Annotated in this window: 63 protein-coding genes (1 of these 63 only partly in view); 26 read left to right on the top strand and 37 right to left on the bottom strand. The window is 67.4% G+C overall.

Features of this window, described 5'->3' with window-relative positions; genetic code table 11:
- From EDF63_RS04085 to EDF63_RS04075, 3 genes are all read right to left on the bottom strand, one after another.
- Positions 1–397, bottom strand: partial view of an ABC transporter substrate-binding protein gene (locus tag EDF63_RS04085; protein WP_123311409.1) — the 5' portion only. Its footprint begins 866 nt before the window's first position; the window shows 397 of its 1,263 coding nt (coding positions 1–397); its start codon is at positions 395–397; the stop codon falls past the left edge of the window.
- Positions 398–507: 110 nt separating this feature from the next.
- A complete protein-coding gene (locus EDF63_RS04080; protein WP_185021282.1) occupies positions 508–1,527 on the bottom strand; it encodes a LacI family DNA-binding transcriptional regulator in 1,020 nt (339 codons plus the stop codon).
- Between the two features lie 112 nt (positions 1,528–1,639).
- The gene (locus tag EDF63_RS04075; protein ID WP_123311405.1) at positions 1,640–2,137 is read right to left on the bottom strand and encodes a MarR family winged helix-turn-helix transcriptional regulator; all 498 of its coding nucleotides are present in this window, start codon (positions 2,135–2,137) and stop codon (positions 1,640–1,642) included.
- A gap of 108 nt (positions 2,138–2,245) precedes the next feature.
- Between EDF63_RS04075 and EDF63_RS04070 the strand changes: the two genes are divergently transcribed.
- Positions 2,246–3,037 (top strand): SDR family NAD(P)-dependent oxidoreductase, encoded by a 792-nt coding sequence (locus EDF63_RS04070; RefSeq protein WP_123311403.1) that lies wholly within the window; start codon positions 2,246–2,248, stop codon positions 3,035–3,037.
- An 8-nt stretch (positions 3,038–3,045) separates the two neighbouring features.
- Here EDF63_RS04070 and EDF63_RS04065 read toward each other — a convergent pair whose 3' ends face one another.
- On the bottom strand, positions 3,046–4,272 hold the full coding sequence (locus EDF63_RS04065) for an FAD-dependent monooxygenase (RefSeq protein ID WP_123311401.1): 1,227 nt from the start codon (positions 4,270–4,272) through the stop codon (positions 3,046–3,048).
- Between the two features lie 35 nt (positions 4,273–4,307).
- Here EDF63_RS04065 and EDF63_RS04060 point away from each other — a divergent pair, with 35 nt between their 5' ends.
- Positions 4,308–4,892: a MarR family winged helix-turn-helix transcriptional regulator gene (locus EDF63_RS04060; RefSeq protein ID WP_123311399.1), complete on the top strand. Its 585-nt coding sequence runs from the start codon at positions 4,308–4,310 to the stop codon at positions 4,890–4,892.
- Here EDF63_RS04060 and EDF63_RS04055 read toward each other — a convergent pair.
- Entirely contained in the window at positions 4,872–5,147 is a 276-nt protein-coding gene (locus tag EDF63_RS04055) for a hypothetical protein (RefSeq protein ID WP_123311397.1), read from the bottom strand. The genes EDF63_RS04060 and EDF63_RS04055 overlap by 21 nt on opposite strands.
- Positions 5,148–5,323: 176 nt before the next feature.
- Between EDF63_RS04055 and EDF63_RS04050 the strand changes: the two genes are divergently transcribed.
- Positions 5,324–6,319, top strand: a complete 996-nt coding sequence (locus tag EDF63_RS04050; RefSeq protein ID WP_123311395.1) for an NADP-dependent oxidoreductase — start codon at positions 5,324–5,326, stop codon at positions 6,317–6,319.
- A gap of 32 nt (positions 6,320–6,351) precedes the next feature.
- Positions 6,352–7,206: an alpha/beta fold hydrolase gene (locus EDF63_RS04045; RefSeq protein WP_123311393.1), complete on the top strand. Its 855-nt coding sequence runs from the start codon at positions 6,352–6,354 to the stop codon at positions 7,204–7,206.
- Positions 7,207–7,219: 13 nt separating this feature from the next.
- Here EDF63_RS04045 and EDF63_RS04040 read toward each other — a convergent pair whose 3' ends face one another.
- The 7 genes from EDF63_RS04040 to EDF63_RS04010 all read right to left on the bottom strand — a co-directional run bounded on the left by EDF63_RS04040 (position 7,220) and on the right by EDF63_RS04010 (position 12,911).
- Positions 7,220–7,852: a TetR/AcrR family transcriptional regulator gene (locus tag EDF63_RS04040; RefSeq protein ID WP_123311391.1), complete on the bottom strand. Its 633-nt coding sequence runs from the start codon at positions 7,850–7,852 to the stop codon at positions 7,220–7,222.
- Between the two features lie 133 nt (positions 7,853–7,985).
- Entirely contained in the window at positions 7,986–8,636 is a 651-nt protein-coding gene (locus EDF63_RS04035) for a dihydrofolate reductase family protein (protein ID WP_123311389.1), read from the bottom strand.
- Positions 8,637–8,653: 17 nt separating this feature from the next.
- The gene (locus EDF63_RS04030; RefSeq protein WP_123311387.1) at positions 8,654–9,376 is read right to left on the bottom strand and encodes an SDR family NAD(P)-dependent oxidoreductase; all 723 of its coding nucleotides are present in this window, start codon (positions 9,374–9,376) and stop codon (positions 8,654–8,656) included.
- 53 nt (positions 9,377–9,429) lie between these two features.
- A complete protein-coding gene (locus tag EDF63_RS04025) occupies positions 9,430–9,999 on the bottom strand; it encodes a manganese efflux pump MntP family protein (protein WP_123311385.1) in 570 nt (189 codons plus the stop codon).
- 365 nt (positions 10,000–10,364) lie between these two features.
- A complete protein-coding gene (locus EDF63_RS04020; RefSeq protein ID WP_123311383.1) occupies positions 10,365–11,219 on the bottom strand; it encodes a LamG domain-containing protein in 855 nt (284 codons plus the stop codon).
- The gene (locus tag EDF63_RS04015) at positions 11,216–12,100 is read right to left on the bottom strand and encodes a S26 family signal peptidase (protein WP_123311381.1); all 885 of its coding nucleotides are present in this window, start codon (positions 12,098–12,100) and stop codon (positions 11,216–11,218) included. Before EDF63_RS04015 ends, EDF63_RS04020 begins: the two co-directional genes overlap by 4 nt.
- Before the next feature lie 157 nt (positions 12,101–12,257).
- Positions 12,258–12,911, bottom strand: coding sequence for a hypothetical protein (locus tag EDF63_RS04010; protein WP_123311379.1), 654 nt, complete (start codon positions 12,909–12,911; stop codon positions 12,258–12,260).
- Between the two features lie 174 nt (positions 12,912–13,085).
- Here EDF63_RS04010 and EDF63_RS04005 point away from each other — a divergent pair, with 174 nt between their 5' ends.
- Positions 13,086–13,535: a MarR family winged helix-turn-helix transcriptional regulator gene (locus EDF63_RS04005; protein WP_185021281.1), complete on the top strand. Its 450-nt coding sequence runs from the start codon at positions 13,086–13,088 to the stop codon at positions 13,533–13,535.
- A gap of 29 nt (positions 13,536–13,564) precedes the next feature.
- Here the strand turns inward: EDF63_RS04005 and EDF63_RS04000 are convergent, their stop codons facing one another.
- The 4 genes from EDF63_RS04000 to EDF63_RS03985 all read right to left on the bottom strand — a co-directional run bounded on the left by EDF63_RS04000 (position 13,565) and on the right by EDF63_RS03985 (position 16,571).
- Positions 13,565–14,125: an MOSC domain-containing protein gene (locus EDF63_RS04000; RefSeq protein ID WP_123311377.1), complete on the bottom strand. Its 561-nt coding sequence runs from the start codon at positions 14,123–14,125 to the stop codon at positions 13,565–13,567.
- 70 nt (positions 14,126–14,195) lie between these two features.
- Positions 14,196–15,170, bottom strand: coding sequence for a nuclear transport factor 2 family protein (locus EDF63_RS03995; protein ID WP_311316875.1), 975 nt, complete (start codon positions 15,168–15,170; stop codon positions 14,196–14,198).
- Positions 15,171–15,295: 125 nt separating this feature from the next.
- Positions 15,296–15,943: a Type 1 glutamine amidotransferase-like domain-containing protein gene (locus EDF63_RS03990; protein ID WP_221180523.1), complete on the bottom strand. Its 648-nt coding sequence runs from the start codon at positions 15,941–15,943 to the stop codon at positions 15,296–15,298.
- 37 nt (positions 15,944–15,980) lie between these two features.
- Positions 15,981–16,571 (bottom strand): SH3 domain-containing protein, encoded by a 591-nt coding sequence (locus EDF63_RS03985; protein WP_260232965.1) that lies wholly within the window; start codon positions 16,569–16,571, stop codon positions 15,981–15,983.
- A gap of 90 nt (positions 16,572–16,661) precedes the next feature.
- Here EDF63_RS03985 and EDF63_RS03980 point away from each other — a divergent pair, with 90 nt between their 5' ends.
- A complete protein-coding gene (locus EDF63_RS03980; protein ID WP_148061719.1) occupies positions 16,662–16,940 on the top strand; it encodes a hypothetical protein in 279 nt (92 codons plus the stop codon).
- A gap of 39 nt (positions 16,941–16,979) precedes the next feature.
- Here the strand turns inward: EDF63_RS03980 and EDF63_RS03975 are convergent, their stop codons facing one another.
- Both EDF63_RS03975 and EDF63_RS03970 read right to left on the bottom strand, forming a co-directional pair.
- Positions 16,980–18,005, bottom strand: a complete 1,026-nt coding sequence (locus EDF63_RS03975) for a S66 peptidase family protein (protein ID WP_123311373.1) — start codon at positions 18,003–18,005, stop codon at positions 16,980–16,982.
- A gap of 167 nt (positions 18,006–18,172) precedes the next feature.
- On the bottom strand, positions 18,173–18,580 hold the full coding sequence (locus EDF63_RS03970; protein WP_185021280.1) for a MerR family transcriptional regulator: 408 nt from the start codon (positions 18,578–18,580) through the stop codon (positions 18,173–18,175).
- A 90-nt stretch (positions 18,581–18,670) separates the two neighbouring features.
- Between EDF63_RS03970 and EDF63_RS03965 the strand changes: the two genes are divergently transcribed.
- From EDF63_RS03965 to EDF63_RS03955, 3 genes are all read left to right on the top strand, one after another.
- On the top strand, positions 18,671–19,654 hold the full coding sequence (locus EDF63_RS03965) for an aldo/keto reductase (protein ID WP_123311369.1): 984 nt from the start codon (positions 18,671–18,673) through the stop codon (positions 19,652–19,654).
- A gap of 101 nt (positions 19,655–19,755) precedes the next feature.
- The gene (locus tag EDF63_RS03960; RefSeq protein WP_123311367.1) at positions 19,756–20,325 is read left to right on the top strand and encodes a GNAT family N-acetyltransferase; all 570 of its coding nucleotides are present in this window, start codon (positions 19,756–19,758) and stop codon (positions 20,323–20,325) included.
- A 63-nt stretch (positions 20,326–20,388) separates the two neighbouring features.
- Positions 20,389–20,583: a hypothetical protein gene (locus tag EDF63_RS03955; protein WP_148061717.1), complete on the top strand. Its 195-nt coding sequence runs from the start codon at positions 20,389–20,391 to the stop codon at positions 20,581–20,583.
- A 1,228-nt stretch (positions 20,584–21,811) separates the two neighbouring features.
- Here EDF63_RS03955 and EDF63_RS03950 read toward each other — a convergent pair.
- Entirely contained in the window at positions 21,812–22,741 is a 930-nt protein-coding gene (locus EDF63_RS03950) for a hypothetical protein (protein WP_111223407.1), read from the bottom strand.
- Complete coding sequence (locus tag EDF63_RS03945; protein ID WP_185021279.1) at positions 22,738–23,460, bottom strand: HNH endonuclease; 723 nt, start codon at positions 23,458–23,460, stop codon at positions 22,738–22,740. The genes EDF63_RS03950 and EDF63_RS03945 overlap by 4 nt, the downstream gene beginning before the upstream one ends.
- A gap of 211 nt (positions 23,461–23,671) precedes the next feature.
- Between EDF63_RS03945 and EDF63_RS03940 the strand changes: the two genes are divergently transcribed.
- The 7 genes from EDF63_RS03940 to eno all read left to right on the top strand — a co-directional run bounded on the left by EDF63_RS03940 (position 23,672) and on the right by eno (position 29,246).
- Entirely contained in the window at positions 23,672–24,862 is a 1,191-nt protein-coding gene (locus EDF63_RS03940; RefSeq protein WP_123311361.1) for an IS30 family transposase, read from the top strand.
- A 261-nt stretch (positions 24,863–25,123) separates the two neighbouring features.
- The gene (locus EDF63_RS03935; RefSeq protein ID WP_260232964.1) at positions 25,124–25,630 is read left to right on the top strand and encodes a universal stress protein; all 507 of its coding nucleotides are present in this window, start codon (positions 25,124–25,126) and stop codon (positions 25,628–25,630) included.
- Positions 25,627–26,370, top strand: coding sequence for a 2,3-diphosphoglycerate-dependent phosphoglycerate mutase (locus EDF63_RS03930; RefSeq protein WP_123311359.1), 744 nt, complete (start codon positions 25,627–25,629; stop codon positions 26,368–26,370). The genes EDF63_RS03935 and EDF63_RS03930 overlap by 4 nt, the downstream gene beginning before the upstream one ends.
- On the top strand, positions 26,367–26,870 hold the full coding sequence (locus EDF63_RS03925) for a CrcB family protein (RefSeq protein WP_395871324.1): 504 nt from the start codon (positions 26,367–26,369) through the stop codon (positions 26,868–26,870). The genes EDF63_RS03930 and EDF63_RS03925 overlap by 4 nt, the downstream gene beginning before the upstream one ends.
- Positions 26,867–27,238, top strand: coding sequence for a CrcB family protein (locus tag EDF63_RS03920; RefSeq protein WP_055960823.1), 372 nt, complete (start codon positions 26,867–26,869; stop codon positions 27,236–27,238). The genes EDF63_RS03925 and EDF63_RS03920 overlap by 4 nt, the downstream gene beginning before the upstream one ends.
- A gap of 26 nt (positions 27,239–27,264) precedes the next feature.
- Positions 27,265–27,750: an inorganic diphosphatase gene (locus tag EDF63_RS03915; RefSeq protein ID WP_123311357.1), complete on the top strand. Its 486-nt coding sequence runs from the start codon at positions 27,265–27,267 to the stop codon at positions 27,748–27,750.
- Between the two features lie 161 nt (positions 27,751–27,911).
- Entirely contained in the window at positions 27,912–29,246 is a 1,335-nt protein-coding gene (eno, locus tag EDF63_RS03910; RefSeq protein ID WP_123311355.1) for a phosphopyruvate hydratase, read from the top strand.
- Here eno and EDF63_RS03905 read toward each other — a convergent pair.
- Positions 29,231–30,163 (bottom strand): LysR family transcriptional regulator, encoded by a 933-nt coding sequence (locus tag EDF63_RS03905; RefSeq protein ID WP_395871504.1) that lies wholly within the window; start codon positions 30,161–30,163, stop codon positions 29,231–29,233. The two genes, eno and EDF63_RS03905, sit on opposite strands and share 16 nt — an antisense overlap.
- Before the next feature lie 63 nt (positions 30,164–30,226).
- On the opposite strand from EDF63_RS03905, the gene EDF63_RS03900 reads away from it, so the two are divergent.
- The gene (locus tag EDF63_RS03900; RefSeq protein ID WP_260232962.1) at positions 30,227–31,393 is read left to right on the top strand and encodes a TDT family transporter; all 1,167 of its coding nucleotides are present in this window, start codon (positions 30,227–30,229) and stop codon (positions 31,391–31,393) included.
- The gene (locus EDF63_RS03895; protein ID WP_123311353.1) at positions 31,390–31,962 is read left to right on the top strand and encodes a uracil-DNA glycosylase family protein; all 573 of its coding nucleotides are present in this window, start codon (positions 31,390–31,392) and stop codon (positions 31,960–31,962) included. The genes EDF63_RS03900 and EDF63_RS03895 overlap by 4 nt, the downstream gene beginning before the upstream one ends.
- A 138-nt stretch (positions 31,963–32,100) precedes the next feature.
- Here EDF63_RS03895 and EDF63_RS03890 read toward each other — a convergent pair whose 3' ends face one another.
- From EDF63_RS03890 to EDF63_RS03840, 11 genes are all read right to left on the bottom strand, one after another.
- Positions 32,101–32,418, bottom strand: coding sequence for a hypothetical protein (locus EDF63_RS03890; protein ID WP_148061716.1), 318 nt, complete (start codon positions 32,416–32,418; stop codon positions 32,101–32,103).
- Between the two features lie 330 nt (positions 32,419–32,748).
- Positions 32,749–33,291, bottom strand: coding sequence for a hypothetical protein (locus EDF63_RS18380; RefSeq protein WP_146247667.1), 543 nt, complete (start codon positions 33,289–33,291; stop codon positions 32,749–32,751).
- Between the two features lie 446 nt (positions 33,292–33,737).
- Entirely contained in the window at positions 33,738–34,709 is a 972-nt protein-coding gene (locus EDF63_RS03885; protein WP_123311349.1) for a hypothetical protein, read from the bottom strand.
- A gap of 547 nt (positions 34,710–35,256) precedes the next feature.
- Positions 35,257–36,693, bottom strand: a complete 1,437-nt coding sequence (locus EDF63_RS03880) for a ThiF family adenylyltransferase (protein WP_185021278.1) — start codon at positions 36,691–36,693, stop codon at positions 35,257–35,259.
- The gene (locus EDF63_RS03875) at positions 36,690–37,091 is read right to left on the bottom strand and encodes a hypothetical protein (protein ID WP_221180522.1); all 402 of its coding nucleotides are present in this window, start codon (positions 37,089–37,091) and stop codon (positions 36,690–36,692) included. Before EDF63_RS03875 ends, EDF63_RS03880 begins: the two co-directional genes overlap by 4 nt.
- On the bottom strand, positions 37,088–37,735 hold the full coding sequence (locus EDF63_RS03870; RefSeq protein ID WP_123311346.1) for a multiubiquitin domain-containing protein: 648 nt from the start codon (positions 37,733–37,735) through the stop codon (positions 37,088–37,090). The genes EDF63_RS03875 and EDF63_RS03870 overlap by 4 nt, the downstream gene beginning before the upstream one ends.
- Before the next feature lie 91 nt (positions 37,736–37,826).
- Positions 37,827–38,861, bottom strand: coding sequence for an ImmA/IrrE family metallo-endopeptidase (locus EDF63_RS18855; RefSeq protein ID WP_221180521.1), 1,035 nt, complete (start codon positions 38,859–38,861; stop codon positions 37,827–37,829).
- Between the two features lies 1 nt (position 38,862).
- The gene (locus EDF63_RS03855; protein ID WP_221180520.1) at positions 38,863–39,732 is read right to left on the bottom strand and encodes a hypothetical protein; all 870 of its coding nucleotides are present in this window, start codon (positions 39,730–39,732) and stop codon (positions 38,863–38,865) included.
- A gap of 40 nt (positions 39,733–39,772) precedes the next feature.
- The gene (locus tag EDF63_RS18850) at positions 39,773–40,744 is read right to left on the bottom strand and encodes a hypothetical protein (protein ID WP_221180519.1); all 972 of its coding nucleotides are present in this window, start codon (positions 40,742–40,744) and stop codon (positions 39,773–39,775) included.
- A gap of 159 nt (positions 40,745–40,903) precedes the next feature.
- The gene (locus EDF63_RS03845; protein ID WP_146247668.1) at positions 40,904–41,785 is read right to left on the bottom strand and encodes a hypothetical protein; all 882 of its coding nucleotides are present in this window, start codon (positions 41,783–41,785) and stop codon (positions 40,904–40,906) included.
- Positions 41,786–41,897: 112 nt separating this feature from the next.
- Complete coding sequence (locus EDF63_RS03840) at positions 41,898–42,422, bottom strand: DUF6932 family protein (RefSeq protein ID WP_146247669.1); 525 nt, start codon at positions 42,420–42,422, stop codon at positions 41,898–41,900.
- A 180-nt stretch (positions 42,423–42,602) separates the two neighbouring features.
- On the opposite strand from EDF63_RS03840, the gene EDF63_RS03835 reads away from it, so the two are divergent.
- Both EDF63_RS03835 and EDF63_RS19095 read left to right on the top strand, forming a co-directional pair.
- Positions 42,603–43,382, top strand: coding sequence for a DUF4145 domain-containing protein (locus EDF63_RS03835; protein WP_185021277.1), 780 nt, complete (start codon positions 42,603–42,605; stop codon positions 43,380–43,382).
- A 36-nt stretch (positions 43,383–43,418) separates the two neighbouring features.
- Positions 43,419–43,733, top strand: coding sequence for a helix-turn-helix transcriptional regulator (locus EDF63_RS19095; RefSeq protein WP_123311340.1), 315 nt, complete (start codon positions 43,419–43,421; stop codon positions 43,731–43,733).
- Here EDF63_RS19095 and EDF63_RS18375 read toward each other — a convergent pair.
- Positions 43,730–44,047, bottom strand: coding sequence for a hypothetical protein (locus EDF63_RS18375; protein WP_148061715.1), 318 nt, complete (start codon positions 44,045–44,047; stop codon positions 43,730–43,732). The two genes, EDF63_RS19095 and EDF63_RS18375, sit on opposite strands and share 4 nt — an antisense overlap.
- Positions 44,048–44,197: 150 nt before the next feature.
- On the opposite strand from EDF63_RS18375, the gene EDF63_RS03820 reads away from it, so the two are divergent.
- The 6 genes from EDF63_RS03820 (at position 44,198) to EDF63_RS03795 (ending at position 48,572) form a co-directional block, all read left to right on the top strand.
- Positions 44,198–44,803, top strand: a complete 606-nt coding sequence (locus tag EDF63_RS03820) for a hypothetical protein (protein WP_148061714.1) — start codon at positions 44,198–44,200, stop codon at positions 44,801–44,803.
- The gene (locus tag EDF63_RS03815; protein ID WP_123311333.1) at positions 44,775–45,110 is read left to right on the top strand and encodes a hypothetical protein; all 336 of its coding nucleotides are present in this window, start codon (positions 44,775–44,777) and stop codon (positions 45,108–45,110) included. Before EDF63_RS03820 ends, EDF63_RS03815 begins: the two co-directional genes overlap by 29 nt.
- Complete coding sequence (locus EDF63_RS03810; protein WP_148061713.1) at positions 45,103–46,113, top strand: hypothetical protein; 1,011 nt, start codon at positions 45,103–45,105, stop codon at positions 46,111–46,113. The genes EDF63_RS03815 and EDF63_RS03810 overlap by 8 nt, the downstream gene beginning before the upstream one ends.
- A 337-nt stretch (positions 46,114–46,450) precedes the next feature.
- Positions 46,451–47,302: an antitoxin VbhA family protein gene (locus EDF63_RS03805; RefSeq protein ID WP_148061712.1), complete on the top strand. Its 852-nt coding sequence runs from the start codon at positions 46,451–46,453 to the stop codon at positions 47,300–47,302.
- Positions 47,299–47,544 (top strand): hypothetical protein, encoded by a 246-nt coding sequence (locus EDF63_RS03800; RefSeq protein ID WP_148061711.1) that lies wholly within the window; start codon positions 47,299–47,301, stop codon positions 47,542–47,544. The genes EDF63_RS03805 and EDF63_RS03800 overlap by 4 nt, the downstream gene beginning before the upstream one ends.
- Positions 47,544–48,572, top strand: coding sequence for a hypothetical protein (locus EDF63_RS03795; RefSeq protein ID WP_123311325.1), 1,029 nt, complete (start codon positions 47,544–47,546; stop codon positions 48,570–48,572). Before EDF63_RS03800 ends, EDF63_RS03795 begins: the two co-directional genes overlap by 1 nt.
- 694 nt (positions 48,573–49,266) lie before the next feature.
- Here the strand turns inward: EDF63_RS03795 and EDF63_RS03785 are convergent.
- The 4 genes from EDF63_RS03785 to EDF63_RS18370 form a co-directional block, all read right to left on the bottom strand.
- A complete protein-coding gene (locus tag EDF63_RS03785; RefSeq protein ID WP_123311321.1) occupies positions 49,267–51,195 on the bottom strand; it encodes a TniQ family protein in 1,929 nt (642 codons plus the stop codon).
- Positions 51,196–51,209: 14 nt separating this feature from the next.
- Positions 51,210–52,328 (bottom strand): AAA family ATPase, encoded by a 1,119-nt coding sequence (locus tag EDF63_RS03780; protein ID WP_123311319.1) that lies wholly within the window; start codon positions 52,326–52,328, stop codon positions 51,210–51,212.
- 90 nt (positions 52,329–52,418) lie between these two features.
- Entirely contained in the window at positions 52,419–54,584 is a 2,166-nt protein-coding gene (locus EDF63_RS03775) for a Mu transposase C-terminal domain-containing protein (protein ID WP_123311317.1), read from the bottom strand.
- A 94-nt stretch (positions 54,585–54,678) separates the two neighbouring features.
- Entirely contained in the window at positions 54,679–55,071 is a 393-nt protein-coding gene (locus tag EDF63_RS18370; RefSeq protein ID WP_148061710.1) for a hypothetical protein, read from the bottom strand.
- Positions 55,072–55,083 lie beyond the last annotated feature (12 nt).

Raw genomic sequence — 55,083 nt, 5'->3', positions numbered from 1 at the left:
CCATCGCGACGGCCTGCTCCTTGAGCTCGCCGGTGTTGCTGGTGTCGTCGTCGTAGAAGTCGCTCAGGTCGACGAGGGCCTTCTTCTCGGCGTAGACGGGCAGTCGGTCCGAGGTCATCGCGACGATGTCCGGGCCCTTCTTCGCCGTCAGCGCGGGGAGCATCGTGTCGTCGATGACCGCCCACGTCTTCGTCTGGGTCGTGATCGTGACCTTGTCCTGCGACTCGTTGAAGTCCTTGACGATGCCGTCCAGGACCTTGCCGTCGGCCTCGGTGTACCCGTGCCAGAACGTCAGGTCGACGTGGGCGTTCGCGGACGATCCGGGGGAGCCGGCGCATCCGGCCAGGGAGATCGCCGCCGCTGTTGCGAGCGCGACGACTGCGATGTGCTTCTTCATCGAAAACCTGCCATCCGTCCTGCACATCGGTGTGCGGGACCTCGTCCATGCCGGATTTACACCGGTGTAAATCTGGACAGTAGTCCGTGCCCCTCGGGCAGGTCAAGACCTCAGGCGGAGACCGTGCGTTCCACTGCGACGGGCGCCGACGACGCCCGCACGACCAACGCGTGCGGCGAGCGCAGCACACCCGGTTCGACGGCCGCGTCCTCCTCCAGCTGTTCGACGAGGACCCCGACCGCCGTCGCCGCGACCCGGTCCAGGTCGGCCGACACCGTGGTGAGCGCGGGTGTCGCGTACGACGACTCCTCGATGTCGTCGAAGCCGACGACCGCGACGTCGTCCGGCACGGTCCGACCGGCGAGCTGCAACGCGCTCATCGCCCCGAGCGCCAGGGCGTCGTTGCAGCAGACGATCCCGTCGACCTCGACGCCGGAGTTGAGCAGTGCCCGCGCCGCCGCCGCCCCTTCGGCCCGGTGCCAGAGCGCCGTCGGCACGACCCGCTCCTGCCGGAACGCAACGCCGTGTTCGGCGAGCGCCTCGCGGTACCCGCGCAGGCGCTCCTGGGCCGTCCGCACCGGCCCTGACGGTTCTGACCCGATGAACGCGATCGATCGACGGCCCGCGTCGAGCAGGTGCGACGTCGCATCGTGCAGGGCGTCCGCGTTCGACATCGTGATGAACGTGACCGGGCTGTCCGGGATCGGCTCGCCGAGTACCACGAGGGGGAACTTCACCTCGAGCGCAGGGGCATCGTTCGACCGCACCGTCAGCGGGCTGTAGATGATGCCGTCGATCGAGTGTTCGCGCATCCGGGTGATCGCGTCCGCCTCGCGCACACCGCTCGCGGTCTGCTCGATGAGCACCGTGTACCCCACCGCACCGGCAGCGCGGATGACGGCATCGGCGAGCTCGGCGAAGTACGCCTGCCGCAGTTCCGGCACCGCCAGGCCGATGACCTTCGACCGGCCGGCGCGGAAGTTCCGGGCCGAGACGTTGAGCTCGTAGCCGAGTTCGTCCACCGCAGCCATCACCCGGTCGTGGGTGCGGGCGGAGACGTGTTCGTAGCCGGAGAGGACGTTCGAGACGGTCTTCTTCGAAACGCCGGCGACGGCTGCGACGTCGCTCATCGTGGGGGGCGAGCGGTGTCCCTGGGCCATCCGCGCTCCCCTCTCGCGTCCGGAATGCGTTGGGCAGGAACCTACCGCACCAGCGTCGTGCGGCCCGGACGTGTCAGTCCGGTCACGGCTGGCGGGCCCCGGGCGGTGTCCACGACGGAGCTGCTTCCACCGCGTCGCCGATGCTCCGCGCGATGACCCCGAGCTGCCGTGTCTGGGTCGCAGTGAGCGTGTCGAAGACCAGGCGCTCGACCAGGGCATGGTGCGCGGGCGTCGACTCGAGGACCTTGCCGTGCCCGTCATCCGTCAGGACCGCGAGGGTGAAGCGGCCGTCCGTCGTGTCGACCACACGGCGCGCCCACCCCTTCGCCTCGAGCCGCGTGACCGCGCGGGACAGCCGCGAGAGCGTCGAGCTCGCGTACCCGGCGAGGGTGCTCATCCGCAGGGTCCTGTCCGGCGCGGCGTCGAGGGCGGTGAGGACCCCGAGTTCGAAGTGCGTGAGGCCACTGTCTCGTTGGAGTTGGGCGTCCAGGGCGACCGGGAGCCGTTCGAGCATCGTCGCCACCGCTGCCCAGATCTCGAGTCGTTCGCCGCGCAGGCCGTGTGGTTCGGGCGGTGCCATCAGGGCATCGTACGACCGATGACTTGCCTGAGCAAGCAAACCTCTCGTACGGTGACTTGCTCAGGCAAGTCACCGGGTCGAGCGGCGCGGGACGACGGAGGAGGATCCATGGACCTGCAGCTCCGAGGCAGAACGGCGTTCATCAGCGGATCGACGCAGGGCATCGGGTACGCGATCGCCTCCGCACTCGCGGCCGAGGGTATGCGAGTGATCGTCAACGGCCGGGAGGAAGCCCGGGTCGAGGCAGCCGTCGATCGCCTGCGGCGTGACCAGCCGGGAGCCACGGTGTCCGGGATCGCGGCCGACTTCGGAGACCCGGGCGCCGTCACCCGACTGCTCGGGTCACTCGACGCCGTCGACGTCCTCGTCAACAACGTCGGACTCTTCGGCCTCGCCGCCTTCGAGTCGATCGCCGACGAGGACTGGTCCCGGTACTTCGAGGTCAACGTGATGAGCGGGGTCCGCCTGTCGCGGCACCTGCTCGGCGGGATGCTCGAACGCGGGTGGGGTCGCATCGTGTTCATCGGAAGCGAGTCCGGCGTGAACGTCCCCGCGGACATGGTGCACTACGGCGTGACCAAGGCCGCGGTGATCGCGCTGGCGAACGGACTCGCGAAGCAGACCCGTGGGACCTCGGTCACGATCAACACCGTCCTCGGCGGCCCCACGTACTCCGACGGTGTCGCGACGACGGTCGAGGCGATCGCCGAGGCGCAGGCTCTTCCGGTCGAGGCGATGCAGGCCGCGATCATCGCTCAGAACCGGACCAGCCTGCTCGAGCGCTTCATCGACCCGGCCGAGATCGCGGCGCTCGTCACCTTCCTCGCGAGCCCGCTGTCCTCCGCGACGAACGGCGCCGCGATCCGGGCTGACGGCGGTGTCCTGACCGGGCTCCTGTAGGTGGCGCGTCAGCCCAGGTGCGCGTAGTCCGGCAGGTCGATCGCGTCCGCCGGAGGTGTGAAGAACCGGTCGCCGAGCCGACCGATGATCGGGGTGGACGCGACCCGGACCGCTGCACCGAACGCAGCGATCCCGAGCCGGCTCTTCGGGTTCGCGACCCGCGGCACCCCCGGCGGCAGCTGCTGCGCCTGGGCGACGTAGGGCCGCATGATGCGTTCGTAGCCACGGAAGGCATCGCGGTGGTCGACGTGGGCGGCGAGCTCACCGGCCAACACGTACGCCCCCGTGAGCGACAGGCTCGTGCCCATGCCGCTGACCGGCGAGGCGCAGTAGGCGGCGTCGCCCACGAGCGCCACACGACCCGCGGACCACCTCGGTGCACGGACCTGCCCGATCGACTCGGAGTACAGGTCGTCAGCGGTGTCGATGCCCTCGAGCACGCGCGCCGCTTCCCACCCGGCGTCCGCGAACACCTCGTGCAGTCGTCGGCGCTGCTCCTCGATGGATCGTCGTTCGGAGCCGGCGCGCTCCCGTGTCCGGTCGGTCACGAACGACAGCGTCGCCCGGATCGTGCCGTGCGGGTCCGGACGGAGGGTGACCGACCGGCCACCCGGCGCGTTGTACCAGCGCCACCAGTCGTCGTCGGCCTCGGTTCGGGGGATCGTCGCGTAGGACGTCTCGAGGCCGAGCGAGCGGATCTGCGGCTCGTCGCCGAAGACCAGCCGCCGGGTGCTCGAGCCGATGCCGTCGGCCGCGATCACCAGGTCGAAACGCTCCTCGGGGGCGTGCTGGAACTGCACGGTCACGCCGTCGCCGGCGCCGCCGTCGTTGTCCGCGATGCCGGTGATGCGGTCGCCGAACCGGTACTCGGTGGTGTCGGTGGTGCGGCTGACCAGCAGCTGTGCGAGGTCACCGCGCAGGATCTCGAGTTCTGCGGTGGCACCGCCCGAGTCCGTGGTGCCCGCCGGGAACTCCGCGATCACCGAGCCGGATCGGCCGACGAACCGCGTGCCGACCTCACCCGTCGTGGCGGCGCGGATGTCGTCCTCGATGCCCATCCGTCGCGACACCTCGCGCCCGGCACCCCGCACGTCGACGTTCTGGCCGCCGGTCCGGAGCTCGGGGGCGCGCTCGACGATCGTCGTCTCGTAGCCGTAGCGGTGCAGCCAGTACGCCAGGGCGGGCCCGGCGATGCTCGCACCGGAGATGAGGACGCGCTTGCGGTCGGTCGACATGTTGCCTCGAATCTTGATTACCAATGAGATTGGCAATGTACACGACTACCATCGACCCCGTGCCGCACGACGAACCGACAGCGCCCACCGAGGGGCCGCGAGACCTCGACGCCCGGCGCGACCGCGACGACCGACGCGACCGCGAAGCCGCCCGTCGCGACGGACGACCTCTGCCGGACGACGACATCCGCGCACGGGTGCAGCAGGTCGGCGTGCGGCAGCAGCGGTTCGAGCGACACCTCGCCAGAGCGCTCGACGTCGACGCGGCCGGGCTCGAGGCGATGGACCACCTCATCAGCCACGGCCAGTCCACCCCGACCGAGCTCGCGCGACGGTTGGGGATCTCCACCGCTGCCATGACCCTCGTGCTCAACCGACTCGAGTCCGCCGGCCACGTCACGCGGGAGCGGCACCCCAGCGACGGCCGCAAGCTCGTCGTCACCGCAGCCGAGCCGTCCTCCGACCGTGCGTACGACCTGGTGCTGCCGCTGATCGAAGGGATCGAGGACGTCGTCGCCGACATGGACGCCACCGAACGCGCCACGGTGCAGGCGTTCCTGGACCGCCTGATCGGGATCTACGACGACGCGATGGACGGATCAGGCGATCGCGTCGGGTGACCACGGTCGCTCACCCAGCCTCCACCGCGCCAATGCCTCGAGCTGTGCCTTCGCACTCTCCAGGCTCGTGTGGTCGCCGAAGACCTCGCCGGACCACCCACGGACCTCGTACCGGTGCGTGAACACGACGGTCCCGATGTGGGACCGACCGGAGCGCGCTTCCCAGCGGTCGACCTCGAGCGTGGTCCAGCTCGTGGTCTCGTGCGGGAGCACCCCGTTCGTCAGGGGTGGGGAGTCGGGCTGCGAGGAGGACATGGCCTGTTCCGGTCGGCATCGGACGAAGAGATCGTGCCGGCAGCCGGGGGCTCGGGTCACCTGCGGCCGACGGTAGTCCCTTCTCGTCGGGGTGGCCCAGGGTCGAGCGATTGACATCAGTTACTGAGTGCACTCAGAATTGAGTCTTCTCATCGAATCGACCCCGGGAGTACCCCCTGCGCGCCTTCGCCTTCGACCAGTACAAGCAGCCCCTCCGCGAGACCGACGTCCCCGAACCGGTCGTCGGCGACCACGACGTCCTCGTGGCCGTCGCCGCCGCCGGCCTGAACCAGCTCGACGAGAAGATCCGCCAGGGCGAGTTCAAGCTGATCCTGCCGTACAAGACCCCGCTCGTCCTCGGCCACGACGTCGCCGGCACCGTGATCGCGGTCGGGGCCGGAGTCCGCGGGATCAAGCCCGGCGACGAGGTCTTCGCCCGCCCTCGGGACCACCGCATCGGCACCTTCGCCGAGCGCATCGCCGTCGACGAAGCCGACGTCGCCCGCACGCCGTCGAACGTGAGCGCAGCAGAGGCCGCCTCGATGCCGCTCGTCGCCCTGACCGCGTGGCAGGCACTCGTCGAGAAGGGCGGGGTCGGACCGGGCACAAAGGTACTGGTCCACGCGGGGTCCGGCGGCGTGGGGACGATCGCGATCCAGCTCGCCAGGCACCTCGGTGCCCACGTCGCCACCACGGCATCGGCAGCCAACGCCGACTTCGTCCGCGAGCTCGGCGCCGACGTCGTGATCGACTACCGCACCCAGGACTTCGAGCAGGAACTGTCCGACTACGACTTCGTCCTCGACAGCCTGGGCGGCGAGAACCTCGAGAAGTCCCTGCGCGTGCTGCGCCCCGGCGGCAAGGTCGTGAGCATCAACGGCACCCCCGACCCGGCCTTCGCGAAGGAAGCCGGGCTCAACCCGGTGATCCGTCTGGTCATCGCCGGCATCAGCCGCAAGGTCCGCGCGCAGGCGAAGCGCCTCGGGGTCACCTACGAGTTCCTGTTCATGCGTGCCGACGGCGGGCAGTTGCAGCAGATCGCCGACCTCGTGCAGGCCGGCGCGATCCGCCCGGTGGTCGGCGCCACGTTCCGCGTCGCGCAGACCCCCGAAGCCCTCGCGTCGCTCACGACGAGCCGCGTGCGCGGCAAGACCGTCGTCACCAGCAACTGATACCCCATCCACGACCGAACGGACCCGCCACCATGAGCGCCACCGACCCCGTCCTCACCTCGTACGCCCACGCTCCGACCAAGACCGTGCACGCCGGCGGTGCCACCTTCGCATACCGCGAGCTCGGGCCGACCGGTGGCATCCCCGTCGTGTTCTTCGTGCACCTCGCAGCGACGCTCGACAACTGGGACCCGCGGATCGTCGACGCGATCGCCGCGACCCGGCACGTGATCGCCTTCGACCAGCTCGGCGTCGGCGCCTCCAGCGGCACCTTCCCCGACACCCTCGACAAGGCGGCGGATGACGCGTACACGTTCATCACCGCCCTCGGCCACGAACAGATCGACGTGTTCTCGTTCTCGATGGGCGGGATGATCGCGCAGGACCTCGTCGTCGCGCACCCGGGTCTCGTCCGCCGCCTCGTCCTGACCGGCACCGGGCCCCGCGGCGGCAAGGACATGGACAAGGTCGCTCGCACGACGTACTACGACATCCTGCGCGCCACGCTCACCCGGTCGGACCCGAAGGAGTTCCTGTTCTTCAACCGCGATGCGGTCGGTCAGCAGGCAGGCAGGGCGTTCGTCGGGCGTCTGGAGGAACGCACGAACGACCGTGACGAGCCGATCAGCACCAAGGCGTTCCGGACGCAGCTCAAAGCCATCCAGCGCTTCGGCCGTTCGGAGCCGTCCGACCTGTCCGTGATCACGCAGCCGACCCTGATCGCCAACGGCGACCACGACCGGATGGTGCCCTCGGTCCTCTCCGAGGACCTGCACCGCCGCATCGCCGGGTCCGAGCTGGTCATCTACCCGAACGCCGGCCACGGTGGCGTCTTCCAGTACTGGGAGCAGTTCGCCCCGGTCGCCGCGGAGTTCCTCGCCGCCTGACACCCGGCCCGGATCAGCGCGGCAGGACCACCTCGAGCTGCGCCCGGATCGACTCCACGACGGTCGTCACGGTGGTCTCGGGGTCGACGGCCGACACCATCGAGACGAACACCACCGCGGAGACGACGTGCGCGAGCGTCGCAGCGCGTCCGTCGTCGAGGCCGCCTCGGCCGACCAGGATCTCCGCGACCGCCTGCTCGGTCTGCCCGGAGATGGCGAGCGCACGCGCGTGGTGGGGTTCGGACGGATCCCCGAAGGCCATCTCCCGCAGGTAGGTCCGTCCGTTGGACACCTGGACGCGGTTGCACACCACGATCGGCGTCATGAGCGCGGTCACCGCATCGACCACGTCCGCCGTCGCCGCTGCAGCGCGGCGTCCCTGCTCGAGCGCTTCGTCGTACTTCGCGTTCTGCACGAGCAGGAGCAGCTCACCCTTGGTCTTCGCGTACAGGAAGAGGGTGCCGGCACCGATGTCCGCGCGCTCCGCGATCTGCTGCGTCGTCACGTCGTCGACACCGTGCTCGGCGAACAGTTCGCTGGCAGCAGCCGTGATCCGGTCGAGCTTGTCCTGTCGGTTCCGCTCGCGACGACCTGGGGCCTGTGTCACTGCACGCTCCGCATCTGGTCGGCGAGGGGGTCGATCCATCCTGCCACCCGCAGGGCGCCCCCAGGACCCGGCCGGCGGCCGTCGACGTGGCGCGTATTGCGGACGGGAGGCCCGTGGCGGCCTGGCACCGCGCCTCCCGTCCGCCGCCCCCTGCGTTCAGTGCCCCCGGCGGTCAGCGCGCCACGCGCGTGAACGTGCGGTGCACGACGCCGGACGGCGACGCGACCGTCTCGACGGCGAAGCGATCCTCGATGCCCTCGAGCCCGTCCCAGAGCCGCTCGCCCCGGCCGAGCACGATCGGTACCTCGACCAGGTGCAGGTGGTCGACCAGGTCCGCCTGCAGGAACTCGCGGACGGTCTCGACCCCACCGCCGATCCGGACGTCCCGACCCGGGGCGGCCTGGCGCGCGAGCTCGAGCGCTTCCGCCGGGGTCGCGTCGACGAAGTGGAAGGTCGTCCCGCCCGCCATCTCGAGGGGCTCGCGGGGGTGGTGCGTGAGGACGAAGACCGGCGTGTGGAACGGCGGCTCCTCGCCCCACCAGCCGGTCCAGCCGTCGTCCGGCCACGGTCCGCGCTGGGGCCCGAACTTGTTCCGCCCCATGATCTCGACGCCGATGTCCGGCCCCCACGCGCGCGCGAACTCGTCGTCCACTCCCGTGGTCCCGCCGGACGCGCCCTGCATCGCGCGGAAGGTGGCGGTGGCCGCGAACCAGTCCATCAGTCGACCGTCGGCGTGCCCGAACGGCCGGTCGAGCGACTGGTCCGCTCCGGCACCGTACCCGTCGAGCGAGATCGCGAAGTTGTGGACCCTGACCGTCGACATGGCGCTCCTGTCCTGCTTCAGAGGGTGATGCCGGTCGCCGACGCCAGCGCCTCGACGAGTTGGCGGCGGAACCGGGGGTCCGCGACCGCCTGGTGCGGCTCCTGCCGCTGCCCGTGGAACCAGTAACCGCCGCTGAGGGTTGCGTCGGGGTCGGTCACGAGGGTCTCCTGCGTGCGGTGTCCGAGCTCGAGGTCGTCCGACGCCCCCGCGCCGCCCATCTTCGTCGGCACCCAGCCCGGGTCGACGGCGTTGCTCAGGACGCCGGGCCGGCGCTCGGCGACCTCGGCGGCGAGCGCGGTCACGAAGAGCTTGGTGTCCGAGTACGTGTTCGTCTCCGCGGTGCCGTCCCAGTCGACGCCGTCCAGTCGGGGGCGGCCACCGCGGTGCATCCCACTGCTCAGGTACACGTGCCTGGTCGGCGCGTGGAGCAGCGCGGTGAACAGGTACGGGGCGACGACGTTGACCGGGATCAGCGCGCGGCCGGAGATCACGCCGGCGTTGTGCACGACCGCGTCGATCGGGTCGCCGGCGTCGAGGTCGCGCGCGGCGGCGATCACGGCGGCCCGGTCGGACAAGTCGGCGACGACCAGTGCGGCGCCGCGGTCGACGAGGTCGGCGACCGCTTCGGCGCGCGCCGTGCTCCGGGCGTGCACGATCACGTCGTGGCCGTCGCGCAGCAGGGTGTCGGCGGTCGCCCGCCCGAGGCCGTCGGTCGATCCGGTGACGAGGATGCAGGACATGCGTTCATCATGCGCCGGGTGGCGGAGTCGTGTGCGGCCGGAGCCAGCCGGGGTCAGCCGATGACGCCCGTGTGCTCGAGCACGATGTTCACGCCGATCAGGATGAGGACCACACCGCCGGCGATCTCGGCGGGCTTGCCGAACCGGGCTCCGACACGGCGCCCGACGACCACGCCGGCGAAGGACAGCACCGCCGTCGTCACACCGATGAGCAGCACCGCGCCGCCGATCGACACCGGCAGGAACGCCAACGTGACACCCACGGCCAGGGCGTCGATGCTCGTCGCGATCGCCAGGACCAGGAGCTCACGGATCGGCAGACGGTCGGTGTCCTGCTCGGTGTCCTCGTGCTTCGAGAACGCCTCCCACAGCATCTTGCCGCCGATCAGCGCGAGCAGTCCGAACGCGACCCAGTGGTCGAAGGCCGCGATGTACTGCGCGAACGCCGAACCGAGCAGCCACCCGAGCAGGGGCATGAGCGCCTGGAACGCACCGAACGTCAGCGCGATGACGAGGGCGTGCCGCACGTCGAAGCGCTTCATGTGCAGGCCCTTGCCGAGGGCGACGGCGAAGGCGTCTGCGGAGACGCCGAGCGCGATGAGGAAGAGGGCCCAGAACGACATGGGGCGGCGCCTTTCGAGACGGTCGGACGGAGACGCCGACGTCTCAGGACCTGATGATCCTGGCACGGTACCCAGCACGAAAAGGCCTGATCAGCGGTATTCGTCGCGCCGAATCCGGGGGTTGGTGCGCCCGCCCCGGACCCCCGTGGTCGCCGGGAAGCGCGGGAGGATCCACGACACCCCGCGTGCGGTCCGCCGAGGTTCCACGACACACCGCGTGCGACCCGCCCAGGTTCCGATCGGGGCGCTCCACGCGCGCGAGGTTCCGAGATCTCGGAACCTCGCGCGGCGGGGTGGGCGCGACCACTGACGGACGGGAGGCCCGTGGCGGGCCCGCCACGGGCCTCCCGTCCGCTCTGGGCGCGTCAGCGGCCGGCTGCTGCGTGGGCGGCGACCTGGGTGGCCGACAGTTCCGTCCCGTAGACGGCCGCGTACCGCATGGACCCGGTGAAGTAGGGGTTCGCGGGGGAGCCCGGCCACCCGCTGACGGTGTCGTACCCGATGCGGAAGTAGCCGGTGAAGTTCTCGGGGGCCTTGAACGCAGCGTTCGAGGCGACCAGCGTGCCGTCGACGTAGAGACGCATGCCGTTCGTCGGCGACATCGTCGTCACGGCGTGGTGCCACGTGCCGTCCGTGTACGCCTTGGGCGACGTGACGACCTGGGTCGTCCCGCTGTAGGTGCCGAACGCGAGCTGTCCACTGGTGTTGAGGTAGAGCTTCCGGTCGTGCTGGCCGGATCCACCGGTCTGGCTGCTGCCGAAGCCGATGAGCTGCCCGCCGGCGACCGTCGTCCTGAACCAGACCTCTTCGCTGAAGGTGGTCGGGTTGGCGTACGAGCGCGAGGCGGTGACGTAGCTGGTCGAGCCGTTCAGCACGTAGGCGCTGCCGGTGTCGCGCGGGCAGGCGATCGGGTCAGGGGTGGCCGCCGTCATCGAGCCCTGGTAGGTGCCGTTCACACCGCGACCGGACCAGTCCGTGGCGGTCCTGGCGTTCGACGACTCGGTGAGCCGGTACGCGAACAGGGCGTTCGCGGTGTCCGCTCCGACGGCTCCCGTACAGGTGAAGTACGGGGCGGTCGCGGCGGTGTTCGTGTCGTTCCGCACGGTGGCGCTGTAGGCCGAGCGCGTCGGGGCGAACTGGTTCAGCAGGACGACGACGGCCAGGGCAACCACGAGCAGGAGGGCGACGACGCGGCCGTCGCGCAGGTGGCGGAGGATCACGAGGGACGCACCGCCTCGACGCGACCGACCGCCAGGCAGGCCACGAGCGGGACCAGGCACAGGGCGATGAGCGCCACCCACCCGAGCGGGTCGAGATCGATGTTCGACGTCAGCTGGTAGTGCCCGTTCTTCGTGAGTTCGTGGATGACCACGCGGCCGACCTCGCCGTCGACCAGGTGCACGGTGTTGCCGCCGTGGGCGTCGACGCGGACCGGGAAGATGCCGGACGAGATGACGGTGGCCTCGACGCCCGTCGGGCTCGAGGTGTTCGTGATGGTCGTCACGTTGACGAACGGCTTGAGGACGAACGCGGCGTACGAGACCGTCAGCGCGGAGCCGGCGATCCGGAGGCAGGTACGGGTCACCCGGTCCGTGAAGGCGCTGGTCAGGGTGAGGATCAGGAGCGTGCCGATGAGCAGGATCGGGGCGGCGCGGAACAGCCAGCCGAGGTGCGGGACCAGGAGCGCCGGGGTACCGATCACGTCGGCCTGCGAGAGCGTCCACGGGTCGACGGCGCCGTTCACGTCGCCGCGGGTGTGCAGACCGCCGTCGGCGTCGATCGCGACGATGCGGTGCGTGTAGACGACGTCCGGGTTGGCGGAGGTCTCGAACGAGACGACCTCGCCGACGTGCAGGGTGGTGACGTCGACCGGCAGGTCGAGCACCAGGGTGCCGACCGGGGCGGCCTCACCCATCGAGGGGGTCTCGACGACGAACCAACGGCCGCCGGCGGACAGGAACAGGATCGCCGCGGTGAGCAGCAGAGCGGCGACCAGGGCGAGCAACCAGGCGAGGACGGACTCGGAGCGGGTGACCGCACGACCCCGGAGGACCGGACGGTCGAGCATTCCGCTGAGCGGGATCGCTGCGGTCTGGCTCATGTCGTGCTCCTGCGGCTCGGTGGGGTGGGGGCAGCGCCCGCTGCGCTCGGTGGGACGGGGGTGGCGACGCTCGGCCGGAGGGGGGTCGGTCGAGCGTCGCCGGTCTGGGGTCACGGGACGTCCCGGGACGGCTTGGGGGTGCCGGCCCGGAGCGGGATCAGGCCGTGAACGTCCAGGTCATGGGGACCGAGGCCGCGAGGCCCTGGTAGGTGTTGCCCGCCGACGAGTCGAGGGTCACCGCGAAGTTGAACGGGACGCTGGCACCGGCGGCCGGGGCCTGCGGCATCGTGAAGGCCGACGCTGCGGCGCCCTTGAAGCTGGCGAGCGTGCCGCTGAAGACGGTGGTCGAGCCGGACGTGATGACCAGGTTCATCTTGGCGCAGAGGTCGGTCGCGGTGCCGTTGGCCGAGCCGTTCGCCGACTGGGTGCAGGTGGCGCCGGGGTTCAGCGTGAAGGTGCTGGCGGCCGCGGTACCGGTGTTCTTGATGGAGATCGCGGTGTTCACCGTGTTGCCCGGCGTCATCGTGGTGCTGCCGCCGAACTTGTTGATCGTCGAGCAGGTCGCGGAGTTCGTCGAGACCGAACCACCGTCGGTGCTGAGGCAGGTGACGGTCGCGCCGGCGTTCTGCTCCTGCATGATCAGCGTGCCGCTGCCGGCGGTGTTGCTGCTGTTCGTGATGCTCGCCGCGAACCCGGACAGGGTGCCGGTGAGCGAGAGGGAGAGGAGCACCGCGGCGAAGATGCCGGCCAGCAGGGCCACGGGTGCGAAGCGGATCCGCTTCAGTGCGGAGGTGCGGAGCTTGGTGGACACGGTGTTACCTCATCGGTTCGGTGGTTCTCGGTGACTGGGGGAAGCAAGACACTCGGGCTGTTTTGCTTCGATCATTAAGATAGTCATTGGTTGACCAAGTTAGCCACTCGCACACCTACCCCAGTGCGGGGGACGTTCGTGTCCCCCTGGTTCCGGACATGGAAGGATTCCCCCGTGACCCCCGCCCCACACGATGACGACGCCGCCGACCTGATGGCCGCGTTCATCGCCGTCGTGCGCGCGAACGCGAGCCTGGTGAACCAGCTCAGCGCCCGCGCCGGGGTGCACGAGAACGCCCTCCGGGCGCTCGTCCTCATCAGCGACACCGGGTACTCCACGCCGACCGAGGTCGCCGGCTACCTCGGCCTGACCTCGGGCGCGGTGACGAACATGATCGACCGGATGAGCACCGCCGGACTCCTCGAGCGCGCGCCGAACCCGAACGACCGTCGTGGGTCGTTGCTGCGGCTGCTCCCGGCCGGCGACGACGTCGTCGCGGACTACCGGCAGCGCTACGCCGCCATGCTCCGGGCGGTCGACGGCGCACACGGCGGCGAGCTGCACGAGGTGCTCAACGACCTGGCGACGAGTCTGTACCAGCAGGCCGCGGCGGCGGGGGAGTAGGGCGCCGAGCTCGCGCGCTCGGGTGCCCGTCAGACCGGCTGGAGCGCCTGCCGCTCGCCGGCGGGCAACTCGACCCTGATGCTGTCACCCGTGCGGACGACACCGCCGGTCACGACGACGCTCATCACGCCACCCTTCCGCACCACCGCACCGTCCTCGTCCCGCCCGAGCACCTCGCGCAACAGCCCCGGTTCGAACCCGTTGATCTGCTGACACGGGTTCCGCAGCCCCGTCACGCGGACGCTCGCCTCGTCGCCGAGGTGCAGCACCGTCCCGGTGGGCAGACCGAGCAGGTCGACACCGCGGGTCGTGACGTTCTCGCCCATCTGGCCGGGCTCGACGCGGAACCCGGCCTCGGCGACCTCGTCGAACACCTCGGCGTGGAGCAGGTGGACCTGACGCAGGTTCGGCTGGGAGGGGTCACGCGCGACGCGAGACCGGTGCTGGACGGTCGTCCCGGCATGCGCATCGCCCTCGATGCCCCAGCCCGCGACCAGGGTGACCTCGTCGACCACGGGCTTGCTGAACCGATGGACGTCGTCCCGGCTCACGGCGATCACGCGCGGCTGCTCGTCACGGTTGTCGGTCATGGTCCGATTCTGGCGCAGGTCCGGGACCGGCGCATCGGTGATGCTGGGTCGTTCGATCGGATGCCCGCGCTCAGCTGGCCGGCACCACGTCCCAGTGCTCACGGATCTTCCCGCCGTCGACACGGAAGAGGTCGGCGGCGAGGATCGGGTCACCCGACTTCGCGTCGACGCGCTGCGAGAACGTCCAGACGATGTCGCCGTCGGACAGGGAGATGACCGACTGCTGCGCCGGGAACTGCGCGCCACCCGCGAACAGTTGTTTCAGCGCGGCCGTGCCGTTCGGCGCCACCGGGTTGTGCTGCAGGTAGGCCGGGTCGAAGTCGCGGTCGAGCACCGACACGTCGTGGTCACGGAACAGGCTGTCGTAGGCGCTGACCGCGAGGACGCGGTTGCGCTCTTCCTGCCGTTCCGTCGGCGCCTTCGTCCGGTGTGCGGGGCGGTACAGATCGCTGAACATCGAGTTCGTGTTGCCGCTGGCCGGCTTCCCCGTGGCGATCTGCTGATCCAGGGACCAGTGCTCGACGACGCGGTCGTTCGCGAGACGGAACAGGTCGACCGCGGCCTCACCCCGTCGTTCGTCCTTCGGGTCCGGCGCGATCTGCCAGTGCACGGCGACCAGGTCACCGTCGGCGGCCAGGTGCTTGATGACGGCGTGGGCGCCGGGCACACGGGCACGGTCCGCCGCGAACTGGGCGAGGATCCCGCTCGGTCCGGTGCTTGCTCCGGCTGCATGTGTCACCGCGTGCGGGGCGACCACCTTCGCCGCGAGCCGCTTCGCGGAGCGGCTGTCGGGAGCCGAGAAGGTGCCGGTCAGGAGGCGGTGGATGCGGCAGGCGTTCCGGTGTTCGGTGGCCGTGTCGTGGCGGCTGGCGGTCGTCCCGCCGTCCGCGATCGAGGCATTGGTGGGGGTGGAGGTCGTGGCGGAGATGGCGTGGGCGTCGGTCGACGCGGAGGCTGATCCGGAGACGTGCAGTCCGGCGAAGAGGGCAGTACCCGCGAGCACGGCGAGGCCGCGTGCGAGGAAGGTCGTTCGGAGGTTCGTCACGAGCACCACGATGCAAGCGCAGCCTGGAACGCGGCGCCGACTTTCCGAGTGATCCGCTCAGGTTGGTGACGTGACAACTACTCGTGATCCTGGGAGCCAGTGCGCTGCGCCGCCGACAAGACGGCTCACCCCGGAATCGTGTCGGACCTGATGACGCGCGTTCGCCCGCCGTCCACGGCCAGCGCCTGGTCGTCGTCGAGCGGGACCAAGGCGTAGGAGTCGCGGTACGTGTCGAGGGTCTCCTGGATGAGTTCCGGCGGGTACGGCGGCAGGAGGCCGTCCGCGTGCGGGACCACCGTCTGGTCGACCAACGCGAGGCCGGTGTGGTCGGTGAGAGCAGGCCCGTCAGCAGGATCGTCCATCAAGGATGCTGGGGTCACGTCCGGTCCGGCCACGATCGAGCCGGCGCTCGCGCCGATGTACGGCAGACCAGCCCGGACGTGCTCCACCAACACCTCGTCGTTCCCGCTCACCCGCAGAGCCTCGAGGAGCGCGAAGGTGCTTCCGCTGGCGACGTACACGGCGTCGACATCCGCGAGGATCTGGTCGAACCGGTGGTTCTCGGTTCCGCGCACGGTGACCGGGACGACCTCGCCAGCGAGCGCTGCGATGGCCGCGCGTTCCGCTTCGACGAACGGGGCGCCCGTGAATGCCTGCTGCGCGTCATCGACGTAGGCGATCCGGAACCGGTCGAGCGCTGGATCTGCGCCGTTCGGTTCGGTCAGGAAGGGCAGGATCGCCCCGGTGTTGCGGGAGAGCAGGAGGATCTTCACGCTGCGTGACTGTAGAGGGCCCCGCTGACACGATCGCTCACGCAGCAGTGAGGACGCGGCGCGGCACCCACCCTTCACGACCGTCGGCGTTCCGACACCAGGACCAGCCGCTTTCAGGATCGTCCGCCACGAGATCGACGATCTCACCCGAACTCGCGGGGAGCTCGGTGGTGTCGTAACCGACGCGGACGGTACCTGCCGAACCGTCGATGTCGAGGTGGCGCGCGGGAACCCATCCCGTTCCGTGTTCGGTCGTCACGAACACGAAAGCGGGCCACTCAGTGTCGCGAGCTCCGACCTGGACGACGTCGCCCGGCCTGATCGTCAACGGCGCGCGTTCTGGGACCTCGTGATCAGCAGTCACCAGGCGAAGGGCTCGCCGGCCTGTGATCCGCCGCGTGAGCTTCCGCACGAAGACGAGCTCAAGCGCCACCATGATGGCCAGGCCGAAGAGTGCGAACGCGATGCGCGCCGGACTGGAGCCCCCACTGAGCACGATCACTGGCAGTCCGATCAGCAGGACGGCCCCTGCAACGACGTTCCACCACGATTCGACGAGCCCGGCGGGAGCACGGTTCGTCAACTCCGGGCGGTCCGTCGGATCGGTGCGGTCCCACCAAGACGACATGCTCGGACGTTACCCGGTGTCCGTGGACAACCGGCGGCCATCGGAAACGGTTCCGACCTGTGCGATCCTTCGGATGTGCACTACCGGCTGATGAACGAGTACAGCGTCGATTGGCCGCTGTGGGACGAAGACGGGCCGTGCGCCGAGGGCACACCGTCCTTCTCGCCGCGACTCACGAGCGAGATCCTTGCCTGGGCCCGCGACTTCACCGAGAACTACGGTATCGAAACGGGCTGGCCGACCGAGGCCGCCGCCCGCTTCCACGAACGCCAAGGACGTCGTCTCCTCCTCCTCGTGGAACGAGAGCTGCCGGAAGAGCACGACGTCGTACTCGGGTACTGGGAGACCAACAAGCGCAAGGGCCTGTAGCTCCGACGCGTTCGGTTGGGGGATCGCCGAGCGGTCGCATCACGGGACCAGGTGCTGCACGATCGAACTGTCCGCTCCGTTGAGTCGGACTTCTGCCAGGGCGCCGTTCACCAGTGGCATCTGCGGAGGCTGGTGCCCGGTGTCGAAGTCGAGGACTACCGGCACGTCGAGGTCGCCCAGCGCGTGTCGCACGGCGTCTTCCTGGCTCAGTTCAGGCGATGCGGCGCCGTCGGTACGCCCGATCAGGATGCCGTTCGCGTCGTCGAACCAGCCCGCGAGACGCAGTGAGGTGAGCATCCGGAGGACGGTGATCGCGTTGGACTCCGCCGCTTCGAGGTAGACGATCGTGCCCTCCGGGGCGTACTTCCGCGCGAATGCAGGCACGTCACCGTAGGGCGTTCCGGCGAGCAACGACACTGTTTCGAGGCAGCCACCGATCAGACGGCCGCGCATCCTCAGGTCATCCGTTCCGTCGAGGGGCCGCCACCTCGTGGGGGCGTCGTAGGCCCGATCGCGGTCCAACGGCTCGTCCGCCCACGCTCCCCACGGACGGCTGCGTCGGCGAGGTGCGCTGTACTGCTCGAAGGTGCTGTTCGGCGGAAGCCCCGCGATGTCGGTCCACCGCGCGAACTCCGTGGGCAGCTCGTACGGCTCATCCATGAGGTTCGCGCCGTGGAGCGTTGCGAGCCCGGTCCGCGTGGTCAGGGGCAACAGCAACGTCGAGATGTCCGACCACCCCACGAACCACGGGCGAGCTTCGGCGAGGACGTTCCAGTCGATCCCCTCGACCAACTCGATGGCGAGCTCCCCGCCCCATGGTGGAAGGACGACGTCAGCTTCCTCGAACGCAGCGTGCAGGTCTTCCGCTCGCGCAGTAGCCGGCGCCGGGGTCAGACCACCCGTCACCGCGTGCGGGCGCAGTCGAACGTCGAAACCGAGGGTCGTGAGCGCATCGACCGCAGCCTGCAACCGCTCGAGGAGATGCGCGGGGATGCCCATCGACGGTGCCGGAACCTCGATGCGTCCCCCTGCGCGGAGCGGCGCTGGGTAGGTGATGCTCGCCATGGTTCGACCGTAACGGCCTCCTGATCATGTCCCGAAGCGACGGTGCACCGGTTCCGCAATCTCGGCCACTCACCGGGGTAACCAGGAGATGTCGATGCATCTGCCCGGTAGCCGATCGTCCATCGAGACGGGGCATCGACTGTCGTCTGTCGTGTCCGGGCGAGGGGTCACATTGTCGAGTGGGTGTCGCTCACGGCGATGGTTTCGCGGTATGCCGCGATCTTCCGTTCCAGTGCCGCGAGGTGTCGCCACACCTCGGCTTGCCGGGCGAGGACGGCCCCGTGGTGCTGCTCGAGGAGCGCGAGCCGTGCGACGTCGTCAGCGCCGGCCCGGTACGCGGCCGCGTACTCGCGCATCTCCTGCATGCTCATCCCGGTGCCGCGGAGCATCACCGTCCCGGCCAGCCAGCTCAGCGCCGCCGTGTCGTACCGCCGCCACCCATCCGGACCGCGCTCCGCTGCCGGTGCGATCCCTTCCTTCTCGTAGTACCGGATCGTGTCGACCGTGATGCCGAGTAGGTCCGCGGCGGCGCTGATCGTGACCGGCTCGTTGACGTGGACCTCGGGAAGCAGCATGAGGTCGAGTCTTCCACTTGACATGGTGTGCACACCAGGGTGGAGGGTCGACGGCGTCCGGGTGCTCCCGGCGACGAACGGAGAACACGCATGCAGCAGATCCCTCTCGGCTCCCGGGGCCTCGTCACGTCCGCGCTCGGCCTCGGGTGCATGGGTATGAGTGCCTACTACGGCGGCGCGACCGAAGCGGGCTCCGTGGACACCATCCGACGGGCCCTCGACCTCGGGGTCACCCTGTTCGACACCGCGGAGGCGTACGGGCCGTTCGAGAACGAGAAGCTCCTCGGACGCGTGCTCGGCGGGGATCGGGACCGTGTGGTCGTCGCATCGAAGTTCGCCACCGACTTCACCGACGACGGCACCCCGATCGGACTCGACGGGTCCCCAGAACATGCGCGTCGAGCGATCGACAGGTCCCTCCGTCACCTCGGCACCGACCATGTCGACCTCTGGTACCTGCACCGAGCCGACCCGAACGTGCCGATCGAGGACACGGTCGGCGCGATGGCTGAAGCGGTCACCGCTGGTAAGGCCCGCTACATCGGCGTCTCCGAGACCTCATCCGAGACCCTGCGCCGTGCACACGCGACATTCCCGATCACTGCGATCCAGTCCGAGTACAGCCTGTTCGAGCGCGACACCGAACACAATGGTGTCCTCGACACCGCCGCGGAGCTCGGGATCGGGTTCGTGCCGTTCTCGCCGCTCGGACGTGGGTTCCTCTCGGGCACCGTCACTCGGAAGGACGACCTCCCCGAAGGAGATGCGCGGCGAAACCTCCCCAGGTTCTCCGACGAAGCCATCGACGCGAATCTGCGCGTCGTCGAGGCGCTGAAGGTCATCGCTGATGAGAAGGGTGTGACGACCGCGCAGCTTGCGCTGGCGTGGCTGATCCAAGCCAACACGGTCCCGATCCCGGGCACGACCAAAGCGTCACGGGTCGAGGAGAACGTCGCCGCTGCTGACGTGGTGCTCACCACGAGCGATCTCGACCGCATCGAAGCTGCTTCCCCGCACGGCGTCGCTGTCGGACCACGCAACACCGAGGCAGGAATGGCACGCGATCGGGGCTGATCCAGCCAGAGCGACCCGCAGTACCCAGGAAGTGCCGCGGGTCTCTTCTGCTGTCTGGTAGCCGATCGGTCGCCGAGCCGGGCTCCTGGGAGGATGACAGCGTGAACAGCTCTCCTTGGCCCGCTCGGAGCGCCGGCCTCCTCCTCCGCGACCCTCGGCCCGAGGATGCAGACACGCTCGTCGCGCTTCGGAACAACCCGGTTGTAAATCGGTTCATGCTCCGCACCTCCGTCGACCCGGACGTCTACGCCCAAGAGTGGGCGAGCATCCCCGACAGCGACATCGACTACTCGTGCATCGCTGACTTGGACGGCCGGGTCGCCGGCTTGGGGTTCTTCGACGTCGTCGACGGCCTGGGGCAACCAGGGATGCCCCAAGGCACACAAGGGGTCATCGGATACATGCTGCGACCCGACCTCGCAGGACGCGGACTCGGAACGGACTTGGTCCGCGGTCTCCTGACCGCAGCGTTCGACGTGCTCCGGCTCCGACGCGTCACGGCGAGTTGCAACGCCGACAACATCGCCTCAGCCCGCGTCCTCGAGAAGAACGGCATGCGACGTGAGCAGCACGGCGTCGAGGACTCCTGGCACGCCGACCTGTGCTGGGTCGATGGCTACCAGTACGCCATGCTCGATCGCGAGCGGGCTACCACTCGAACCGTCCGGTAGCCGATCGGCTAATGAGACAGCGCCGCGATGCCTCGTCCACGTCACGTGGGCAAGATCGACAGCATGCGTTCTCTCGCCATCACCCTGTTCATCATCGGCGCGCTGCCGTTCGCGAGCGGCATCGTCTACTACCTCATCGACTACCGCCGAACAGGCAAGCTCTACCGGAAGAAGCTTCCGTGGTTCCCGATCATCATCAGCGGATGGGTGCTCGCCGCCGCCGGGGTGCTCCTCGGGATGTTCACCACATCGGGGTAGGGGTTCGAGTGATCATGGAGCCAGCGGCCTCGCATCGGGCCGGCCGGAGTCAGGCCCACGACGTTACTTCCGTCGTCCTCGTTTGAAGGCGAGGACACCGCCTACTGCCACGAGCGCCAGGACGATGACGATCCAGATGGGAAACGGGATACTTCCGCCAGGGTTCATCACAGCCAGGTAGTGAGAGGTAGGGGTGAACACGACGCTCCGATCGATCGCAACCCGCCGAGGTAAACCCTCGTCCAGCCTGCCTCGTCAGACTAGTTCTTCCGCGCGCGCCGCCGTTCGGTAGTCGATCGGCTGGCGGTACAAGTGAGCATGTGACTGACAGACTCGGTTTCGGAGGTCCGGCGATGGTCACTGAACAAGAAGTCGATGCGATGAAGCGGGGCTTCGTGGGCGGCGGTGTCATCATCGCCGCAGTTCTAAGTGTGGCGGCGTTGGTCGCAATCCTGGTGGGCGCGACATGGGCCGTTTGGTCCTTGCTCCCACTGGCAGCGATGGAGGTCGTGTTCCTCGCGCTCTGGGTCCGCCGTCGCCGCCGATCAAGCGGACCTCAGCGCGTCCGATAGCCGGTCGCTGGCTACGACCGAGGTCACTGCATCGCTGAGACCCTCCTACGCGCGCTGGCTTCCGGCAGTCTCCGTCTCACATAGCTGGTCCGCGACCTTTCGCACTGAAGGTGCGTCATGCGGACGTGTCACGCGAGCTGCCCGGTCCTGACCTTGCGGGCAGGACCGTGGCGACACCCGCCCGCGCACACGGCGACAAGTTGCGTGCGAAGGAGACACGTTATTCGCACGGCGACAGATGTGAGCGTCGACGCAAAGTGTCGCATCGGTGCCTGCGGACAAGGGGCTTGCAGACGTGGTGTCGCGGTCGTTTTGCAGCGTTTGCTGTCGCGTGCCGAAAAGCCCAGGCCGCGGGCGGAATGAATGACAGATCTGCCGGGAGGTCTCGAAGAGCTGCGGCCCTTATCCCGATCCCGACCGTGCGCAGTCGGCACGTCGTTACCTCGGGATCGTAGGTGGGCGGTGAACCGAGCCACGGACAACGTTGATGGAAGAGGAGGCTTCCGAACGGTGTCACCCACGCGCATGACGCTCGCGGAAGCGTCGCCGCGAGCCAGCGGAACCTCATCGTCGACCATAGGAAAAGGGTTGCACGACGTGTCCGTTAGCCGATCCGCATGAGACCACCGGCAGGACGTCAAACATCTAGTGACGGGTCAGGAGTTCCGGCTCAAGCCCGTGTCGACGAACCAGAGCCAACTGGTGAGATGCGCTGCTCCAATCACCGAGTTGATTCGGGAGTACTGCCTGCGTGAGACCCCGTGCGCTGCCGCATGACGGTTGAACGTTGCAGGGATCGGTTCGCCGTCGTCGGGGAAGTACGGCCGGTAGATGCCTTGGAGCTGCGCGAACGCGAAGAACTGACGCGATGTGAACGTGTCCGGATCCTTGCGCTTCTTCGGTGAGGCTGAAGTCACCTCTGTGCGCAGGCTCGTCGACATCCAGCGTCGCGTAGTCGTGTCCAGGGTGTTCGCCACGAACGCCTGGGCAAGCTCATGATGACCTTCTCGGATTCCGTCGATCGCCTTCTGCGCGAGCGTGGCGAACGGGGCAACCTCCGACGAGGACACCTTCTGCAGAACAGCTTCGCAGTCGGTCAGGATCGTCTTCCAGCGTCGACCGAAGACGACCCGTCGCGCGGAGGCTGAGCCGGCGGCGTGCAACGCGTCGATCGTCGTCGCACGAGGCACCCACGCAATCGGTAGGCCTTCCTCGAGCATCCAGGCCTTCATCTCGGCAATGGTGATGTCTGCCTCGGCATCGAGGATGTTCACGGGGTAGATGCCCCGTGCCATGTCCTCCCACGAAGGCAGATTCGCCAGGATTGAACCGAGCGCGCTCGACGTCAGTCCCGGCACGACGAGGCTGGAGAAGCTCGTCGTGACGTTACGAATCAGCTCCTGGGCGATCGACGAGCTCGCGATCGTGGCCGCCCAGTCCGTCTTCGGCGTGTACCACGAAGGGTTCGCGAGGAGGCCGGGCTGCAGATCGAACGTGTATTTCGGCACGATGCTGCCGAATTGTGCGCCGATCTTCGAGAGATCGCCGAACCAGCCAGCACCATCGAAGCCGCTTGGCGGACTCATCGCTCGTCTGCTCGTTTGCTGGCGCGCAGACCCTTTAGAGCACCCCCGAAGCGAGCTCGCGCCGCCTCCGCAACGAGACCGTCAGCGCCGAAGAAGAAGTGCTCGCGCCTGAGATTGCACCACCGATGCGTCGCGCGAAGGTTGTCCAGCTCGTCGCCTCCGCCCTCGGTCACGCGAACGATGTGGTCGACAGCCGGCGCGAGGTCTTCGAACGATCGCGCGTCGCGGTCGATCGGGATGGCGCAGATCTGGCACACCCAAGCGTCGCGCTCGAGCACGATCGGCCGGTTCCTCGCGAACTCCGGTGTCACCTCGCGCGCCTTCGACGGGGAAGCGAGGCCCATCCGTGGCTGGGCATCGCCTCGATCCCGGCTACACCGCGAACATCCGCAACCGACCGGCCGTCCCGACTCATCGATGATCCCGCGCCGGCAGTCCTCGTGCTCAGCCGCGAACGCGGTCGAGAGTGTTTCCCATTCGCCCGTGACATGCGCGACGAACCGCTCATCGAGGTCCATCGCGATCTGGGTGCGGCATCCGTAGCAGCACCCCGTGCGTGCCGTCGAGTAGAGCAGACGGCACTCGCTCGTGCAGTACTTCCGATTCCGCAGATGCGTCGGGTACTCAACACCGCAACCGCCGCAGCGGAACGCGGCCAGTGGTCGATCCGCGGCGAGGGGGCGAGGCATCGGGCTCCGATCATCGAGGTAGCTCGTCACGAACATATCGTGAGTGAGCGCCGCGTCACGGATGAGAGGGCGTGACGTTTGGTGGCGTCAGGCGCCCTTGAAGTACACCGACGCCGTCGCACTTACCGAAGCCCGAATGAGCCAGGTTCCTCCGGAGACGGCAGAGGTCGGCACTGTTGCGCACCCAACCGTGAACCGGGCCTAACGCGAGAGCGAATCAGTCACTGAAGGGCGCGGCAAGATGTCCGGATCACCATCGAGGCTGGAACACCGTGCCCGAGAGGCGCGGTTCTGGGAGCTATTGAGACAAGGCCTCGGACACACGGCGGCCTGTGATGCTGTCGGCGTGGACCGACGTCAGGGATACCGATGGGTCAAAGCAGCCGGCGGACGGAACCCGTTCGCCCACACGCCCCGCTCCGACAGGTACCTCAGCCAGGAAGAGCGGCTCCAGATCGCGGACCTGCGCCTCGGCGGTGCTGGTGTGCGTGCGATCGCGACAGCACTCGGTCGGGCGCCATCGACGATCAGCCGCGAGCTGACGAGGAACTCCGCGGCTGGTGGAACCTACCGGCCGTACTCCGCTGAGAAGCAGTGCCGTGCTCGTGCGCGGCGACCGAAACCGCGGAAGCTAGACCGGGTCGAGCTCGCTCTGCAGGTGGAGCTGCGGTTGGTGCGGAACTGGTCCCCGGAGCAGATCCGTGATGACCTGGCCAGGTCCTTCCCGAACCGGCCGGAGATGCACGTGTCGCACGAGACGATCTACCAGTCCCTGTTCGTCCAGGGCCGCGGTCACTTGCGCGCTGACCTGCACACACACCTCCGCACCGGCCGTGCAATCCGCCGGCACCGCGGCGAGCCCAGGCGGGCTTCGTGGTCGAAGATCCGCGACATGATCCTGATCAGCGAACGCCCCGCCGAGGCCGACGATCGGGCCGTGCCCGGCCACTGGGAAGGCGACCTGATCGTCGGTACGAACGCGCGCAGTGCTATCGGCACTCTCGTCGAGCGCACGACCCGGTACGTGATGCTGCTGCACCTGCCTGATGGGCACAGCGCCGACGCGGTCCGCGACGCGATGATCCCCACCATCCAGACCCTGCCCGAGCATCTCCGTCGTTCGTTGACGTGGGATCAGGGCACCGAGCTTGCCCGGCACAAGGACATCACCCTCGCCACGGACTTGGCGATCTACTTCTGCGACCCCCACAAACCGTGGCAGCGCGGCTCGAACGAGAACACCAACGGCCTCCTCCGCCAGTACTTCCCGAAGTCCACCGACCTCACCATCCACAGCCCGGAACGGCTCCTCGAAGTCGCTGCGGAACTCAACGGACGCCCCCGCAAAACGCTCGGCTACCGGACCCCGGCAGAAGCCTTCGAACAGCTACTCTCAGACCCGAAACAACCACCCGTTGCAACGACCCCATGAAACCGCCGATCGGCCGTCGAGACGGATGAATGTCCTGCGGAAGGGTGTGGGCAGCTTCGATCCGTGTCGTCGGAATCACTTCCTTCGGTGTCGGGACATCACGGATGCGCGAGACGGCTCGCGTGACTTGGGGGTTCGGGTGCATACTGGTGATGTCTTCGGACCCGGTAGTGGGGCTTGCCGGACCCAACCTCGACAGTTGTCGACAACAGTCCCTATCTCAGCTGGTCGCGTTTCGGCGCGCCTGAGGTAGGGAGTGTCATGACAGCACCAATCGGTACCGGACCGGTCGTCGTCGGCGTCCCACCCGGCCTCGCGCCCGGGGTCATCGAGGTTGCGTCGTCCATCGCGCGCCGCTTCGGTACGACGCTGGTGTGCGTCAGCGTGGATGCATCGCTCATCGATGCCGGTACGCGCTCGGACGGGTCGGTGATGGTGGAACCAATCGACCCTGATACCGCTGACACGACACCGCAGGGCTTGTCGGACAGTGACGAGGCGGCAGTACGTGCTGCCGCAACGACCTACGGCGTCGACGTCACGTTCGTCCCGGGTGTCGGGGATCCGAGCCGGGCACTGTCGCAGGTGGCCGAAGACCGCGACGCGGCGATGCTGGTCGTCGGGGCCAGGACGGGAGCGGGTCGAATCGCGGAGTTCTTCACGGGGTCGGTCGCGGCACGGCTGACCCATCGACAGCACCGTTCAGTGCTCGTAGTGCCCGTTGATCCGGTCGGGTTCGATGCCCCACTGCCCTGGGACACCCCGTGACCGGCCAGCTCGTTCTGCTCCGCCACGGACAGAGCACCGCGAACGCTGCCGGCACCTTCACCGGCTTGCGAGACGTCGCGCTGACCAAACAGGGCAGCGCCGAAGCGAATCGGGCTGGGTTGCTACTTCTGCATGCCGGCATCCGAACGGACCTCGTGCTCACGTCGACGCTCGAGCGGGCGCTCCACACGGCGGAGCTCGTCACCGACGCCCTCGGACGTGATGCGCCGATCGAGTCGACGTGGCGGTTGAACGAGCGGAACTACGGCGCCCTCACCGGCATGTCCAAGCAGAATGCGCAAACGGCGTTGGGGGCGGAGCAGTTCTTCGCTGTTCGCCGGACCCGCACGGGTCGGCCGCCACGGATGTCGATCCGCGCGTGGCTGGCGCTCCGGCGGACGCCGGCGCTTCGTGGGCTGCCGTGGGCGGCAGTTCGTCGAACCGAAACACTCTCCGACGTCATCCGCCGGGTCCAACCCGTCCTGTCGGACCGCATCACCCCGGCACTCCGCGACGGGCAGACAGTGCTCGTCGTCGCGCACGGCAACTCTTTGCGGGCACTGTGTGCCTGCATGGACGGCCTGACTGACGGTGAGCTCGCGGACCTGAACCTCCCCACGGGCGAACCCCTGATCTACCGGTTCGACGGCGACGGTGGGTTCTGTCCGCGGGGTGGGGAGTACCTGCATCCGGCAGCACGAGCAGCAGCGGCAGCGGTCGCTGCGGAAGGTGGAACATGACCTCCCGAACGGACACGGACCTGCCCGATGGGCAGCTCCCGCCCGACCCGGACATCGACGCCAACGACCCGGAACGTATCGCCCGGCCAGTGCATCTGCGGTGGCGGTACCTCGGTGTCGTCGCACTCGGCGGCGCCATCGGTACCGCCGCACGCGACGGACTCAGCACCGCGTTCCCCTCTCAGCACGGAGTGTCCTGGGCGATCTTCTGGATCAACACCGCCGGCGCGCTCCTCCTCGGTGTGCTGCTGGAACACCTCGCGCATCGCGGACCTGACGAGGGTCGCCGCCGGACACTGCGCCTGCTTCTGGGAACCGGTGTCCTCGGCGGGTTCACCACCTACAGCACCCTCGCGACCAGCACCGCGGTGTTGTTCCTCGACGGCCGCGGGTTGGCCGGCACCGGGTACGGGCTCCTGACGGTCCTCGCCGGCGCGATCGCCACCGGTAGCGGCCTCGCGATCGCGGGCTTGGTCCGACCGAACGGAGCCACATCATGAGCGCCCTGGCCTTCCTCAGCGTCGCTGTCGCTGGCGGTGTCGGCGCGGCCGCACGGTTCTTCGTGGATGGTGCGATCAACCGGGGTCGGCAGTTCCGGCTCCCGGTCGGGACGCTGACGATCAACATCACCGGCTCGTTCCTGCTGGGCTTGATCACCGGCGCCGCCGGTCACCTCGGCGCTACCCCCGTCGCGGTGCTCGGAACAGGGCTCATGGGTGGCTACACCACGTTCAGCACCGCCAGCTTCGAGACCGTCCGCCTCGCACGCACCGGCCGCACCACCGCGGCTGCCGTGAACGGTCTCGGGATGCTCGTCGTCTCCGTCGCCGCAGCCGCCGGGGGCGTCACCCTCGGCACCCTCACTTGACCATCCGACTGGGAGACGAACAGCTCATGCACTTCGACATCACGATCGAGATCCCCCGCGGCAGCGGCAACAAGTACGAGGTCGACCACGTCACCGGACGGATCCGCCTGGACCGGGCGGTGTTCACCAGCATGGTGTTCCCGCAGGACTACGGCTCGATCGACGACACTCTCGGCGATGACGGCGACCCCCTCGACGCGCTCGTGCTGCTGCCCCGGCCCACGTTCCCCGGCGTCGTCATCGACGTCCGTCCGGTCGGGATGCTCCGCATGGTCGACGAGAACGGCGGCGATGACAAGATCCTCACCGTCCCCGCCGGAGACGTCCGCTTCGACCACGTCCAGGACATCTCCGACGTCGCCGAAGCGGTCCTGGCGGAGATCGAGCACTTCTTCGCCCACTACAAGGAGATCGAGCACGGCAAGCACGTCACCACCAACGGGTGGGCGAACCGTGTCGACGCCGAAGCCATCATCCGCGCCGCACAGGAACGGTTCACCCCGCACCCCTGACCGGTACCCGCGCACCCGCGCACCCGCGCACCCGACACCATCCAGTGCGCGCCCTGAACCGCCGTGGGGAGGCAACTGGCGCCCAGTGATCGCCAGGAGGTCGTCCCTCCGCCTTCCCGCGGCCCACACCCGCACGACCAACCCGAAAGGCGACAACCGCCATGAACGACTACATCAGCAACGTCCACCACACCACCCACCATCAGGGCGAGTACGTGACCCACGCCAGCCGCCCCGTCACCATCAGCAGCCTGCACGGCTCCCGGATCCTCGACTCCCGCGGCTACCCGACGATCCAGGTGCGTCTCGAGCTCGAGGACGGCACCGTCGTCACCGGTGACGCCCCCGCAGGCGCATCCACTGGCGCGCATGAGGCTGTCGAGCTTCGCGACGGCGGCAGCATCTACGGCGGCCGCGACGTGAGCCAGGCACTGCACCTCATCACGACGGACGTCGCACCGATGATCACCGGCCAGTCGTGGACCTCGATCGGGCAGGCCGACGCTGCCCTCGCTGCCCTCGACGGCACCCCGAACTACCGCCGGCTCGGCGCAAACAGTGTCGTCGCGACCTCGATCGCGATGGCACGCGCTCTCGCCGCCGCAGCGGAGCTGCCGCTCTGGCGTTGGATCGCAGACGTCACCGGCAGCACGCCCCGCCTGCCCGTCCCGCACTTCAACGTGCTCAACGGCGGAGCGCACGCAGCGAACGCGCTCGACTTCCAGGAGTTCATGATCGCCCCGGTGAACGCCGAGACCATGACCGACGCGGTTCGGATCGGGTCGGACGTCTACCACGCACTGGCGGCACTGGTCCGGGAACGGTTCGGCAGTCTCGGTCTCGGGGACGAAGGCGGCTTCGCCCCATCGATCGCCGCGCCCGAGGAGGCCCTCGACCTCCTCGTCGCCGCTATCAGTGCCGCTGGCTACGAGCCCGGCGTGGCCACCGTCGCGATCGCACTCGACCCGGCAGCGAACGAGTTTGCGCTCGGTGACGGTAGCTACCGGGTCGTGGACCGCCGGCTCGACCGCGCAGGCATGGTCGACTACTACCGCGACCTCATCAGCCGGTATCCGATCCGGAGCATCGAAGACGGCTTCTCCGAAGATGACCACGGCGGCTGGAAGGCGATGTCGTCCGCGCTCGGCGACATGCTCCAGATCGTCGGCGATGATCTCTACGTCACCGATCCGCAGCGCATCCGCGATGGCGGGAAGGACGGGCTCTCGAACGCGGCGCTCATCAAGCCGAACCAGATCGGCACCGTCTCCCAGACCCTGGACGCGATCGGCGTCGCACGCTCGCTCGGGATGCGGAGCATGGTGTCGCACCGGTCCGGGGAGACCACCGACACGTTCATCGCGGACCTCGTCGTCGGCACCGGAACCGGACAGATCAAGTCCGGCGCACCCGCCCGCGGAGAACGCGTCGCGAAGTACAACCGGCTCACCGAGATCGCAGAGAACAATCCGGAGCTGCCCTACGGGCTGCGCTGACCCCGACCGGCCACCTCGTGGGCGACGCGCAGGAAAGCAGAACCAGCTGGCTGGGGCTCTCCCGACCAGATCGCCCGCAACGGCCGGGCAAGTGGCGGCCCAGCGAGCGGGACCCGCACCAGCGACCCGTCGTTGATGTCGGCGGCGACCGTGCGAAGGCTCATCACCGCCGGTGCAATTCCAGCCTGCGCGTTCGCCCGGATGATGCTCGTGGTCTCCAGCACCGCTGCCGGAACCGACAGGCTCAAACCGGCCTCCCTGAGCCATGCGGCGAGGGTCGCGCGAGTCCCGGAACCCTCTTCCCGCAGGAGCAGAGCCGTCGCCGCCAGGACCTCCGCAGTGATCCCGGTCGACCGGGCCCAGGGATGGTCCGGCGCAACGACGACCGCGAGCTCATCGTCCGCGATAACCTGCGCGGACACACCTGCTGCCGTCACCGGGGTCTCCGTGAACCCGAGGTTCGCGCCACCCGACTGCACGAGGTCCGTCACCGCGGCGGAGTTGCCCGCGATCAGACGCACCCGCACGTCGGGTTCGCGGCGGCGGAATTCGAGCAGCCAGCCCGGCAGCAGCAGCTCCGCGATCGTCTGTGACGCTGCGACGACGAGCGACCCCGTGGGAGCCCGCAGCGCAGCCACTCCTGCCTCGAGGTGGCGAGACGCGTCGAGGACCGGTCCGGCCAGCCCGACGACGAGCCGGCCGGTCTCGGTCAGCACCGACCCCGTGGTCGAGCGGTGCACCAACAAGTGACCGACCATGCGCTCGGCGACCCGGATCCGAGCAGACACTGCCTGTTGCGTGACGCCGAGCGCTTCAGCGGCAGCGGAGAGGGAGCCGGTTTCGGCGACGCGTGCGAGCACGTCGAGTGTGTCGAGGTCGAGCGTTCGGTCCGTGAGTCGCCGTAGTGCCACAATCATTGATTGTGCCCCGCCAAGAGGTTCCCGGTACCGCCAGAGGCAGGATTCGCGCAGGCTTGGCCCATGACAACGCTCCGCACCGACCCTGCACCCGCGAACGGTAGCCAGCTGCCCCAACGGCCGCAGACGGCGTTGTTCCGTGACCTGGAGCGGCCAGGCCTGATCGTGTCGAATCTCACACCGAACTGGTTCGCGTCGATCATGGGCACGGGGATCGTCGCTGTCGCAGCTGCGTCACTGCCGCTGCAGTTCCCCGGGCTGCGCCTCGCGGCGACGGTCGTGTGGGCGATCGCCGCGGTGCTCCTCGTCGCCCTCACGATCGCGACGGTGCTGCACTGGATCCGCTACCGGAGCACTGCAGCCAGGCACCACCTCAACCCGGTCATCTCCCACTTCTACGGCGCACCACCGATGGCGTTCCTCACCGTCGGTGCCGGGACACTCCTGCTCGGCAAGGACTGGGTCGGCCTGCCCGCTGCCGTCACCGTCGACTGGGTCCTGTGGACCATCGGCACCATCGGAGGACTGCTCACGGCAGTCCTGGTGCCGTACCTGGCGTTCACCCGCCACGAGAACAAGCCCGACTCCGCGTTCGGCGGTTGGTTGATGCCGATCGTCCCGCCGATGGTGTCCGCCTCCACCGGCGCGCTCCTCCTGCCCTACGCTCCCGCCGGACAGTGGCGCGAGACACTGCTGTGGTCCTGCTACGGCTTCTTCGGCCTCAGCCTCATCACGTCGCTGGTCGTGATCACGTTGATCTGGAACCGACTCGCGCAGCACAAGGTCGGTGCCGCGGGCATGGTCCCGACTCTGTGGATCGTCCTCGGGCCGGTCGGACAGTCGATCACCGCGGTGAACCTCCTCGCATCGAACGCGCACACCGTCGTCGACGAATCCACCGCTCACGCGCTCCTCGTCGTGGCGCTGGTGTACGGGTTCGCGATGCTCGGCTTCGCGCTGCTGTGGACCGTCATCGCCCTCGCGATCACCATCCGCACTGCCCGAGAGCACTTGCCGTTCAGCCTGACCTGGTGGTCCTTCACGTTCCCCGTCGGGACCTGCGTCACCGGACTCAATGGGCTCGCCCTGCACTCCGGACTCACCGTCGTCGCCGTCCTCGCCGTCCTCTACTACGCCGGCCTCGTCGCCGCATGGATCACCGTTGCCCTTCGCACCTTCCACGGATCCGTCATCCGTGGCACCCTGCTGGCACCGCCACAGCCGGCATGAGCACCCCCGAGGAACTCGCTGACGTTCGATCGCTGAACGGTCTCGCGGAGATGTGGCGGACCGCGGCCAACGGCAGCCGACGGTTCGTCCCGAACTTCGACCCACGATCCGGCGGCCGATCCAGCCGCGTCCTGGTCCTGATGCAGTCGCCCGGCCCCCAGACCATCGCCGCAGCGCACGCAGCGATCTGCAGCGAGGACAACCCGGGCCCGACCGCGGCCGCGTTCCGCGCAGCCCGCATCGAGTCCGGTCTCGCACGCAACGAATACGTCCGCTGGAACCTCATCCCATGGGAACTGCCCGACCGCGTGCGGCTCGCGGACATCGACGAGGGGCGGCATGCCCTCGCCACACTGCTCGCGGCCCTCCCCGCGCTCAACGCCATCGTCACGTACGGGGCCGTCGCCCTCGACGGCGTCATGCGACACCTCACCCTGGACGAGCGCCCCCGACTCATCCCGGTCATCGCAGCACCGCACCCCTCTCCCGCTAACGGCCGTCACCGCTCGGAACAACACCTCCGTTCCGTGCGGGCACTTCAGCTCGCCGCGCTGGCGCGACCGCTGTGACGGACACGAACGATCAGCTGTTGCCCGGCCGGTTGTTGGACGAAGGATCTGAGCCTCGAAAGTCCATCGTCTATCGAACACGCTCAACAGCGCCGCAAACGGCCGAGTGCTGGTTAGTGCCCGACCAGCCGAGAGGCATCACTGCAACAGGGACTGCACCGCGTTCCACAGATCGAACTGCTTACCGCCCGCGAGGAGCGCGCCAGCTTTCTTGTAACGGTAGTTGGTCGCGCCAGGCATGCCTGCGCCGAGCAAGCGGACACTGCCGACTAGGTGACCATCATCGGCGAGCGTCACCTTCCGGTCTGAGGGAGATCCGGCTGGTGGGTCTTCGCAGGTGACCACGTAACGGTGTCCCGTGTCGGTCTCAACTTCGAACTGCTGTACGTGGTCGAGGTCGGCGTCACGGTCCTGAGTTCGGCCGTGCACTGTCACCGATTTGATGTTCGCTTGCACTGCTCGAGCTTCCTCGCTCTTCGAGGCGGCTGACCTGCTAAGGATCGGCTATCGAGACGACCGGCGACAGCTCCTTAGGCGCACCCTGGTCGGCGTTCGCATCGGCCGCACTATCGCGGGTGTCCGCGTTGCCGGTCGGGCCTCGGCCGGGGAGAATGCCTGAACTTCAGGCTGCCTAGGCACACGTGAGGATGAGAGGCCGTCGGCATGGCGACGAGATCCGACCGCCTCGACGACTCTCCGCCGCTCCTACCAGTACGTGATAGCTCAGCTGCGCGCCGAAGCACGTGGCCCAACCTCCGTTCATCCCTTGACCCACCGGGCCGTGGCTCAGACGCGTCTGATGATCCAGCTCCCCGTACGACCCCCGTGGAATACGCTGTACTCTTTACCTTCACGCGTCGCAATGATTCGAGCCCGATTGCGTTCCTGGCCCTTCCGGGGCGCGACATCTACGTACACTATGTCCTTTAGCGGGATATCCGGGTACTTCCGCCGTAGGGCCTTGACGTAGTCCTCGTGCTCAGACAGCGCAGTTTTGAGGGCAGGACCGCTCATCGTCGAACCCACTGTCGCGACGACCCCCTCAGTCGCGTCCTCCGCGTCCTCTTCATCCTGTGACGCGTCAATCGCCGTCTTCGCATTTGCAGTGCTTACGAGATAAATCGTTAGCGCGAGCAAAGTCCCCCAGATCCCCCACCCAAGGGCAACGACATCGAATACTGAACGACCCCACTCCAGAACGCGGGTTATCCCTACAGCTAGACCGGCCGCCACCACACCGGTGAGTGTGACCACCAGCGGACGTAGTGTGATCGCCCATCGGATTGAACCGCTGTAGACGACCGGGTTTTCGGGATCGTGACTCCTCATCGAAGCAGCATATAGGCGAGTCGGGCTCAAACCTCGTCGCGAGGTGTCCAGCCCCCCGAATGGGGGCCCATCCTGCTCGTCAAGCGCGACCGGCCGACTCGTGACTCCTGGCCTGGATCCATCGACATCAGGCCTCGATCCGCTTGGTGTTAAAGGCTTGCGGAAGTCTCTGGTCGCGATGCGCTCATCACGCTCCTTCGCGCGACGTCAACGGAGCGCCAACCTCCTTGACGGAGATCACGGCGTCGCAGACCCGATCAGAGAGGTGCCGCATGCTCGTAGCGTCACGGCATCGAGTACCGCGTGCGTGCTCGACCGGTGACTGCCGGTTCTGAAGCTTGAATCCCGGGAGCTCCCTCGCTCTGATCGGATTCCGCCCGCGTCGGGACTGTCCGAGTCACCATGCGCAGGCTACTCATTCTCGAAGTCACAATCCTTCACGCGTCTCAATAGACGGTGAACTCACTGCCGTCGGGCTCGGAAGTCGCCATCCGGCGGTAAACACCGTGCTCCGCCAGAAAATCGATCATGACTTGGACGGCCCGAACAGCCTCGAGATCGCTGGGTGCCAAACCTCGGTGCGCAGCATTGTTACGCAACTCATTTGAAGAGCGAAGACGCTCATACGTCACCTGCAGCGTTAGCCCTGAGTCTTCTGCAATCGAGATGAAGGTCCCGAAGCTCGGTTTCCGGTCAAGCCGTTTCTGCTGCTTCGGCGGCAAAGTGGAGCGCAGGCTTCCGACGTGGCGCGTCAAGGCGATCTCTACCGCCGTAGTAGCGTCGATGATCGCTCGACGATTCGCGCCTCGACGTTGCGCAGCACGGGCATCGCGGCTAAGCAGCTCTTCCAACGGAGGTTCTTTCCCCTCCCCGACGGCCTTCAGCAGCGCTTCCCACTCTCGTTCTTGGACTGGCCGAATGTGCGGGGTGGTGATCCTCAACCCAAGGGCGTTTTGATGCGGTGGTTCGATAAAGGTAAGCCCCGAGCCCACCGCTTCTGCGTCGAATACGCGGTGTTTAGGGTTGAGATCCTGGCCGGTAAGGACCTCCACCCAACTGCGAACACTGCCGAACCACCAGTCGACACCCTCCGCAAGCTGCTGATCCACTGTCCGCCAGGGCAGGTCATCGTCATTTGGGCCCTTAACATTCAGCAGCGCGATGCGCACCAGCGCCGTGGCTGGCTTCAAGGACTCAGGGATGAAAGCACCGTACTCCTGCGTCCAGGTTAAGCCCTCCGCCTCCTCTGACAAGTCCGAGATAGCGGGCGGTGCGCCGTCTGGCTCATGATCTTTCGGCATCGCAACGTCGAATTCGAGGCCACCAACACCCGATTCGTAGGTCCGACTCAACGTTGCCGCCGCGACCCAGATCGGTACAGGTAGCTCATAGATCGCCGTGACGTTAACTTCAGTCACTGCCCCTCACGCTCTCGCCCAAAGACGGACGGTTCTGTGGCTCATAAGTTTCTGCGATCCAGCCCGGCTTGCTCCGGCGCAGGACCAGAGAGAGTCTGAAACTCAGGATTGGGTAGACGATATCCGTTCATCTCGGTGCCGACGGCTCTAGGGCGACACGAGGAGACGAGAGGTTTGAATCGGAGTTCCTACCGAATGTTCGACCCCTCCTTGAAGGCCCGCCGGCTCGCAACGACCTGCTCGCTCCTCGCAACTCTGTTGACCCGCTCTGTGCGGACCGCTTCGAGAGGCGTCGAAGGCGCTCGCGCAGCGAACGGCGGTTTGCGGACGGGGACATGCGATCTCCTAGAGCGACGGCGAGCAGCCGACAGGCGCCTCACGAGCTTCCTACACAGCAAGCTCTCCTCTGAGCCTAGGAGATGCCGAACCGACCTCCGTTCGATGCTTGGTGGAGGAACGGTCGCGAAGACGGGGCCGACGGTGGCCGGTAGGGGAGGGACTGAAGGCTGCCAATCATCTCCTCGACTTAACTGTCGATATGCGGCAGTCAAGATGCCGACGTGGGTCTGGCCAGGATCGGCACTGCGTCCCCGAGAGCAAATCGGCTGGGGCCGCAATGTGGGCACGCTGGCTCGGCGACGGTTTCGAATTCCACGGTCTCGTCGGTCCGAGGGTTGTACGACACCCAGTGGTCAGGGGTCACGTCCGGTTCGGTGAGGCCGCCGATGCTCATGAGCCAGTCATCGACCGCACGGGATGCGGCGACGGCGTTCAGCGTGATCACGCTTGGAGCGTGCACGTCGTCGTCGTCGACGTATCGCTGGCGGCGTCGTTGGATGTCGCTGGTGGCTTCCTCGGTGAGCCGCGAGGCGGGAATGAGCCCGTTGCAGCGCAGGCATCCGCTGCCCGGGCTGCTCATCCGTGAGACGGAGAAGATGTCACTGACGTGTCCGTTGCTGGTGGACACCTTCGAACCGATCTGGGTGTTGGGGATCAGGTACTGGTGGGTGATGGAGTTCACGAGGCGGCGTGCGAGCGCGGAGTCGGCCGCGAGGAAGATGTGGTCGCAGTCGGTTAAAGCGACGGCGACGTCGGCTTCGAGTACGGAGCGTGGGATCGTCGTGATCCGGGACGCCGGGGACGCTTCCCTGGCCACGCGTGCGGCGATGCGTACTTTCTGCGTCGACCATCGGGCCGCCGCAGCGACGGCCCAGCGCGGCGCCCATCCCGGGAGGAGCGTTGCCGGGAGATCCCGTCGGCGCGCGCCAACGACACGGGGCACGTTCGAGGTGTCCAGACGGTCCGGATCGATCAGGAGGATCTCGCCGACACCGAGCCTGGCGAGGTATTCGCTCACGAGCGATCCCGCTCCACCGACACCGACGACGGCAACCCGGGACGCAGCGAGGATCGCTTGGCCGCGGTCACCGAAGATCCGCGCTTGCCGGTCGTAGGCCGGGTCGGCGACTGCGATCGGTGTCGGCTCGGCGGTGAGATCGTGTTGCGGGCGTCCGACAACACGAAGATGGGTGAGCTCGTGACGGCGGCCGTCGGCGGTCCAGATGTCACCGGCGACCGCGTCCCTGGCGAACACGAGCGCCCCCACGGGCGGGCCATTGTTGATGCCGAGCAGCGCCGGGTACCCACGCTCGTGCGATGCCATGTCTGTGTTGGAGAAACCCACGCGGTCGGTGCCACCGTGGTTGTGGACGGCGAGGTAGGCCAGCCCTTCCTCGGCGCACGCGTCGATGTTTTCGGCTGCGAACGCGGCGGTGAGCTTGCGGTAGCCGCGGTCGCCGGGGATGTAGTCCGTGCCGTCGACCGCCGGGACGACGGTACGGACGAGCAGCCGGTTCCCGCGGCTGCTCGTCGCGATGCCGCACCGCAGTACGGCGCCGTGTTCGTCGCCGTCCCCGGGGAACAGATGCGTGTGAAGCTCCTGCCAGTGCTTCTCGGTCATCACGACCGACCATGCGTTGTTCATTCGGTCTCCAGCCAACGCAGTACCTTCAGTACCTTGGTCGCGGCGGTGTCTACGGCCGGGTTCAGCCGGTTGCTGCGACGAGACAGCTGTGTGCCCGGCTCACCGTGGGGACCCCACGTGACGTTCTGGAACGCGATCCCGTGCGCAGCGCCGTCTCGTCGGTGTAGATCCGGTCGGATGAACAGCGGGTACACGTCCGCCTCGGGGTAGGGGTAGGTGATCTGAAACGCGATCCAGGAGCGCTCTTCCTGGTAGGCCGGGCCCAGCGATACAGGATCGATACGCACCCACGCGCCGCCCTGGCCGTCGCTTTCGAAGGTGACCTTCGCGTCCAGGAAGGTCTGTTCCAGCTCGTCGATCGCGTCGAGGATCGCGCTGCTGATGGTGACCTCGTTCACGAGTTGTCGTCCCCGTCGAGCGCACGGAACTCGTCGCCGGCGTGGACGTGGAGGCGCTGGTCATCGCTGACGGTGCGGTACTTCTTGCCGTCCTTGATGGACAGGAGGAAGTCCGGCTGGATCGGCGCACCCTGCGCGATCGCGGCCGCCTTGATCGACGCCCCGGTCTGTCGTGCTCCTCGCACCGTGACCGGGGCACGGTTCACGATGACGGGGATGTCGTGCATCGGGAGCGGGCTGGTGAAGAACCGGTCTCCCGCAGCGACCGGAACAATCTCGCCGGCACCGATGGGGTCATCGAGGGCGTCGGGGATGTCTCGCCAGATGCCGTGATCTTCGGGGACGGACGGTGTGGGAAGGTCACGCAGCTGCTGCTCCATCAGGGACGCTGAGCGCACCTCGTAGGGAACCTTGTCGATGAAGATCGCGCGAGGACGATCCGTGAAGAACCGCATGCCGTCGGTCACGGCGAGGGTCTCCGCGTTGGCGACGGAGTGGTCCTGCGCGTCGGGGACGTCGAGCCAGATGTGCTCGGCCGGCGGGGCGATCAGGTTCCGCAGCTCCTCCCCGGTGAGGTGGCGCTGGTGGATGTGGATCTGCTCGCCGTCGATGACGACGCTGGTCGTGTGCTGGGATGAGGCCACGGTGGGCTCCTCGTTTCTGTCCGCTGTGAGGAGGCGGTTGCCTGCTCACTGGTCAGAGACGGGACAGTCCCGAGATCGTCCAGCAGAGATGTCAGCTCAAGCAGTCGGCGCAGATCATGGACCCGGCCGGGAACTGCGCAGACGCCTTCTCGAGGAAGCACTCGTTGCAGGTGCGCAGCGCCGCAGCCGTGCACCCGCAGTGCCCTGCGGGGCAGCGCGGGTGCCCGCACCGACGACAGGTGAATGCGATTGTGAAGCGGGCGCCGCAGTGTTCGCACTCTTCCCACCGGTCGATGGTTCGTTCCGATGTGCCGTCGCGGGGCGGCGAGTACGACAACCAGGATGCGCCGTACTCCACCTGGACGAGGAAGAGGTGATCTCCGGACCATGCTGCCTGGCCGTAGAGGCGGTTCGATGAGTGGCCGGTTCGGTACCAAATCTGCGCATCGTCTCGGGTGACCGCTCGAGTGGGGTCGTCAGCGTCCAACGCGGCGCGCACCAAAGGGTTCTGCCGCTGGTCGCTTCCACGTGCAGGCGGGAACAGACCGCCACGTGCTGCGGCGAAGCTCACGGTACCCGTGCCATCAACAACGGCGACGACGCCGGGCGACTGCAGCGCCCCGGCCAGTCGAACGCAGATCGCCGCCCGTGACGCGTTCGACGAGTCGAACAGCTCGACCGCGCCGACCGCGGTGGGGCCGCGGCGCGGCGTGTGCAGCACCACCAGGTCCGCGGGAAGAAGGATCCGCGCCGCGAACGCGTCGCAGCAGGCGTCCTCGAACTCCTCGGGGTGAGCGTGCTCAACCACGGTCGTGCCGAGGCACACATCAGTTTTCTGCAGGTGATGACCGAGCTCGTGGAGGGCGGTGAACTGCTGCCGGCGCCTCGACATCGACTCGGTCACGAGCAATGTCGGCGGCTCCCATCGGTACCCGCCGGCGACGGAGCAGCCTTGCGTGTAGTCGCGTGGCACGAACTCTGGCACGACGGTGACTGTCAGATCTGTTCGCTGCCGCAGCTCCCGCATCGCGTCGAGCGTGAGTGCTTCGACGTCGCCGCCGCGAGCGTGCCACACCGCGAGCATCGCGTCCACCTGTGCGGGGACCGCGTCGAAGGTGCGTGGCACGTCATCGGCTCCGCAGGTTGCGAACGGTTTCCAACCGTTGCCGCCACAACTCCCGGCCGGACCCGGTTTGACGGGCGGCGAGCTGGAACGCCTCGTAGCCCAACTGCGCTCGTGCTGCAGTCTCGTCACCATCAACGGCGCTCGCCCGAATCATCGGCCGCCAACGTGGTTCTTGCAGTTCTCGATCGAGCTCCCTAGGCAACGGCAGTCGCAACGCTTCGATGGCAGTCTCAGTGACTCCCACCGCGGCAGCGAGCGCTCGGGTTTCATCGGCGGTGAGCTGTTCTTTGCCTAGGCGGATGGCCATGGCTCTGGGTTGTGACACTCGCAGGACCTGCATGATCGTTGGCAGTGCGATCGCTGAGATGTCAGCGGGTGGTTGCGAGTCGTCTCGGACGGTCAGCCGGGGTGCCTCCCGCAGTGTTTCCAATGCGTCGAGGAGCTCGTCAGTTCCTAGCGCGGACCCGGATCCAGGCGAAGGATCGGCGTGCGCACGATGCACTCCGCTGGCAGTATCGAGGAGCGTCTCAGGTTGCTGAGCCGTGCGGAGGACGCTCAGCAGCGTCGGCGGCAACGTGGCAATGATGGCGTCGAGTGCAGCGAACGGGACCCAGGCCGCTTCAGTCGGCCAAACACCGATTGCGCCGCCGACGGGGGTCCTCTCGGCATCGATGATGACGGCGCGGCTGTCGGCGACATTGGGTTCGAGTGTGGCGGGGTAGGCCCAGGCGAGCGCACCGTCGTCGTCAACCTGATCGATGACAAGCATCGCGCTGATGTCGCGCCAATCCGCTTGCCGCAGCTGGCCTGATTCCACACTGTCCGTTTGGCTGCTGCCGCGCAACACACGTTCCCGTAGCTTCGGGCTCACGGGGAACTGCTTCGCGAGCGCAAACCAGCGCTCTGCTGCCTCAGATGGCACGGGTGTCCTCCAGGTCGTCAGACGGTGAAGACGGGACAGCTCCATCTTCGTCCAGCACGAGGCCAATCATGCTCTTCAGCGCCGCCATTCCGCGCTCGTCATCGCCAGCGAGCTCGATCAGCCGCGCCTGCAGCTGTGCCTTCGCGGAGTACGCGCTACTCCGCCCAACCCCGAGGGCTCGAGCGAGTGCGGTCATGTCCTCGCTGTGCCGGATGACAAGCCGTTCCTTATCTGTCAGCAGCCGCAGGAGCGTCTCTCCGCGGATTGCCTCGCGGATTCGGTCAGCTGCTACCTGGACGGCGTCCGGGTCGGCAGGGGCCTCGTCTAGGCCAGCATCATCTGATTGCACGGCCGAGAGATGCGCGTCGCCGCTGAGCATCACGGATGGGAATCGGTCCGCGCAGATCCGGGTGATGTCGCTCACGCTCAGCCGCCCAGCAACGTTCAGCAGCCGTCGTATGAGCTCTTCCAGCTGTCCGGCCCGGCCGAGCGTGACCGCCCCGCCCCCTGTGGGGAAGGTGACGTCGACACGTGCAGCGAGGGCAGTCGCACGCAGCTGGGCGTGAGTGTGTGGGCGATCGGCGTCCTCTCCGCTCGCTTCGCGCCAGTAGTGCGCCACGGCAGATGGCGCGAACAGTGGAGAGCGTTCTAGGCGTTTCTCCAGTCGGTTGCGCAGCGCTCCCCAGGGGTGTTGCCGGACACGGTCAACAAGCCATCGTTCGGCCCATTTTCGGGTCAGACGGGTTGCGGCCGCGTCGTTGGGTGCTGCGGTGACGGCGTCGACATAGCCGGGGTTCTTGTCCGCGAAGAACTGGTTGACGAGATCACTGATCTCGTCAGGCGGAACTAGTCCCGGGAAGCGGGGCACTTGGGCGGTGAATACGGCGGCCATCATCTTGAGCGCCGCTACACCAAGGTGTCCCAGCGCGGCCGCTTCGTCGCGGATGGTTGTCGTTTCCATTCGTCCAACTCGGGTTAGTACCAGTGGGATGGGGCGAGTTCAGCGCTGACGAGATAGGCGCGTCACCCGCCCTGACGCCTCACTCCGGCTGAGAAGCCGCGGTCGATGAGTGAGCCTAAGCATCGGCGCCGGCTGCGCGAGTCGATCCACCTTGTTCTATCAAACCGGTCTGTCGGCGATGGGCAGGTCGAGCTCCGCGTCCGCAACAGTTGGATAGATCGCTTCAAGCACGTAACTGCGGCGGCCTTCATCGACACCCCGTCCGATGGCGGTATAGATGGTGAACCGTGCTTCCACTCGGCGGTCTTCGACGGTCGCTAGTTGTGCAACGCGCTGCTCGAGGTCGGACGATTCGAAACTCGCGGCAAAAGTACGCGCGCGATCATCTGCCGCGAAGAACATGAGTCCCTTGTCCCACCGGTGACCCGTGATCGCTCCAGACGTGTTCCATTGCGTTCGGTGTACGTCTTGGACAGCGAGCTGTTCCGCGAGGTGTTTCGCGCCGCGGCTCGTGAGAGATACCCCGTGAGAGCCCAGCCCTTGCTTTTGGAAGCGGCCGGTGATCTGCCAGTCCCTCGCGGCCACCTGCTCGGCGACCTTGCGTAACTGAGTCCGGGCTCGGAACGGGATCGACTGAATGATGCCATCGAGGGCCGCGCTGTCGGGTTCAGGTTCGGCGTTGCTGAACACGTTTGCGATGGCCCACAGCGAATCCGAGTACACGTCGCTCTCGGTCCACACGCGATCATCGGTCACGCCCGCTGTCAGCGGCGTGTGTCGTTCATCAGCGCGTTCGTGTGGCATCGGTGCAATGAAAGTGGCGCGGACCGACCCTGGCCCCGGAGCGATACGGAGCGGAGCGCTCATCGCTCCGAGCCGAAGCATGCTCTTGGCGTACTCCTTCGACGCGTCCGCCATCGACGTGACGAACACCCCGAACGACTTGGCGTTCGTGGCATGATCGCGCACGTCGCCCCCGTCAAGATGCAGTTCTAGTTCGGCCGCATCAGGCGCCAACTCCTCTTCAGCGACGAGCTGCAAAGACGGAGTGTCAACGGCCGAGGACAGGAGCGCTCCGACCAGGAGGTCGCTGTCAGCATCGGCGCGAGCTTCGCGTAACGCCGCTCGAAAGAGCTCTTCGAGAGACTTCTCATCACCGTCCGGCATTCGGATTCATCACCTCCACGTAACCTTTGCGCTCCCCGTCGAGGGAAGTCTTCCCTGGACCGGTGACGTTCGACCACATCCGATCCCAGTACGCGAGCAGCGCTGGCTTGTCCGCGGGGGCGGGGTACGCGTCGATGAGGCCGCCCATCACTGCCGCCTTCTCGAGGGTGACAGATTCGCCGGACACCACCGCAGTCAGGTTCGACATCGTGAACAGCGGCGCGCGAACCACTGCGCTCAAGCCGCCGGGAGGGGTTGGTCGGTCGTATACGACGACCACGTCGGCGTCCTCCGGTGCAGCCCAGGGCTTGTGTGTGACGAAGCCGCCGTCGATCCGCAACCGCGCCGAGGGGAGTGCATCCCAGACGAGCGCCGCGTACAACGAGAGCGCGTCGAACACCCGTTGCCGACGCTCGCGGAACGGCGCCTCGACCACGAATCGTTGATGCAGCTCATCAAGCGTCGCCGGGTACGGATGGGTCGCGGGCGGCAGAAAGCCGCGGTCGTCCAACGCCGGAAGCACAGTCCCCCTCTTGAGCAGTTCGTTGGCCCAGTGTAGAGCTGAGGAAGACTTTGCGAACGTCCTCGTCCGGGGGTACGTCGTCCGGCTGCAAAGTGGGTTTGCCTGATCGATCTGGCGGCTCAACCGCTGAGCTCCCGCCCGACCGTGCCACTCCGTTACAGTGCGGGTGTGCCACGTCCCTTGACCGACCTCGCTGACTGGACGACGATTCCCGCCTGGCCGAGAGTTGGATGTCCGGAGTGCAGGATCGGCACCGTCGGTCACGAAGCCGTCACGCAGCACCTCGACGCTGCCTCCCGAGCGTTGGTCGAACAGTCACGGCGTGACTGGAACGGACCGGACGAGCTGTCCGGACCTTTCTCGGGAACGCTGGCATGCGACAACCACGACTGTGAGGCACGTCTCGTGGTTGCAGGCGACTGGGCGTACTCCTGGGACGTCGATCTAACGGATGGATCCGCCCATCTGACCGACTTCTACCGCGTCCGCTTCGTCTTACCGCCTCTGCGCTTGTTCGAACCTCCCGCGGCTACCCCAAGCTCCGTCCAGGCGGAGATCACCGCAAGTGGGGTTGTGGTATTCGCGAACCCGAGCGCCGCTGGCAATCGGCTTCGTCGAGCGGTAGAGGAGCTTCTCGATGCCCAGCGGGTGCGAAAGACCGAACTGCGGGCCCGCCGCGGCAAGCAAGTTCGGGAGCGGCTGAGCCTCCACCAACGTATTGAACTGTTCGGCGTCCGCTACCCGAATGTCAAAGACGTGTTGCTGGCGGTGAAGTGGATCGGCAACGACGCCACCCACGGTCAGGAGATGACCGTCGCAGACGTCCTCCTCTGCGCAACGGTCCTTGAAGCCGCGCTGCGATCGCTATACGACCGCAGTGATGCGGACCTCCGTGCGCTCGTGAGTCGGATCAACAGTCAGCGCGGCCTCGGACGCCGCGTCGGCTAGACCCGCATACGGCCCCGTCGGGCGGGGTGGCCTAACATGTGCCTCATGGCAGTTCCGCGCCGGGGTCATCCCGCTGACCGGGCTCCAGAACCATGGCCCGAGGTCGCGTCTGAGGACCCGCTTGCGGAGGTTGCCCGTGAGCTTGTCCTCCGTTTGCGGCTGGCGATGGGGACCAGGAGCGTTCGAACGGTTGCCCAGGCAGCCGGCGTGAGCCATGTAACCCTGCTACGGGTCCTCAACGGTCAAGTCTGGCCGGACCTTGCGACCATCACTCGGCTCGAGATCGCTCTGGACACGGACCTGCATTCGTCTCGAGCGGTCCGAGACGCTCGCTCCTCGCGCACCGACTAGGGCTTTGTGCTCTCGGGAGGCCAGTTGAGTCTCTCGAAGAGGATGCGAACGCCTGGTTGGGGACCTTGGTCGTGGGCGGCGACCGCCTTGGGGTGCAGGGTGCGTCCTGCTGCGACGCGATGAGCGAGGGCGACCAGTTCATCGCTGCCCGAGTCACGCTCCTCAGCAATCACCCGACCAGTTCGCCCGTCGATGACCAGCGCCACATGCTCCGTCCCGCGAGACACGACGAGGTCCACGCGTATGTCGGCGTCCGCGATCTCGAGCACGACATCTGTCGGAACGTGGATGCCCTGCAGCCATGTGAGGTCCACAGAGCTCCCCTCGATTCCGACGACGGTAACTCTTGCCGGCTGAAGCGCACTCATGGTACTTATATGTACCACAAGCAGGATGCGGTGCAGGCAGTTTGTTACTTGGCGTAACTCAACTCAGCTCGTCACCGCAGGCTGAGAGGAGCTGTCGTGACGGAACGAAATCAAAGCGCGGCTGCCGGCGCGGCGGGAGGTCACGCGGCCGCTCGAGCCGGGGCGTCAGCACCCACCGTTGTGCAGGTCCCGTTGAGCGCGATGAGAGGTGCGCTGCCTGACGACTTGCAAGCCTTGTATACCGCTGTACTGGAGGGCCAAGCCCTTATCCCGGGCCTCACTCTCGGAATCGGCGCGCTCACGGTTGCTCGCTGGGACCCGGCGTACGCCGCCACCGGGTGGACGCTATGGGGCGCAGATCTCACCCTCGACCAGGGTCATCCGTTCGGGTCGATGTTCTACCGGAACGACGCTGACGGCCGTGTGCTGCGGGTCGGGGTGACGTGGCATCCGCCGGTGCAGCAGCTGGAGTTCCCCGCCCTGCATCCGTCGAAGCCGGAGCTCACCTCCGACTGCACAGCCGACGAGGTCGCCGCGGTCGTGCTGGACGCGCGGAGTCGGATTGGGACGCTGGTTGCGGTGAACGCGCAGATCGGGTCGTTCGTCGCGACCGAAGAGAGCGAGGGCGCGATTTTGGACGCGTCCGGTCTCGGGTTGGAGCGGCTGTCGGAGGATGACCCGCGGCTGGCTGGCGATGCCTGAGCGTCGGGCGCCGCGGTTCGAGCCGGTGCCGTTGCGGCTGCTGTCGTTGTCGGCGCAGTTCGACGCGATCCTCTGGCCGACGTTGGCGGGGCTGACCTTCACGAACTCGACAGGGACGGCGATCCTGCAACGTCACGTCAACGTTCGACCGTCGGGCAACGGGTGGACGTTCACCCTCCTCAGCGGCACGGCCCTGACGGACCCGACGGACCCGCTGGTTGAAGCGGCAAAGCAGGTGATGACCGTGTTGACGGAGCTGCGGCAGGTGGGTCGTGGTGCGAGAGCGGCGGGGTCTGCTGATGTCTGACCGGACGTGGGTGCAGACCATCCGGCAGGAGCAGACGATCCTGTCGTTGCCGTTCGGGCTCGGGTGGACCATCGACATCACCGATACCCTCACCGCCCTCGCAGCGGCGGGGATGTCGGCCCGGGTGGAGGCGTTTGACCGGCTCCGGTTCGAGGACGGGCGGACCGCGTTCCTCGCCACCCCGGACCCCACCGCCACCGTCACCGACGGCGCTGATGAGGGCCGGACTGATGATGTGATTCTGCTGCCGGGTGGGTCCGAGGGTGGGGTGTTGTCGTTGGTGCGCCGGTACCCGGACCTGGTCGTGGTGAACGGGAAACGGCAACGCGTCTGGGCGGGCGGCCGGCAGGTGTCTGGGGCGTCGATGCAGCGGGACGCGACACCCGGCTGGCGGACCATGTTCGCGATCGCTCGCACCGTCGCCCTGCACGGTGGCGGCACGCACGCCATCGCGGACCGCATCGGCATCCCCTTCGTCGACGTCCGCGCCGTCATGCCGGCGCTCGGGTCGCACGTGTTCCACACCCCTCTCGGGTGGGAAGCAGCGGACCTGCCCGCCCTCGTCGACTGGGCTCTCGCCGCATACCCCGGGCCCGGCGGCGTCCGCACCTGCTGGCGCCGCGACGGCACCCTCGACGCGCAAGCGGATCAGCTGATCAGCCTGGGTGGGGTGATGTCGGACCGGTGGGCGGCGCAGCAGTCCGGGATCCTCGTCCCACCGAACCGGCTCACCGCGTTCTTCGCCACGCACCTGGACATGGCGTCCCTCGGCTACGAACCCGCCACTGTCGACGACGCGACGGTGAAGGTCGTCATCCCGCAGGACACGACCATCCTCACCAGCGCTGCGGGGTGTTGCACGGATGAGTTCATCACCGCGCACGTCATCTATGAAGACAGCTGGGTGACCGCGAACACGGAAGCGGTAACCGGGCTGCGGCAGCTGCTGCATTTCCAAGCCGACCTCGCCCACGACCTCCGCTGGCATCCCAACGGCAGCTGACGAGAGCCCGCTTATGACCTTGCAGTTGCTGTCGCTGACGTTGGCGTACGACGACACCCGGTTTTTCGGCTCCGTCATGTTCACCGACCCCAACCACCCCGACGACAAGCTGGCCGCGTCCTCATCGACCACACCGACGAGCCGCCCTGGTTCCGCCTCACCAACTCGACCCGACCGCGCAGGACCCGACGGTGCCGGCGATGGTCGAAGCGGGCCGGATCATGCGGTTCATCCTCCGCTACACCCCCGACCGCATCGGCCGCACCCCCGCCGACTTCCCGCAGCCCTAACCCGCCCCGCTCCCGACCCCTGGAGGTAGTTGCCGATGATGCGTCTGGTGTCCATGCACCTGTCGAACGACCGGATCCTCTGGGGGCACGTCCTCCTCGAGGACACCGAGCACCCGGACGCGCACCTGGCGCAGATCCTGGTCTGCCCCACCGACGTCGAGCCCGGCTACGAGCTCTACGACAAGACCAACACCGTCCTGTCGGACCTGACCGTCCCAGCGGTACGGGAAGCGAACCGCATCGTGCAGACCCTCCTCATCCCCGCCTCCGAAATCGCGAAGCGGGAAAAAGCCGTCCGGGCAGTGATCCACTCGGGGTATCTCGAAGGGTTCCCGGACGACATGCCGTGGCAGTCCCAGTTGTGGATGTACGCCCGCGGCGAGGTCACCCGCGAACAACTGTCCGCCTACGCCGACGAAGGCCGACAGATCCCCCGCGTCCCCGGCGTCACCCCAGCCGACGCCGCCGACGTCCCCGAGGACTGGTGGCAGAACACACAAGCCCGCATCCGCCGCAACCTCCTCACCACAACCCTCACCGAGGCGGAAGCAGCAGCCGCCCTGCAGATCAGCACCGACGACGTCGGTGAGCTGTTCGGGTCGAACCGGCTGCTGAGCTTCGACCTCGACGGTGAGGAACGCATCCCCGACTGGCAGCTCGTCCGACCGGCCCTCCCCGAGTGGGGTGACCCGTCGTCGCTGCTGCCGGGCCTGGACGTGCTCTACGCGGCAGCACCGCAGCCGCTCCTCGATGCGGCAGCGATGACCGAGTTCATGACGTCGCCCCGCGACTTCCTCACCGTCGACGACCGCGTCCTGACCCCGCTCGACTGGATCCGAGAAGGCCGGCCGCTCGCGACCATCGTCGCGTTGTTCCGGGGACGGCAGTGGCGGTGGTGAGCAGCCGGCCGGACCTGTTCCTCCTCAACGTCGCGTTCGACACCACTGGTGTGCACGGGCACGTGTTCTTCCGCGACCCGCCCAGCACCGACCTCCGACAGGTCATCATCCGCAGTACCGACGCCGGCAACATCTGTGAACCAGCCCACGGTGACACCCGCGACGGGTGGGAGCCGTTCTTGACCGAAGCCCGCTGGCTGATGGCGCTGGTCCGACCCGACACTCCGGAGGAGCGCAGCTGATGGGGCCCGCACTCGGATGGGTCGCTGCCGCGTACTCTGGCCAGCCGCAGATCACGATGCCGTACGGGCTCGGCGACACCACCGATCTCACCGGCGCTCTCGCGGTCCTGAAGCTGGCCGGGCTTGCCGCGGTCGTGGAGTCACACGACACGATTCGCCTCGCCGACGGCCGCCGCGCTCGCTTCCCGACGCTCACGCAACGACCACGCGATGAGCCGGACGTCGCGGCTGAGCTGCTGCTACTGGCGCCGCGGACGGTGACGACGACGCAGATCGCCCTCGCCGAACAGACCGAGACCGTCCTGCTCGTCGACGTCGACCATCGCAGGGTGTGGGTCGACGGGGAGCAGGTCCTCGGTGTGCACGAGCGGTGGAAGGACGCAGCACCGATCTACGTCACCTTCGCCGTCGCACGGATGCTCGCCGTCAACGGCTCCACGTTCGACGGCATGGTTCGGGCCGGATTCACCGCGGGCCAGGTCGATGACGCGCTCGCGCGCCTCGGGAAACGCGTGCACCGCACCGACATCGGATGGGAATCCCGGAAGGTCGGCGGCCTCGTGGACTTCGCGATCGCCTGCTACCCCGGACCAAGCGGAGTCAAAACTCAGTGGACATCGGACCTGCCGCTGCCCGAGCAGGCAGATCGGCTCATCGGCGCTGGGTGCCGGATCTCTGGCCGCGCCATCTCCGACCGTCCCGGCTACCCCATCATCGGCAGACGCGACCTGCCCTACCGGCTGGTCGCGTTCACCGAAAACGAAGTCGACATGGCGGCGCTCGGGTTCGAACCGGACCAAGTCGGCTTTGCCGGCACGGAACTGATCCGCCCCGCCGACGCCACCATCTTCCTCACCGCAGCTGCCGCCGGATACCGGGACCGGACCGACGACTTCATCACCGCGAACACGCTGCTCCGCGCCGACTTCCGCAACGACGACGACGCGGCCTCACTTGAAGAGGTGCGGAATCAGCTGCAGTTCCTCGCCGACACCGGGTATGACCTCCGTCACAACCTGCCTAGCTAACGAGGTCTCGAATGGCATCGGTAGAGCTTCAGCGAGCCACGGTGGGCGAGAGCGTCCTGCTACCCGCTGAGTGTTTTCAGAAGACGAGGGCGCCCAGCCCGTTGCTGCGCACCTCGTTTCCGAACTCGAACGCGCCAGTGGCAGCGTTCAGGAGCGCTCCGGCACCGGGGCAGAGTACGCAGCTGTGGTACCGGGATCAGATGACCCTTGGACATTGGAAGCGGTTGCAGACATTCTCGCAGGCTCGCGAGCTGGTCGCATCGAGGGACGAAGAGAACCCGTGGATCACCATCACTCGCGAGCATGCTGGCGACGCTGATGATCGCGGCAGCGTGGTGAACGCCTTCGAAATGCTTGGGTGGGAGGATCGCGTGTATGTCTGCGGCGACACGGCTCGCTCCGGGTCCCGCTGGCTGTGGTCCAGCTGGCCGGATGAAGCATGGGCCCGTGCGGGGCGCGTCGCTTGGATCGGCCCTTCCTGGTATCGCGCTTGCGTATTCGAAGCGCAGATCGAAACGGTCAGCGATGCGCTAGCGCAGCTCGCTCCGGCACTCCACGCCGTTCCTGACGTGGTACGCCAGGCTGACGGGTTTGCGTGGCGGGTGCGGAGCCTGGACTACTCAGCGAATCAGCATCTACGCCGTTCGTAACCGGGTTCTGGGTGTGACGCGTTTCCAGGGTGAAGGCCGATGCCTCACGGTACGAAGCGAGCCGCCGGCGGCTCTGAACGTTCCAGCACGCCGCACCAATCGATGCGCGACGATGCGAGCCCGGATGACGGTGGCTTGGAATCGATCGCAAGTCTCACGTGCGCCGGCGTGCGGTTGACGGCTCGCGCGATCGACCCAAGGGAGCGGGTCCTATCACTGAGCATCGCGTGGATTGACTCGTAGTCGATGTCGTCGATCTCAGGCCCGATAGCGGCGTCGGTCGATAGCCTCGGCGGCGCCCAGACGACCGGCTCGGACGCCTGCGCAGAGCACGCACCCTGGGGATCGCAGGAGACAAGGGAGCGCAGCAGTCCGGCGAGGTACGCGTCGATGCCGTCCACGAGCTCAGCGGTCAAACGGATGCCAAAGGAAGTGAGGTCCGCTGCGTCATGCTTTCGCCGGACTCCTCGGATTGCTGCTGGAAGGGTCGCAACGTCATCACCTGTCGCCCGAAGGTAGAGATGCCACCGGGCAAGGGTGAGGCGGCGGTGTCCACCTGGGTCTGCATTCGCCGCGTCGCAGAGCGCACGCCAGTGCTCCAAGCTGATGATGGTGCTCCCGTTGAGGAGGCGTCGGCGTTGGCCATAGTTGATCGGTATCGGTTCCTCGCGTGCTGCGGTCCACAGGCGTGTGAGGGCTTCGGTCGTCGTCGCTCGTGTGCGTTCGTCGCCGAGCGCGACGATGCGGGTGGGGAAGTGGCGGGCCGGATCGTTGATGACTTGCGCGTACGCAATCCTCATTGCTCGCATCGTTGTTCCCGACCCGATGTGCAGCGGCACGGCCCAGTTTGACCAGAGAAGTCCTGGTGCGGCGTAGGGAGGGGCAGCCGGTGATGTGGCGGGCTTCTCGTTGGTTGCGCTGCGAAGTCGCGCGCGCGGACTTATGTCTGCCCCGATGGCACGGAGCACGCGAGCACGCATTGACTGATTCGGGTGTCCCCAGTAGGCCAGCAGTTCAGCAGCGCTTCCCGGTCCGAAGCCGACGCTCCGAGGGACGGGTGCGGGCCTGCGAGTGAAGGTGGCTTTCCGGATGAATGGACGGACGCCGAGTTCGGGCCCTTCAAGGAGGCGGACGGCGACCGCGGCGAGGGCCGCGAGTGCGTACGCATCGTGTGGTGGTGCGGATCCGACGCGTGCTTCCGCTTCCATTAGACCGAGCAGTGTCTCCGACGGCGCTTCAGCGAGGCGGCTGATGAGACGGAGGTCGCCGCCGGCTCGAAGATTGCCGATGATCCCGGCGATCGTGCGGAGCGCATCGAGCGGGTGGTCGTCCTCGCTGATGATCCGGTAGATGCGCCGCTGCGCGGCTGCGATTGGCGACAGGGTGTCGCATGTGATCGATTCGGCCACGTAGTCGAGTCGTGCCTGGCAGCGGAGAGCTGGCTTGCCGGTGGATATGTTGTTTCGGCAGGTGCTTGGGTCCCACAGTTCGGTGGTCGCGCCGACGACGTCGCATGGCGCCTCAGTGCAGCCGGGACAGCTGTCTTCGAGGATTCGATTGTGCCGGAGGCAGACGAAGGCCCAGACGAGTCGCCAGTGCCGTTGGTACACGCCGGGTTGCTCCGCGAAGCACTCTGGGCAGTACCGCGTCCCTGTTCGGCGGACCCATCCCGTGTCGGTCATGACCCGGCCGTTCGCGATGCGGATCGCTCGGCCGTCGAAGGGTACGAGGGTTGCGGCTTGGAGTCGTTCGGCGGTGATACCGGTCGCGGCCGACAGCGCGGTGAGAACGGGTCGTGGAGCTTCGACTCCGAGGTTGCGGAGGATTGGCGGGGGGAGCTCATGCAGGTGCAGGCGTTCGAGAAGCGCTTGCCGCGTGGTGTGGAAGTGCTCCCATGCCCAGCGACTGATCGCGCTCGGTAGCCACTCATCGGCTGCGAGGGACGGTGCGATTGCAAGGGGTCGGGACGGCATGGGAGCACTCGACGTCAGAGCTTCGGGAAGACGTACTTGCCGGCGTCGAGGAGTGCGAGCCGGTGTCGTCGTCCGTCCTCAACGGCGTCTTCGAGTCGCACGGTGTCGAGGAGTGCTCGGTCGATGCGCTCGGTGCCGCTGATCATCGCCGCTGCGCTTGCGTTTCGGATGAGCGTCGCGAGGGAGATCATGTAGCCCAGGGTGCTGACCCACGTGTATTCCGCGAGGTCCCGCGAGAGCCATCCTTGTGGGGGGAGGTTGCTCAGGCGGAGGCGCTGCTCGTATTCCTCGAGGACCTCGGCCCACTCGGCTTTGGCGCGGGCTTCGCCGTAGGGCATCTTCGGTACTTCGAGGGGGATCCAGCGTCCGCGGGACTGTCGGCGGGAGTTGGCCTGGTCGGGAGCACTGCGTTCGCCGATGACCCAGGCGATGTCGTTGCCGCACAGCAGGACGCGGACTCCCTGGTTCGTGATGCCTCTGATGAGGTTGTGCACCTGCCGTCCTGTTGCTCCGTGGAAGCCGATGAACTGGATCTCGTCGATCACGATGAGCTTGGTTTCGCACGCTTGCAGCGCGGCTGCGAGAGAGGCGGAGGAGTTCCTTGCAACCGGCCATCCGAGCAGTTCGCAGAGGTGCCGTTCGAGCTCGATGCGGCTCAGCGCGGCGGGTAAGGAGGCGTAGATGACGGGGCGAATCAGCGTTCCGGCGTGTGTGGGTTCTCTCTGACCTCGTTCGATTTCGAGTTCCCGCAAGACGGTGAGTCGGATCATCTCGTCGGCGGCGTAGCTGCGGGCGATCATCGATTTGCCGACTCCGGGTTCGCCGTTGATGAGCGGCACGCCTTGCTGGTGCATGGAGAGGTTAGTGGCGGCCGTGCCGATCATCGTCAGCTGGTCGAGCACTGCGCTCGCTTGCGGGGTGCGCAGAAGCGGAACCGTCGCGTGCCACATCGCGCGATCGTGGTCGTACAGCATCCGATCGCTCATGGTCATCTGTTGGAGCTGCGCGACGGTGCGGAAGCCCGGGTCGGGTTGCTCGTTCAGAGTGTCGCGGATGAAGAGTTGATCCTCAGGGCAGAGCAGGAACGTGGGGTCGTCCGCGGTGGCCTGCGCGATGAGTTCGGCGGTGGGCATTGCTACCTCTCCCTTTCAAGTTGGCCGTCGGGGGCGGGGCAGTCCCGGACGGACGCTGAGGTTCGGCCGGGACTGCCCTCCCGGAGGGGACTACTGCGCTTGCTTCCAGGCCTCGCCGGGGCGATAGCTACGGAGGCCGTGACGCTTTTCGGCGAGGTGGACGACGTCCGTGTCCGATGGCGTTGAGGCGACCGGGTCACGGTCAGACGTCTGCGGACCGGGATCGGGTCGGTTCGTCGGCAGGGGTACGGGCGCGGGCGTCGGGGGTTCCGACCCGGCAGAGCGCGCGCGGTCGATGTTGAGAGCCAGCAGGTCCTCGCCGAACTGGGCGCGTTGTTCGTCCTGGTCAAGGACGGTGAGTGCCGGTTCGAGGTCTTCGTGCCCGGCCTGCACTTCGGCGGCGTCTTCGATGGCGAAATCGGCGAAGAGGCTGGTAAGCCGGTCGAAGAACTCGGCGTCTGTGAAGGATCGCCCTCCGAGGGAGAGCGCGGCCGCGTTCGTGGCGACTTCCCCGAATCGAGGCAGTCCTTCCCGCCAGTACTTCCACTTCAGCTCGTGGGCGTTGCCGTCCGCATCGAAGCAGTAGACGCTGCGCAGGTCGGTCGGGTCGTAGAACACCTGCAGGTTGCGCTGTCCGAGCCGCCGGTCATTGCGCAGCTCATCGAGCAGTGGCGCGTTCTGGTACTGGAGGCGGTTGAGGCGTACGCCTCCGGCGCCGATGACGACGGACTTGCTGGGGAGGAATCGGATCCAGTCGTGCTTCCAGCTGGTGGTGCGGATGGCTCCGTCGCGTTCGATGGAGATCTTCCACATCATGAAGGGACTGAGGCGGGCGAAGGGGTCGTCCTCGAGCGCGAGCCCGCGGTGTGGCGCGTTGTTGTAGAGGTCGATGCACTGTCGGAGACGCCGTTCCAGCAAGGTTCCGGACATGAGCCGTTCACCTGCAGGGTCAGCGCCCTTGTCGTGGACGCCGCCGCCGGTGAATCCCTGCATTGCTTCTTCGAAGAGCGACTTGATGGTCCCGAATGCTCGTTCGACCTGGGGCTTGTCGGTCGGTGTGTAGGAGCGTTGCGGTTCGAAATCAATGCCGAGACGGCCGATCTGGTTGGAGGTGAATGCGGAGACGAACGGCTTCCCGTTGTCGGAGACGATCGCCTCGGGGGTGAAGCCGGCGACGTGCCCCCAGGTTGCTGGAACACCCACGTAGGGCTGCTCGTACAGGGCGTCACCTGGGAGCGTCCATTCGCGGAGATCGTCCTTCGTCTTCGGTCTGAGGACGTCGGCGAGGCACAGCCCAACTCCGATGCCGGAGGTGAGCACGGAGATCGACATACCGACGATGGCGCGCGTGTAGTGATCGAGCGCGATGGTGATCTCGGGGCGGAGCTTCCTCCCGGTCCTCGGGTCTTTGATGAAGACGTTGGCTTTCGTGGTGTCGAACAGCACGAGCTCGCCGGGACGGCTCGTGCTGCGTCGGCGCATGGATGCGGGCGGCCGGTTGTTCGCCGACCGCCGTGATGCGGCGATACCGGCGAGACCTTCGGGGTTCTGGTCACGGAGTGCGGCGATCATGTTCCGCAGCGTCCGCTCTGATGGAAGGCCCTTCGTCCGCCGCGCAGCTTTGCGGGCGGCGACGAATCCGCGAACCAGAGATGCGATGGTGCGCGTGGAGCGGCTGGCTTCAGCGAGGAGATACTCGTAGAGCTCGTCCCAGAGCGCGTCCGGCTGGTGATCGCGTCGCGGCTTCACCAAGCGAGCGTCGTGGACGTAGCCTCGCTCGCGGGAGCGTTGCAGCACACGCTCGATATGGCGACGTTCGGACCGGACCTTGACGTGAGTTCCGGCGGACGGGCCGTTCTTCCGGAGCTTCTTCACACGGATCGCGGCGAGATTCGTTACGCGGGTTGGGAGGGTCAGCAGTTTCGGGTCGAGCTCCGGGATCGGTGGCTGGTTCGGGTGGTCCTCCGGTTCGCGTCCCGTGCGGAGGATATGCAGGATCCGCTCATCTTCGATCCCGCGCTTGCGTTGCTTCTCGGGGAGTCGATCCAGGTAGTGGTGCAGTTCGACGACGTTGTTTGGGGGAGCGGTCTCCTGCTGGGCCGCAGTGACTGCGTCGGCGAGCGGGATCTCGCCGGCCGGTCGTCCGGTGCTGTCGACGAGGGAGACGGTCGTGCCGCGAACCTCGCTGATGCAGTAGCTCTGGTCGTCCTTCGTGATGGTGGTGCCGCGGCGGACGAGCCGTGTCTGGGTGGTCATGGTGGTTCCGTTCTGTGTGGTTTTCGGGCGCGACGGATAGCGCGAGCACGCTTCATGGAGAAGGTGCCGCGATTCGGTCCGACGCGTGGTCGGATCAGGAGGCGGAGATGATCGCGCCGGTGTACGGATCGACGTACAGCGTCGGTCGCGCGTGCGGCCGGCGGATTCTCTTCGCCGGATCCTCGACCAGCAGGCGGACGGCAGACGGCTTGGGCGTCGCGGCGAAGCGAGCGTGCAGACGATTCATAACGTTCGGGATCTGCTGCTGTGCGAGGGAACGCGCAAGTCGTCGGTGAAGCGTCGACACGGACGGCAGAGATGCGCGGTTTCCGTTCGCGTGGTGGTGTGCGAGGAATCTGCTGATGAGGTGGATGACGGGCCGCGCTTTCCCAACGAAATCGGCTTCCTTGCTGAGGAACTGGTCGATTTCGTCATGCAGCTCATCGTGGCGTTCACGTGGCGCCGTCATGTACCTCAGGTCAGTCATGGTGATACCTCG

It is taken from the genome of Curtobacterium sp. JUb34 (assembly GCF_003755065.1).
Lineage (GTDB): Bacteria > Actinomycetota > Actinomycetes > Actinomycetales > Microbacteriaceae > Curtobacterium.
The sequence above is the reverse complement of the archived record's forward strand: the minus strand, read 5'-3'. Positions and strand labels throughout refer to the sequence as shown.

What these genes read in the sequence shown, in the direction of transcription:
- EDF63_RS18850 (WP_221180519.1), bottom strand. Translation starts at nt 40,744, where the DNA reads ATGGAAACGACAACCATCCGCGACGAAGCGGCCGCGCTGGGACACCTT.
- EDF63_RS04055 (WP_123311397.1), bottom strand. Translation starts at nt 5,147, where the DNA reads ATGTCCTCCTCGCAGCCCGACTCCCCACCCCTGACGAACGGGGTGCTC.
- EDF63_RS03985 (WP_260232965.1), bottom strand. Translation starts at nt 16,571, where the DNA reads ATGTCGTCTTGGTGGGACCGCACCGATCCGACGGACCGCCCGGAGTTG.
- EDF63_RS03940 (WP_123311361.1), top strand. Translation starts at nt 23,672, where the DNA reads ATGTCCGGATCACCATCGAGGCTGGAACACCGTGCCCGAGAGGCGCGG.
- eno (WP_123311355.1), top strand. Translation starts at nt 27,912, where the DNA reads ATGAACGACTACATCAGCAACGTCCACCACACCACCCACCATCAGGGC.
- EDF63_RS03920 (WP_055960823.1), top strand. Translation starts at nt 26,867, where the DNA reads ATGAGCGCCCTGGCCTTCCTCAGCGTCGCTGTCGCTGGCGGTGTCGGC.
- EDF63_RS04080 (WP_185021282.1), bottom strand. Translation starts at nt 1,527, where the DNA reads ATGAGCGACGTCGCAGCCGTCGCCGGCGTTTCGAAGAAGACCGTCTCG.
- EDF63_RS18380 (WP_146247667.1), bottom strand. Translation starts at nt 33,291, where the DNA reads ATGAGGAGTCACGATCCCGAAAACCCGGTCGTCTACAGCGGTTCAATC.
- EDF63_RS03795 (WP_123311325.1), top strand. Translation starts at nt 47,544, where the DNA reads ATGGGGCCCGCACTCGGATGGGTCGCTGCCGCGTACTCTGGCCAGCCG.
- EDF63_RS03880 (WP_185021278.1), bottom strand. Translation starts at nt 36,693, where the DNA reads ATGAACAACGCATGGTCGGTCGTGATGACCGAGAAGCACTGGCAGGAG.
- EDF63_RS03895 (WP_123311353.1), top strand. Translation starts at nt 31,390, where the DNA reads ATGAGCACCCCCGAGGAACTCGCTGACGTTCGATCGCTGAACGGTCTC.
- EDF63_RS03905 (WP_395871504.1), bottom strand. Translation starts at nt 30,163, where the DNA reads ATGATTGTGGCACTACGGCGACTCACGGACCGAACGCTCGACCTCGAC.
- EDF63_RS03810 (WP_148061713.1), top strand. Translation starts at nt 45,103, where the DNA reads ATGTCTGACCGGACGTGGGTGCAGACCATCCGGCAGGAGCAGACGATC.
- EDF63_RS04000 (WP_123311377.1), bottom strand. Translation starts at nt 14,125, where the DNA reads ATGACCGACAACCGTGACGAGCAGCCGCGCGTGATCGCCGTGAGCCGG.
- EDF63_RS04030 (WP_123311387.1), bottom strand. Translation starts at nt 9,376, where the DNA reads ATGTCCTGCATCCTCGTCACCGGATCGACCGACGGCCTCGGGCGGGCG.
- EDF63_RS03970 (WP_185021280.1), bottom strand. Translation starts at nt 18,580, where the DNA reads ATGCTGCTTCCCGAGGTCCACGTCAACGAGCCGGTCACGATCAGCGCC.
- EDF63_RS04015 (WP_123311381.1), bottom strand. Translation starts at nt 12,100, where the DNA reads ATGAGCCAGACCGCAGCGATCCCGCTCAGCGGAATGCTCGACCGTCCG.
- EDF63_RS03935 (WP_260232964.1), top strand. Translation starts at nt 25,124, where the DNA reads ATGACAGCACCAATCGGTACCGGACCGGTCGTCGTCGGCGTCCCACCC.
- EDF63_RS04035 (WP_123311389.1), bottom strand. Translation starts at nt 8,636, where the DNA reads ATGTCGACGGTCAGGGTCCACAACTTCGCGATCTCGCTCGACGGGTAC.
- EDF63_RS03780 (WP_123311319.1), bottom strand. Translation starts at nt 52,328, where the DNA reads ATGCCCACCGCCGAACTCATCGCGCAGGCCACCGCGGACGACCCCACG.
- EDF63_RS03975 (WP_123311373.1), bottom strand. Translation starts at nt 18,005, where the DNA reads ATGGCGAGCATCACCTACCCAGCGCCGCTCCGCGCAGGGGGACGCATC.
- EDF63_RS04040 (WP_123311391.1), bottom strand. Translation starts at nt 7,852, where the DNA reads ATGGATCGACCCCCTCGCCGACCAGATGCGGAGCGTGCAGTGACACAG.
- EDF63_RS18370 (WP_148061710.1), bottom strand. Translation starts at nt 55,071, where the DNA reads ATGACTGACCTGAGGTACATGACGGCGCCACGTGAACGCCACGATGAG.
- EDF63_RS03925 (WP_395871324.1), top strand. Translation starts at nt 26,367, where the DNA reads ATGACCTCCCGAACGGACACGGACCTGCCCGATGGGCAGCTCCCGCCC.
- EDF63_RS03980 (WP_148061719.1), top strand. Translation starts at nt 16,662, where the DNA reads ATGAACGAGTACAGCGTCGATTGGCCGCTGTGGGACGAAGACGGGCCG.
- EDF63_RS04060 (WP_123311399.1), top strand. Translation starts at nt 4,308, where the DNA reads ATGTACACGACTACCATCGACCCCGTGCCGCACGACGAACCGACAGCG.
- EDF63_RS03950 (WP_111223407.1), bottom strand. Translation starts at nt 22,741, where the DNA reads ATGAGTCCGCCAAGCGGCTTCGATGGTGCTGGCTGGTTCGGCGATCTC.
- EDF63_RS04075 (WP_123311405.1), bottom strand. Translation starts at nt 2,137, where the DNA reads ATGGCACCGCCCGAACCACACGGCCTGCGCGGCGAACGACTCGAGATC.
- EDF63_RS03900 (WP_260232962.1), top strand. Translation starts at nt 30,227, where the DNA reads ATGACAACGCTCCGCACCGACCCTGCACCCGCGAACGGTAGCCAGCTG.
- EDF63_RS03815 (WP_123311333.1), top strand. Translation starts at nt 44,775, where the DNA reads ATGACCCGCGGCTGGCTGGCGATGCCTGAGCGTCGGGCGCCGCGGTTC.
- EDF63_RS03965 (WP_123311369.1), top strand. Translation starts at nt 18,671, where the DNA reads ATGCAGCAGATCCCTCTCGGCTCCCGGGGCCTCGTCACGTCCGCGCTC.
- EDF63_RS04025 (WP_123311385.1), bottom strand. Translation starts at nt 9,999, where the DNA reads ATGTCGTTCTGGGCCCTCTTCCTCATCGCGCTCGGCGTCTCCGCAGAC.
- EDF63_RS03775 (WP_123311317.1), bottom strand. Translation starts at nt 54,584, where the DNA reads ATGACCACCCAGACACGGCTCGTCCGCCGCGGCACCACCATCACGAAG.
- EDF63_RS03915 (WP_123311357.1), top strand. Translation starts at nt 27,265, where the DNA reads ATGCACTTCGACATCACGATCGAGATCCCCCGCGGCAGCGGCAACAAG.
- EDF63_RS04045 (WP_123311393.1), top strand. Translation starts at nt 6,352, where the DNA reads ATGAGCGCCACCGACCCCGTCCTCACCTCGTACGCCCACGCTCCGACC.
- EDF63_RS04070 (WP_123311403.1), top strand. Translation starts at nt 2,246, where the DNA reads ATGGACCTGCAGCTCCGAGGCAGAACGGCGTTCATCAGCGGATCGACG.
- EDF63_RS03955 (WP_148061717.1), top strand. Translation starts at nt 20,389, where the DNA reads ATGCGTTCTCTCGCCATCACCCTGTTCATCATCGGCGCGCTGCCGTTC.
- EDF63_RS03785 (WP_123311321.1), bottom strand. Translation starts at nt 51,195, where the DNA reads ATGCCGTCCCGACCCCTTGCAATCGCACCGTCCCTCGCAGCCGATGAG.
- EDF63_RS19095 (WP_123311340.1), top strand. Translation starts at nt 43,419, where the DNA reads ATGTGCCTCATGGCAGTTCCGCGCCGGGGTCATCCCGCTGACCGGGCT.
- EDF63_RS04065 (WP_123311401.1), bottom strand. Translation starts at nt 4,272, where the DNA reads ATGTCGACCGACCGCAAGCGCGTCCTCATCTCCGGTGCGAGCATCGCC.